This is a genomic window from Gardnerella sialicivorans subsp. sialicivorans (assembly GCF_056746795.1).
On sequence record NZ_JBWPXA010000005.1, the window covers coordinates 1 to 57671 of the forward strand.

Genomic DNA, 57671 nt, shown 5'->3' on the forward strand with positions numbered 1-57671 from the left:
CACCAACAAAAACAAAACAAAAATAATCCAAAAAAACAAGAAAAACACCCCCAAAAACCAAAACACGGGAGTGTCGCAAGATAAATAATCGCACTAACTAATCAAACAACTAATCAACCTTGCCTAATCAACCTTAAGCCCAAAGAAATCTGCAAGCTTGCAAACGCTCACTCTGCCATACTTATTAACCAAGCACATCCATCGCTTTGCGTTCTCTTCGCCAAAGCGCGCAGCCTTACGCCTATACGTATCTACCGTTAAAAATCGCGGCGGAATCGACTTACTGTTGTATTTATCTGCAACCATCACAATTTCTTGCTCAACTGTGCGCGGAATATAATCGCCAGCTGGAAGTGGCAAATTTTGCGCAACAACTTGCTCGCGAGTTAGCCCAACGCCCGTATGGTTACGCGCAAATTGCGCAATATCTTCACTAAAACCGTTATCAATCAAGTAGTTGTAGCCACGCAAGCCGTGCAAAATATAATTCGGCCCGTCAAACTCCAACTTGCCATCCGCAGCTTTTGAACCGTCTTTAGCTAAAACAAAATACGTTCCAATATCGTGCAACAATCCGCCTGCAAACGCCGCATATTCGTCTACATAATCTTTCGGCGCGATTCCGCCACTAACTTTAGGAAGCTCAAGTGGATTTGTGTCAATTAACTTTTTAAGACACGACTTTGCTAAATCACACCTGTTTTTTAGATCTTCATTGATTTTAGACATTTGACGAAGCATAATTTGCTCAACATCTGCTTGCGACTTATCCGCAAAATCCGCAAGATTCTCAAAATCATCAAAATCCGCAAGATTCTCATTCAAATTAAGCTGCTTAAAAGCCAACAGCTGATTTTGGTGTCTAGCAAGCATCCAAGATATTGTAGCGATAACAATGCAATGGCAATGAATAAGATTATAAGCGTCTTCGCTAGGCGAGGCAGCGCGATGCAACTTTTCAATCGTATTAAAATCAGGAATATTTGCAAGCATAACAATCGCACTCCTTAAATCCCATCAATCACAAAACGGCCGTTATTGAAAGCAAGCCAACGCGCACACATAAACACATACACACACATGCAAACACACACAAATGCGCACGCAAAAGCAAGCCAACGCAAACGGCCGATTAGCAATAAAGCAATAATACGGATTTTAGTTATTTTTTAACTGCTTTAATCTGACCAGTATCTATTCTAGCGATTTTGCCAGTATTAGATATTTTAGTCTCCTTATTTTCGGACTTGCTTCCAGACTTATTTTCAGACTTTATTTCTGCAGAAACATTCGCTGCAGCAATATCTCTAGCATTCATAATCGTAGTTTGCTCGGCATCAACCGAAGCTTGTGCAGCAACATCGTTGCCTTGCAAAGACTGAACAGCTCTAGAAGAAGCAACCTCTTCTCGCTTTAATCGAGGAGGTCTACGAGTAGAAACAAACAACGGCTGAACTTCTACAACAGGATTATACGGAGCTAAGCCAAACCACTTAACTGGCGTTCCAGCAATATGGCGAATCGCATACTTCATTTTTAGCGACAATGCGCCACGCAAAGAAATATTCGACTCAGGCATTAACGCCTTGTGCAAAAGAACGTAACGAATTGGGCCAATATCTGGATCCGCATCTACCTTAGGGTACACAGACTGCTGCTGCGGAAGCTCGCCCGTGTGCGACAAATCGTGCATAATTTGATGCAAATATGCAGGAATCGAAGGAGAAACCTTAAATCCAAGCTTGATTTTAACGCGGAACAAATAATCCGTTCCAAAATTCTCCACGCAATATTCGCGAGTAAACGGAGCATCATCCGTTTCTACAGAAACAGCCCACCACGCGCGAGCGCGCTTAGGATGATCCGCAAAAATCGAGAAGAAAATGCCAGTATCTAGACGCTTCATCTCCCTATCGGAAGTCAAATACACAATATTGTCTGCAAAATAAGGAATTCTAAAATCACTGTGTAACTTATCTAGAACAGGCAAAAAGTCCTTAGGCTTCATGTGCAATCGCTGCGAACGCTCAATCTTAGTGCCATCTTTCCAAGTGAGCATAATAATCAAAATCGAAGCGCCAAGAAGCATAGTGAACCAGCCACCATGCATAAACTTTGCCATAGAAGCAATAAAGAACATGATTTCAATAATTAAGAACACGGCTGCAAAAATTAAAGCGCCAACCTTCTTCTTTTGATACCACATGTGAACCGTAAGAAGTATTGTTGTTGCAATCATGGTAAGCGTAAGCGCAAGACCGTACGCTCCAGATATATGCTCAGAATCCTTAAACACAGCCAAAACTGTAAGCGTTGCAATACAGAGCACAAAATTAACAACAGGAATATAAAGCTGTCCGCGAGTTCGCGCAGGGTATCGCACTTGAAGATGAGGCATCCAGTTAAGGCTGGTAGCTTCCGAAACCATAGTAAAAGCACCAGTAATCAAAGCCTGGGATGCAATAATGCCCGCTGTTACAGAAAGCACAACAGCAACGTAGCGCAAGTTTGGTCCAAGCATCTGGAAGAAAGGATTTAAGCCTTCTATAGACCATAATGCTTTATTGTTTTGATGTTGTAGCATCCAGCTGCCTTGACCAAAGTAGTTTAGAACAAGAGCAACTTTAATAAATGGCCACGTAACGTAAACGTTTCCACGCCCAACATGGCCCATATCAGAATACAAGGCTTCCGCACCTGTTGTGGAAAGGAATATGATGCCCATTAACGCCATTCCTTGCACATTGTGCGAACTAAACAAAAACTTCAAGCCGTAAATTGGGTTCAAAGCTTCAAAAATTGCCCAATCTTCTCCAATATTCATGATTCCAACAAGCGCTAGGAATCCGAACCATATCATAACTACTATGCCGAAAACTTTGCCTATTCTTTCAGTTCCTCGCTGTTGAACCGAAAACAGAATCACAATAATAACCACGGTGATCATTAAAGATAGATTATCGTTTTCTAAGAAAATAGGCCTAAACGCAGATATAGTTCGCAGACCTTCAACTGCGGAAGATATTGAAACTGCTGGAGTTAAAACAGAATCAGCAAGGAACGCAGCACCGCCAATCATTGCTGGAATCGCAAGCCACGCGCCTTTTCGTCTAATAAGCGAGTATAGTGCAAAAATTCCACCTTCGCCTTTGTTATCTGTGCGCATAGCTACAAACACGTATTTTACGGTTGTGATCAGCGTGATTGACCAAAACACTAGGGATAACATTCCGTAAACGGCTTCGCGACTAATGTTTTGCAATCCGCCTTGACCAGCTAAGAATGTTTGAGCAGTGTACAAAGGAGAAGTTCCAATATCTCCATAAACAACGCCCAACGCCACTATCGACATACCTAAAGTAAATTTATCTGAGCTGGTTTGGATCTTCGCCCACCATCTGCCAAGTGGACCTCTAACCGCACTATCCGCAAGCTTTTCAGCCTCTTTAACCTCTTTTGCTTGCTGATACGCCAACGCCTCTCGTTCTTCGCGAGTGGTGGTTTTCTGAGAAACTTTTGGCGCTTTTGTAAAAGAAGCGGCTTTTAGAATCGCCTCTTTAGGGTTCGTTACTCCCTTAGCAGCCTTCTCAGACTCCTTCGCCCCGTTGCGAAGATCCTTAGCGTTATCGTTAGATAGCGCTGAAACGCGTGACTTAGTCATGCTTGATTTTTCCTCCAAAAAGTAAGACCTCTTCTTTGCAATAATCTGCCATAATAAGAAGTCGCATACGGTCTTACTGCTTACAGTTTTATTTATTTGTACCTAAATATTGTATACAACAACAGATATATAAAGCAAAATAAGCGTAGAATCCTTGGAAAATAAGGCTTAATCAAAGAAAGAATATAAGACTAAATCGTCTAAAAACCGTAGATTTCTTTCGTTGTTTTTAAGGTTGATTCTGCTACTTCCTTCAAAGAACAGTCAAGCACATTTGCTAACGACTCAAGAGTGTAAGGCACCATATAAGGCGCGTTCGGCCGTCCGCGGTAAGGCATTGGAGTAAGGTACGGAGCATCCGTTTCAACAGTTATGTGGTCTTTTCCAATGATTCGCGCAGATTCTTGCAAATTCTCGTTACCCTTATAGCTAATCGTTCCAGAAAAGCTTGCATACCATCCGTTTTCTTTTAGAACTTGAGCTAAGTCTTTTCCACCAGAATAGCTGTGGAAAACTGTGCGCTCTGGTGCTCCGTCTTTTAGTAAAATTTCTACAACGTCACTATGCGCATCTCTATCGTGAATTTGAAGCGGCAAATTAAGCTCTTTTGCAAGCGCTATATGCGCGCGGAATGAGTCGCGTTGGTAAATTCTTGCGCTCTCGCCTGTGCGAAAATAGTCTAATCCCGTTTCGCCAATCGCAACTACTTCTTTTGAGTTATCTACAACCAGCGAGCGCAAGTGTTGCATTGCTTCGTCAAATGGAATATCGTGATACGGCTTATAAACTACTGGCAAGCCGTCTGGTCCTTCTGCTCCCCTATGACCATGTAAAGGTGCTTCGTTTGGGTGAATCGCTATTGCAGCATGCACGCAATCTGCATGAGCTGTCGCAAAGTCTATTGTTGGCTGCCAATTTGGATATTCGCAGCCCACTTCGATCATTTTAGAAACGCCTGATGCTTTTGCACTATTTACTAAGTCGTTTGCGCTAGGCTCAGCTATTAAATCTCTACCTTTTTGCGCTAATTCTTGATTAAGATCTTTTGCAAAATCCACTACGCTTAACATATGCGTGTGGTCGTCTGCGATTGTTACGCCTTCCTTAATAAGATCCTGCCATATTTCAGACTGCTCTGTTAAAGAAGGCGCCCAATTGTGCTCACGATGATGCTTACTCATGATTTACAAGTGTAGTCGCAGATTTAACGTGACTTAAAACGCGGATTAAAACGCGGATTAATACAACACATAAAACGCGACTTAAAACGCGACTTTTGCGCCTCTTAAACACCACTTTGCGCTTACGCAATCGCCGCACTAATCGCAGCGTATTGCGATTCCACAAGTCTGTAATACGCACCTTTTTGCGCCATAAGTTGCTCATGGCTTCCGCGCTCCACGATTTGCCCATGGTCAATCACGCAAATCAAATCCGCATTCTCGATTGTAGAAAGCCTGTGTGCAATCACAAAAGAAGTGCGATTCTTAAGCAATTGAGCTAATCCCGCTTGCAAAGCCTCTTCTGTACGCGTATCAATATTGCTTGTTGCTTCGTCTAGGATCAAAATTCGCGGATTCGCAAGTAATACCCGAGCAAACGATATAAGCTGCCTTTGTCCTGCAGAAAGAGTAGCTCCTCTCTCCTCAATCTCCGTATTGTAGCCATTAGGCAATTCTTCAATAAACTCGTGCGCGTGAACAACTCGAGCTGCAGCCTCAATCTCCTCGTCCGTTGCATCAAGCTTGCCGTAGCGAATGTTTTCTTTAACAGTTCCGCTAAATATAAAGCTGTCTTGAAGCATAACGCCCATTTGCTTTCGCAAAGATGCTAACGTTACCGAGCGCACATCGTAGCCGTCAATGGTGATTGAGCCTTCGGAAACGTCGTAGAATCTAGAAAGAAGACTTACAAGCGTTGTTTTGCCTGCTCCAGTAGGTCCAACAAGCGCAACCGTAGTTCCATGCTCAATGTGTAAGTCAACTAAATTCAAAATCGGCTTTCCGCCCTCTTCGTAGCGAAAAACAACATCGTTTACGTCAACCTTGCCTTTAATTTTCTGCAATTCTTTTGCATCTGGCTTATCTACAATATTTGGCTTAATACTTAAAGTCTCAAAAATGCGCTCCAAATACACTGAGCATGTTACAAGTTGCGTGTAGAAGTTACCAATGTTTACAACTGGCTCCCAAAAAGTGCTCGAATACCACACAAATGCTATAAGAGTACCCGTGCTTATGTTCATACTGCTTGCGTTTGTTATGCCAACATAGTAGAGCAGCGAAATTGCTGCACTTTCAATAATCGAAGCTCCAGGCCAAAGCAGCATTTGCACTCTAACATTTTGCATCCACGCTTTTCTAACTCCCGACTGCTGCTCTTGGAATGTAGCGTATTGCTCCGATTCGCGCGCAAAAGTCTGAGTTGTTTTTACGCCTGCGATTGATTCGTGCAAATATGCGTTAAGATTGCTTTGCTTATTTGATAGTTTTTTAGACGCTTTTCGTTGCAAAATTTGCAAAGTGCGAGTCCAGATTATAAAAACTGGGAATAATACAAGACTCCACAACGCCATTCGCCAATCCATAGCAAACATTGCGATTAGTGTAATGATTAGCACAAAAACATCGGAAAACACGTTGATTAAACCAGAAGAAAGCGTGTCGGAAAGCGTGTTTATGTAGTTTACTATACGGATCAAAATCTTGCCGTGTGGGCGCGAATCGAAGTAGTCAAACGATAACGATTGCACGTGCGTAAAAATATCTCGTCGCATATCTTTAATTATCATTTGACCAAGTCGCGTAATAGCAAGCGTCCTGTAGGCTAACCCAAGCTCATACAGCACAATAAGCACGCCAAACAATGCAATAAGCGCATACAAATAAGAAACGTTTTTATTAGGCAAAACTACATCTATAAGTGTTTTTGTAATCATTGGAGTTACTGTCATAATGCAACTTCCGCTAATAACAACTAAAACTATTTTGACTAGTTGCCATGCGTACGGCTTTATGTATTTGCGAACGCGCATCAACTCGTGCAAATTTACGTGCTCTTCTTGGCCTTCGTCTTCTCTATAAGTGTTGCGCTGCGCCATTCTACTCCCCCTTAGCCTCGTGTGAATCTTCAAATCCCAAAGCTTTGCCTGTTTGCATACCAAGCTGCTTTTTGTAGATTTCCCAATATCTTCCATGCGACGCAACAAGCTGCTCGTGCGTTCCGCGCTCTACGATTTTGCCGTGATCTAGCACAACAATCATGTCTGCGTCTTTAACAGATGAGATTCTGTGAGCAATTGTGATTACTGTTCGCAAGCCGTCTAACTTTTTTAGCTCTTTTTGAATATGCTCCTCAGTTTCCATGTCTACTGCAGAAGTTGTATCGTCCATAATTAATACAGCGGGATTATTAGCTAGCGCGCGAGCAAGACTTAAGCGCTGCTTTTGACCGCCCGAAAGGCCAACTCCTCGTTCTCCTACAACAGTTTCGTAGCCTTCTGGCATGTTCATAATAAAATCGTCTGCATCTGCGATTCTTGCCATGCGCCTAATAGTGTTATCTAACTCTTTGCAATTTTCCTCGTTTTGAGGCAATCCAAAGCTAATATTTCCTGCAATCGTATCGGAAAACAGGAATGTTTCTTGCGCGACTATGCTAACTTGATTTCTAACAGTTTCTAGAGGCCATTCGCGCACGTCTTTTCCATCAATCAAAACGCGACCGCTCGTAGTGTCATAAAAACGCGCTATAAGACTTACAAGCGTTGACTTTCCAGACCCCGTTTCTCCTAAGATTCCAAGCTTTGTGCCTGCTGGAACATCTAAATCAATATCGCTTAAAATTGGTGAATCAAGATCATCTGGGAACGCAAAATCAACGTGTTCAAAAGTTACGCGCCCCTTAACTTTAAGATTTTCCGCAGATGTAGATGGCAAATCAATATGCGATTCTTGCGTAAGAAGCTTACGAATATTTACGCATCCTGCGTTGAATCGCTGCCAATCATTAATAAGCCACCCAACCATTCTTACTGGCATGTGGAGCATCCAAAGGAAGCTGTTAAACGTTACAAACGCGCCTAAAGTCATGCTTCCATTAAGCACAAGCCATCCGCCAAATCCTACTGTTACAAGCTCCAGCGCAAAGCCCATACCGTCCAGCCATGGCATGTATTTTTGCGTGTTTTTTGCAAGCGTAATATTGCGATTAAAGTAGTCTTCGTTGCAATCGTCGAATTTCTTTGTTTCAAAAGGCTCGCGAACAAAAGCTTTTACAACGCGATTACCTTCAATGTTTTCTTCCACCATTGAATTCATGCGTGCAAACGATTCGCGAATCGCAAGGAACTTCAGCCTAGCATTCTTGCCCATAAGCTTTGCAAGCCAGAATAAAAATGGTGTAATTGCCATAAGTGCTAGAGCCAGCTGCCATTGGATTGAAAACATTATAACTAGCGCAAACACAAACATTACTAAGCAATCCAGCGCCATATAAGACACCCAGCTTAAAATGTGGCGAATCGCGTCCGTATCCGAAGTCATGCGGCTCATAATGTCGCCTGTGCGCGTGTGATTAAAGTATGTAAAGTCAAGCGAATGTAGCTTCTCGTACTCGTCGCTTACAAGGCGATACACGGCGTTTTGGCCGAATCTTTCCATTTGAAGCTGGTAGATATATCTTGAGCCTACGCGAACAATCATCATTGCAACCATTAGCACGCATACGTTAAGAAGCAAGTCATGCTGTTTTCCAATAATGACTTTGTCTACAATAAAGCCCGAAAGCAGAGGCATTGTCATTGCCATTGTGTCGTTTATAGTAAAAAGAACTAGCGATACGCCTACTCGCCACATATCTGGCTTACAATATTGCAAAACCCAGCGCACATTGCTCGCGTCTTTGCGTTTACTTGGATTTACATACATGCGCTAGATTCTCCCTTATTTTTGACTTTGCGATTTATTTTTTTATTAAGTTTTATTAAGTTTACATTATTTTGCGCAATTATTTTGCGCAATTATTTTCTGTGTAACTACACGCACACGATTATTTTCTGTGTAACTACACGCAATAGCATGTGGCGTGCAGCCAAAGACCACACGCCACATGCTATAAGTTAAGCAATCAGCTTAGTAAACTTGCGCGAGTTATCGCTACAAATTTACTCACTTCTGCCAACCAATGTTTTCAACAAAAACGTTAGCATATCCAGCAGGACCGCCGTTAGCGAAGCCCTTCTTGTATGCCTGATAGGTTGGAGGAGCAGAAACTGGAAGCGTACCATACTCGGCGAAAGCCATGGACTCAGCCTTGTTGGCCAATGCAGTCTGTTCCTTGTAATCGTAAGTCTTACCAACCTTGGCGAGCAGGGCATCAATCTTCTTGTTGCCAGTGCCAGTAAAGTTGGAATCGCTCTTAGAACCGTAGACCTGGGAAGCGGATCCCACGAAGCTCAATGGGGATTGGGAAACCCAAGCCATTGGAAGCACCTGGAAGTCGAAGGAGGTTACAGTCTTAGAGAACTTAGAAGCAGGCTTGTTTACAGTCTTGCACTTCATGCCAGCCTTCTTCATCATGGCCTGGAATGCGTTAGCAAGAGCTGCCTGAGTAGAGTCATCGCCGAAGAAGGTGAATGTGAACTGAACGGTCTTACCATTCTTAGCGTAGTAACCGTCTTTGCCCATCTTGTAGCCAGCGGCCTCAAGAGTCTTCTTAGCGTTTTCTACGTTGAACTTACCATCAGCTGGGAGGTTGTTCTTGTAGCCAGCCTGGAACATGGAGAGAAGCTCCGAACCTGGCTGCTCGCTCTTCCAGCTCATACCCTGGAACTGAATCTTGTTGTAGGTGGCAACGTCGAATGCCTGGACAACGGCCTTACGCACGGCCTTGTCTTTGAATGCGCCAGCCTTTGCGTTTAAGTTAATAACACGAATCTTGGTGCTGTAGCCGTAACGGAGCTGAGCGCCCTTAACGCTACGAGCAGCCTTAACCTTATCCTTGGTGGAGATGGAATCCACGGAATCGATTTCGCCGTTCTGGAAGGCGTTCATTGCAGCGGTATCTTCCATACGCTTTACAACAACCTTGTCAAGCTTTGCCTTCTTGCCCCACCACTTTGGATTGCGCACGAAAACAACCTGATCTTCGGTTGCGGACTGAATCTCGAATGGACCTGCACCCCACTCGTTGTGAGGATTATTTACCCAACCCTGGTTGAATACCGCTGGATCGGTTGCCTTTGGATGAACCAATGGAGCGAAAAGCAATTCCCAAGTTGCGCATGGCTTATTGTACTTAACGATTACTTGCTTAGGATTTGCACCCTGCTCAACGGACTCAATGCAGTCATAGCCCTCGTGAGATGGTACAGAGTAGGCTTCGTTCTTGCCATTCATAACTTCCCAAGTAGCCTTGAAAGCAGTGTAATCGATGTCTGTACCATCGTTCCACTTAGCCTTTGGGTTCAAATCGTACTGAACTACGAGTGGCTTGTCGCTAACCTTCTTAACAGAAGTAATGTAATCAGGGTTGTACTTAACCTTCTCGCCCTTAACAGTGTCGTAATAAGGAAGCGATGGCTGGTAGAAGCCCCACAAAGTGCTCATATAAGCGGTATTACCGTCGTTAGAAGCGTAGTTCCAGTTTGGACCCATGTCGGAAAGCGAGAACGTGTAAGTACCGCCATCCTTAACATTGTCACGAGGCTGTGGATTGTCATAACGCTTGTCAACCTTAGGCATTGGAAGATCGCCAGTGTAGGAAGTATCTACACCTGCGGCTGGCTCTTCGGTCATTCCGCCCTTAGCCTTATCTGCTGTAGTAGCGGTTGTGCCACCGCAAGCGCCGAGCAGCATTGCAACAGAAAGTGCAGCTGCGGCGAATACAGTTAATTTACCTGCATTAGTATTTTTCATGATTCCTCTCATTCCCCAGAAATGATGTCCACTTTCTGGTATGTGTGTAGAGTATATCTAATCTTTTGACATTTTGTGTTACGACTTTTTTAACAAATGCTAAATTTAAGCTTTTGTTACTTAAGATTTAATCCGTAAAAAAGAAAATTAAATGCAGAAAACCGCAAAACAGAAAATTTTTTAGTTTATTTTAATTAAAAAACAAAATATATTACTTTTTTTAGAATTTATGTGCCTGTAACAAAAAATCGCGTGTGTCTTGCATAACACACGCGATCAAAATTACCCTAAACAAAAGTTTAGGCGCATTCACAAAAGATTAGAATCAGACGCTTGCAACGTCATCAAACGAATCTTCTTCGTTAAGAATAATACGCTTGCGATTCTTCTCAATAGCAGGATCTGGAATTGGCACAGCACTAATCAAAGCCTTAGTGTACGGGTGCTTAGGATTATCAAACACCTCGTCCGTCTCGCCAGATTCAACAATGCGTCCGTGATACATAACAGCAATTCGGCTAGAGATGTGACGAACAACCGCCATGTTGTGAGCAACAAACAAGTAAGCAACGCCCAACTTATCTTGCAAGTCTTCGAGCAAGTTAATAATTCCAGCTTGAATAGAAACATCCAAAGCCGAAACTGGCTCATCAAGAAGAAGAAGCTTAGGGTTTACAGCCAAAGCACGAGCAATAGCAATACGCTGACGCTGACCGCCCGAGAACTGCGTTGGGAAGCGATCAACCTGGTCTGGATTCAGCTCAACAAGCTGCATAAGCTCCGCAATACGCTGACGAATCTCTTCCTTCGACTTCTTTTGAACATGAAGAGGCTCCGCCAAAATATCGTAAACAAGCATACGTGGGTCAAGAGAGCTCATAGGGTCCTGGAACACGTATTGAATCTTAGAGCGAAGCTCACGACGCTGCTCGTTAGTCAATTTATCGTTAAGTTCGGTACCGAAGACGGTAATGGATCCAGCTTCCGGCTTCTTTAAGCTCATGATTTCCATCAAAGTAGTTGACTTACCAGAACCTGATTCGCCAACAAGAGCTACAGTCTCGCCTTCGCGAATCTCAAGATCAATGCCATCAACAGCGCGAACTTCGCCAACCTTGCGTCGCAAGAAACCGCCACCTGTAATCGGGAATGTTTTAACTAAGCCCTTAACGTCCAAAACAACCTTGCGATCCTCGCGAGGAATGCCCTCAAACATTGGCTTAATCGTTTTTTCGGTTTCTGCATGAAGCAGCGCGCGAACAGTTTCGCTTTCTGCTTCTAGACCCATCATGTTGCTAGTATCGCCACTCTTTTCCTCTTCCATCAACATATCCATTGTTGGCTTAGAGATTGGAGTTAGACGGCGAGTACGCTTTTGATCAACGCGCGGAACAGCGCCAAGCAAGCCGATTGTGTATGGCTGAGTTGGGTTAGCAAAAATCTCCTCAACGCTATTATGCTCAACCAAATGACCCGCATACATAACAATAACTTCGTCTGCAACGCCAGCAATAACACCCAAATCGTGAGTAATGAAGATCATTGCTGCACCAGTTTCGCGCTGAGCTTTCTTCAAAACGTCCAAAACTTGAGCCTGAATCGTAACGTCCAAAGCGGTAGTAGGCTCATCGGCAATAATAATATCTGGGTTATTCGCGATTGCCATTGCAATCATAACGCGCTGACGCATGCCACCAGAAAACTCGTGAGGGAAAGACTTTAAGCGCTCAGCTGGCTTAGTAATACCTACCAAGTTAAGAAGCTCAATAGAGCGATCGCGAATCTGCTCTTCGGTCATATTTGGATTATGAATAACCAAAGCTTCCTTAAGCTGGTCTCCAATAGAAAACACTGGAGTAAGCGCAGAAAGAGGGTCTTGGAACACCATTGCAATGTTCTTACCGCGAATCTTACTCATCTCTACATCAGACTTTGTTAAAAGCTCTTCGCCTTTATAAACAACAGAACCCTTAACCGAAGCATTCTTATCTAGCAAGCCCATAACAGCCAAAGAAGTAACAGACTTACCAGATCCAGACTCGCCAACAATACCAATGGTTTTGCCGCGATACAAGTCAAAGTTCATATTGCGAACAGCGTGAACTGTACCAGCTTCCGAAGCAAAGCTAACTTGCAAGTTGCGCACAGAAAGAAGTGGTTCGTTGTTCTGATTTTCCATTGCAAAGTCTTCCTTATTTGCGTTATTACCCATATCAGTCATGTTTAAACCTCCAACAAGCCTTACTCAGCCCTACTCGGCCTTACCAACAGACCTAGAATATGGATCAATCGCATCGCGCAAGCCATCTCCAATAAGCTGAACGGAGAAAGTCAAAACAACCAAAACCGCAGAAGGAACTAAAAGAACCCAAGGAGATGTCATAACGCTACTTTGACCAACGTTAAGAAGAGTACCCAAAGAAGTATCTGGAGCCTTAATACCAAGACCCAAGAAGCTCAATGCTGTTTCGCCATTGATTGCGCCGATAACACCAAGAACCGTGTTAATAATCAAAACGGAACCAAGATTTGGAACAAGGTGGCGAACAATAATGCGGAACGAAGAAACGCCTTCAAACTTAGCGGCACGCACATATTCGCGTTCGCGCAAGCTCAAAGTCAAAGTCCTAAGCGTACGAGCATAACCAATCCAACCAAAGGAAGTCATGCCAAAGGCAAGCCACAGCCAATCGTTGCCGCCAGTAGAAGAGCTAACAATCAAAGCAATAAGCAAGAAGGATGGAACAATCAAAAGCATGTCTAGAAGCCACATGCCAACCTGCTCAAACCAACCTTCAAAGTAAGAAATAGCAGTACCAACCAAAGCAGCAATAATCGTAATCGAAATGGAGCTTACAATACCAATAGAAAGCGAGCGACCAAGTCCGCGAACAACCATTGCATACATGTCTGATCCGCCAGGCGTTGTGCCAAGCCAATGTTCGGCACTAGGAGGAGTTGCAAGAGCCGTAAAATCAGGCTCATCGTAGCCCCACTTGCCAATCTTAGAGCCAAACAAAGCAAGAAGAATCAAGAGAACAAGTAAAACTAAGCCAACAACAGCGGATGGACGCCTAAAGAAGCGGCGTGTATAAAGCGTCATTTTGCCTGTGCGCTTAAAATTACCCCAAGAATTAGCAGTTGCCTTTTTATCGGCAGCAGACTCTTGAGTCTTTGAAGATACATCTTTTTTACTCATATCAATACACCTACACTGTTGCGCAATTAGCTCAAACGAATACGAGGATCAAGCCAAGCGGAGAAGATATCTGCCAACAAGGCTCCAGCCAAAGTACATACGGCTCCGAACGCAGCAATAGCAACAGAACCATTAATGTCGTTATTAGAAATAGTTTGTACGAAGTAGCTACCCAAACCGTTAATTGCAAACACGGTTTCGGTAATCACAGCGCCCGTAAAAACGCCTGCAATCGAGAAGGCAACATCTACGGCAGTAGGAATCAAAGAAGTGCGCAAAGCGTGACGACGAATAGCAATGTTCAAAGGCAAGCCCTTAGCACGAGCAGTACGAACATAATCAGCATTCATAGTGTCAAGCAAATAAGTGCGCTGCGTAAGATGATATCCAACCATGCCAGGAACAGTCATAACAATTGTTGGCAAAATCAAATGCTGCAAGAAGTCAAGAATAAAAGCAATAGGATTAGAACCTTGGTAGGAATGTAATCCAGTAACAAAGAATAAACGAGAACCAGCAGCGTTATTAATGCTAATCGCGGCTAAAACAATAAGTAATCCAAACACGGCGGCTGGCACAACAAGCAAGAACGTAGCAATAGAGTTAAGAACCCTGTCTTGCCACTTATATTGGCGAATAGCAGTATAAACGCCAACGCTAACACCTAAAACAATGCCAAGAACAGTTGCGCATGTAACAAGCTGCACAGACGCGCCGATACGCGCTGCAATCGCAGGACCAACAGGTGCTTGCTCTGGGCTTAATCCCCAATCCCAACGAGTAAGAACACCAGTAATCCAACGCAAATACCTTGTAATAACTGGAGTTTGGTCATTAATGTTTGCCAAATCCAAAGAACGGTTAATAGAAGGAATTGGCGGATGCGGATGCCTAGACATATAATTCGATCGCGGATCCATAAATGCACTTGCCAAGAAATACGTCATGGATACGGACACAAACAGCATCACAACATAATTCAGGCATCGTTTAACGATGTATCGTATCATTGTGACTCTTTTCTACGTCTAAACATTGTTACCTCCATCTGGTAACTGCAAACTTACGCTTGCACACTGCCATCATTTAACCACTAATTAAAAAGACAAATCATAAGCGTTTAAGGCACACTTAAGTAAGCCCTAATAATTTGGACGTGTAATTAGTATATTTTTAGCTAACCTATGTACATTGCTTAAAATAAACATGTAATAACACGTAATAAATAGTAATCTTAACCAAAATTAATACATAAAATTAGCAAAATATCAAAATATTTAACGAAATTACTTAAAATTTACGAAAATTAGTCGCGCAAATCGCCATAAACGCATAAAAATAGCATGTTTTACATAAACTAAACACAAACACTCACAAACTAAAACACTAACGAACTACTTAAAGCCGCGCAAAACGCGACTCGTGCATTGAGCAAGCTACAATAACGCTTATTCACTATTTTTAGATAAAGGAGACATATGTCTGAAAACGTAAAAGCCGTTACACTAAACGACGTGCGCGAATATTCTAAGCATTTTAACGAGCAGCGAGCAAATCGAGTAGCGGCAAACGCTTCGGTATCGAGCGGCGTTCTTAAAGCAGCAACAAGCTACCAGGGTCAGCGCGCACTTCCACGCGAATTTTCTATAGAACTAAAGCAAGGAACAATAACAAATCAGCAGCATTCTGGGCGTTGCTGGATGTTTGCATCGCTTAACACATTGCGCTACGAGCTTATGCATAAGTGGAATCTAGAAGACTTTGAGTTTTCCGAAAGCTACTTGTTCTTCTGGGACAAGATTGAAAAAGCAAACGCATACTTGGAAAACGTTTTGGCGACTTTAGATGAAACATTAGATAGCCGAATTTTTGAGAGCATCAACTACGGTCCGATTGACGACGGCGGATGGTGGCAAATGTTCGTTAACTTGGTAAACAAGTACGGACTTATGCCAAAGAGTGCATACCCAGATTCGCAAAACGCTACCGATTCCGAAGCATTCGTGCAATACATTAACAGCAAGCTTCGCGAGTTTGCATGCGAATTGCGCGAGGCACACAAGAATGGCACTTCTATGGAAGAGTTGCGAAAAATGAAGATTCGCGACTTGGAAACTGTGTACCGCATGACCGCGATTGCTCTTGGCGAGCCACCAGAGCGTTTCGACTTCTTTGCACGCACTAAAGATGACGACGATAAGAAGGACGATAAGAAGAGCGGCGAAAATAGCGAATCTAAGAGCGACGAAAAGAAAGACGATAAAGGCAGCGAAAAGCCAAAGAGCGGTAAAGACGATCGCCCAATGATTTGCGAATACGGCATTACGCCACTCGAGTTTGCAAAGAAGTACGTGCCAGTAGACGTAAACGACTTTGTAAGCTTGTGCAACTCCCCAATGGAACGCACTCCGTTCAACAAGCTCTACCAACTCAAGTACACAACAAACGTTGCTGAGACGAAGGAAATGGAGTTTGCAAACGTTGCGCTAGAAGTGTTCCGCAAAGCCGCTGTTGATCAGCTAAAAGACGGACACCCAATTTGGTTCGCTTGCGATTGCACGCAATTCTCGCTAAGGCAAGAGGGCTTCTTTGACCCAGCAGTTGTGCGCGTAGATGAGCTATTTGATGTAGAGTTTACATTCGACAAAGCTAAAGGTTTGGAATACATGGATTGCCCAGGCAACCACGCAATGACCTTTACTGGCGTAAATCTTAACAAAGATGGCAAGCCAGACCGCTGGAAGATTGAAAACAGCTGGGGTAAAGATAACGGCGAAGATGGATACTACGTTGGATCCGCTCAGTGGTTTGACCGCTACGTTACCGAAATCATTATTAACAAGAAGTATCTTGATGAGGAAACGCGAGCCATACTGGATCAAGAGCCTGTAATGCTTGACCCATGGACGCCACTTACAAAGCGCTGCCGCTAAACTTGATTTAGCTTGATTTAGCGCGAGCTGATTTACAAACGCAGATTGCATTTGCAATCTGCGTTTTTTGTTTTATTGTGCTTCCATATTTGGGGTTGTGCGCTCCTTGCTTAGTGTTGCGCGAGGTTTGAGTATTTCTCTCCTCGCAGGCGCGCCAACCTGCCAGAGCGCTTAAAGCGTAGCGCGCGAAGGCAATTTGGCGCGCTGAGCAGCTCAAGGCAGAAGCACTGCTTCTGCGCTGCGAAGACGTGAGCGCGGCTAATCCGCGCGAGCGAAACACCTTTACGGATATCTTATGAACGTTAATGTTCTAATGTTTTAGGATGGCGCTATTTATTGCTCGTAGAGAAATACATCAAACCTTCTGAATGTCTAGAACAATTGCGTAGCTTTCATCACCGAGATTCTCGATTTTTCTTCTTCATTCGATGAATCACCATCAAAGATGCTGAGGTTCATCTCATTCAGGGCGAAAAATCTCGAAGCTCTACCTTACTTACGCGCCAATCTGTCGGAGCGCTTAAAGCGTAGCGCGCGAGCTATATTTCCGCTTTTTGTAGTCCGACACACCGTAAATCAGCTACAAAATCGGGAGCAAGCGGCAAAAGCTTGAAAAAGATAAAAAGAAGCCCGGTGGGAAAGAGAAAACCCACCGGGGCAGAGAGAAAGAGAGAAGAAGGTTTCAATTATGGGGTTCGCGAACGAACCTCACTGATGGAAAAACCATCAGCAATGTATATTATAACCATATTTTTCTCGCAAAACACGCATATAAACTAAAAATTTCCTGAAAATTTTTTCGTATTCCTGGCAGTATGCCAATTTTTTGTTACATACGTCACTATGCCTTAAAATTTTTCGCTAAACTCACTCAGACTCCAGCGATTTTTTTGCAGCAGCCAATCTTTCTTCGTCAGCCTTACGACGAGCAGCAAGTGCAGAGTCAAAACGCTCAAGCTCCTCATCAATCGCCTCTTTAGGAATCTTGGCAAAAATCGGAGTTGGCTTAGCAACAGGAGTGCCAGTAACCAATTCCTCACTCTCCCATGGGTGAACAGTCTTTCCAAGCTCATAGTCGCCAGTAATAATCGGGTACTTAAAATCTGGATTATCTAAGTCAGTCACCTCTTCGATTCTTGGAAGCGGCGAGAACACTCCCGTTCCACCAAGAGCTTCCCACACTTTTTGTGCAGAATGAGGCAAGAATGGAGCAAGCAAATGATTAGCATCCGAAACAGCTTGTGCAGCAACATGCAAAACAGTTCCAAGACGAGACTCATCATCCTTAATCTTCCAAGGCTCCGTTGCAGAAATATACTTGTTTATATCCGACACAACGCGCATAGCCTCGTTAAGAGCATTCTTTTGATGATGGCGCTCAATCAAGCCTCCAACAATCTCAAACGCGTTAGAAGTTTGATCCAAAAGCGCACGATCCATATCGGTCATGCAATCTTCATCCAAAGGCGGAATAGCGCCAAAATTCTTATGAATCAAATTTGCAACACGATTAACAAGATTGCCCCAACTTGCAGCAAGCTCTTCGTTATTGTGGCGAACGAACTCTGCCCAAGTAAAGTCAGCATCGGAATTTTCTGGACCCGCAACGGAAATGTAGTAGCGCACAGCATCCACTGGATAACGAGCCAAAATATCTTTAACATAAATCACAATTCCGCGCGAAGAGCTGAACTTCTTGCCTTCCATGGTCATAAACTCGGAGGCAACAACCTGCTCTGGCATATTGAGTGGGCCGTAAACGCCAGCTTCTCCACCCTTAGAGCCAGCGCCATTATACGCAAGCATCTCTGAAGGCCAAATTTGAGAATGGAAAGTAATGTTATCTTTGCCCATAAAGTAGTAGCCAGGAGACTTAGGATCGCACCACCAATCGCGCCAAGCGTCTGGCTTGCCTTGCCTACGCGCCCACTCAATGGAAGCAGACAAGTAGCCAATAACGGCGTCAAACCACACGTACAAGCGCTTATTTGGATTATCAATCCATCCTTCTACAGGAACAGGAATACCCCAATCAATGTCTCGCGTAATTGCTCGAGGCTTGACTTCCTTAAACAAGCCGATTGAGAAGTTAATAACATTTGTACGCCAACCATCCCTGGAATTAAGCCAATCCAAGTTTGCGTTTGCTAAAGCAGGCAAATCGAGGAAGTAATGCTCTGTTTCTTCAAATCGCGGAGTTTCGCCATTTATCTTAGAAACAGGATTAATAAGCTCGTCTGGGTCTAGCTCGTTTCCGCAAGCATCACACTGATCGCCTCTAGCGCCGTCCGCACCACAAATTGGGCAAGTGCCCTCAATATAGCGGTCTGGAAGAGTGCGGCCTGTAGAAGGCGAAATCGCAACCTTTTGAGTCCCCTTGTAAATATAACCATTCTTAAGGCACTGGCGGAACATCTCTTGAACAACATGCTCATGATTTGCCGTTGTTGTGCGCGTAAATAAATCGTAGCTTAAGCCTAAATCGCACAAATCTTTAGTAATCACGCGATTATATCGGTTTGCAAGCTCTTGCGCACTCACGCCTTCTTTATCTGCCTCAACCAAAATCGGCGTGCCGTGTTCGTCTGTTCCCGAAACCATAAGCACGCTGTTTCCCTTCATGCGCTCGTAACGCGCGTATACGTCGGAAGGGACGCCAAATCCTGCAACGTGACCAATATGACGAGGGCCATTTGCGTAAGGCCATGCAACATTCACCAAAATATGACTCATAGCCAAATATTATCTTGTTCAGCGAGGACACATTAAATAATACACAGAAAAATCCCACTAAAAAATCGCTATAAAAATCTATATAAAATCGCATAGCATAGGCTATAAATCAAGCATAATCACATGTAATAAAGCGCAATCACACACAACCACATTTAGTCACATATGATTTAGTCACCTATAGCCACATTTTTTGATGTAAAAAACTAAAAATCCACTTTTCCACAATTACAAAAAATCGAGTAGACAAAAAAGTAAAACACGATATTGTGTATAAAACTTAGAAAATTAAACCTAGAACAGCAGAATACTACAACACTAAAACACTACAACACTAAAAAGTTGGCGTATAAGCACATTACGCAGAAAGGAGAAATATGAGCACTTCAACGTTGAACAAAAAACGCACAATACGCAATGACGAAAAAAATAAAAAAGCAATAAAAAACTACAAAAGACGCAAAAAGTACAAAACTCGCGAAGAATACGAAGACTACAAAAACTACAGAGAATATAAAAATTACAAAGACGAAGAGATGATTTTATTTTCTGAAAAACAAAACGAGGAGCTGCCGATTCTTATAGACACAAAACACCTACCAGGGCCACTAAGCATGAAGAAACTGTGCAATTTTGGAGCATTCAACAACGTTTCAATACGCACTGGATTTACGCAATCTACCGCAAAAACACCAGAAGGACGATGCAACGTGCTAAAAAATCTGCTTCCAAACGGAACAGTTGCATGCGCATTTACAGCATCTTGGATTTGGCTTGGCGGAAAAATCCCAAACATACTAGAGATAATATCCAAAAGTCATTATCGAATAAAGCCGTACGATCACCGACTACAAGTGTTTAGAAGAAAACTAATGAAAAAAGAACAAAGGGTGATTAAAGACTTGTGCGTAACTTCTCCAGCGCGAACTATTTGCGACATTGCGCTAACGCCATCAAAAAACATTTACGAAGAAATAAGAAGAGTAGATACTGTGTGCGAATTGGCGCAAAAATACAACACAAGTTTTAAGGATTGCGAAAAAATCATAGACAGCAATCCTTATTTTCCAGGCGCTGCAAAGGCAAAAGAATGGATTAAATACATAATAGATAAGGATGACGTTCTTTATGACTATTAAAGCAAATATTAAGAATTATAAAGCGAGCGCAATGCCACCCGCAATGCCACCAAAACCACCAATTGTGCTTACCGCGCAAGTAGCGTGCTGCGAAAACACAAGCAAAGACGTGCTATGGCATATTGCTAAGAACGTTCCTGCCTTAAGAAAATGGGTTGTTGCAAACCCAATTGCGGATGCAAAAATGCTGGAATACATATCTCAACAAGGCGGGCCAGGCGTTAAACAAAGTCTAGATGTGCTTTTAGAAGCATACGAATATGCAAAAAATGGGGATTAATTGTTAGAGCTTTTCCACATTTGCACATTTTTCGCTTTTATTGCTGCAGCTTTTGCACATTTGCACATTTTCCGCTTAATTTACTACTTAGTTATCCACATTTTCCTTGATTTTTAAGCAAGCTGCATAAACTTCTTTGCGATTAGCAAAAGAGCCATCATAAAGCGGATTACTAGAAACAACTCGAGTTATAGCATCTTTGATTCGCAAGCCCTCGTTTTGCGAAAGATCGCAAGCCATTTGCGCAAGTTGTTCCACGCTTAAATCAACGTTTTGTTGCACAACCTCATCTTCGCTAGCGCCCGAAAGTACAAGCACAATCTCGCCACGAGGAGGATCATTTTCTACGCTTTTTGCAATCTGCTCAATAGTTCCGCGACGCACTTCTTCAAAATCCTTAGTAAGCTCGCGGCACAACGCCATTTTGCGATCTGCTCCAAAAACTGCAAGAAGAGCTTCCATTGACTCCGCAATCCTGTGCGGAGCCTCGTAAAACACGATTGTTCGCCTCTCTAAAAGAAGCGAGCGCAAATGCTGCATGCGCTCCCCCGACTTGCGCGGCAAGAAGCCTTCGTAACAAAAACGGTCTGTTGGCAAGCCCGAAAGCGCCAAAGCATCCAATACAGCACTCGGTCCAGGCGCGCAAGTAACAGGCAAGTCGCGCTCTATTGCGCGGCGAACAATCGCAAGCCCTGGGTCGTTAATTGTAGGCATGCCAGCGTCGGAAACAACAAGAACAGTGCTTCCTTGCTCGACCTTGTCTAGTAAACCATCTGCCTTATTGCGCTCATTGTGATCGTGATACGCAACAACTTGCCCAGAAACGTGCACGCCAAGGCGATTTGCAAGGTCGTAAAGCCTGCGCGTATCTTCTGCTGCAACAATATCTGCGGTTTCTAGAAGATTAATCAAGCGCGCAGAAGCATCTCCCATATTCCCAATCGGAGTGGCCGCAAGAACAACTTTGCCTAAACTATCTTCACTACTCATCTTAAATCTCCTTATAAAACCTCTTAAGACTCTACACGAATTTATGAAATAACGCACATAATGCACATTAAAAACAAGGTATTTGATTAGAATTATGCTTAGTAATTATGCTTAAGTTTATGCTTAGCATAAATTGCAATCGCGCAAAACGAAAAGAGATACTATGAAGATTATAGAACGCCAAATTAAAGGTATTGACGGTAGCAACGCGCTTCTAACTGCATACGTTTTAGATGATAATTTAGATAGCGAAGGCGATCAAACGCGACCAGCAGTGCTGATTTTGCCAGGCGGAGGATTCTTGCGCGTTTCTAATCGAGAAGCAGAGCCTATTGCTATGAAGTTTGCTGCTGCTGGATTCCACGCTTTTGTTTTGCGATACTCGCTTGTGCCTAGCGCGCACCCGACTCAGCTTTTGGAAGCCGCGCAAGCTATGCAATTGATTCGCAATAATGCAAAAGAATGGCATGTAGATGCGCAAAAAGTGGCGATTATTGGATTCTCTGCAGGAGGCCATGTAGCCGCAAATCTTGCGACTAGCGTTAGCGACGATGTTGAAGAAGCAAATGGATACAACGCAAATGATGTTCGACCAAATGCTCTTATGCTTGCTTACCCTGTGATTTCTGCTGGCGAATACGCACATAAGCCAACTTTCGATCGTCTTTTTGGAGACGTAGATTCTAGTACTCGCGAGCAACTCGTGGAGCAGCTTTCGCTGGAAAATCACGTGGATTCTAAGACTCCGCCTGTGTTCGTTTGGCAAACGATTACGGATCAGACGGTTCCAGTTCAAAACTCGATTATGTTTGTAGACGCGTGCGTTAAAGCTGGCGTAAGCGTGGAAGCGCATTTATTCCCTAAGGGTCCGCACGGATTGGCTTTGGCGGTTAAAGAAACAGCTAAGCGCGATGAGAATGGCGCAGTAATTCCTGAATTTGTGCAGCCAGAAGTTCAACAGTGGATTGACCTTGCTTGCGATTGGTTGCGTCGCGCTTTTGCGCGCGACGACCTGCCTTTTCGCTTAAAGCGTAGCGCGAAAAAGGCAACTCGGAGCGCTGAGCTTGCTTAAGGTTGAAAGCACAGTGTACTTTCAACGCAAGCGAAGTCGTTCGCGCGCTTAGACCGCGCGAACGAAACGCCTCTTTCGCTGCGAAAAATCTCGAATCTCTACCTAGCGCTATTTCCGCTTTTTGTAGCTCTAATCGGCGTGTCTAACTACAAAAAGCGGAAACAACAGACGCAACACAAAGCAAGAACAAAAACGTCGTCCACACACCATGATTGATGTGTTGACGACGTTTTATATTATTCACCTGAATTTTCGACAATTATTGCCTGTGCTTGCCCTTGCAGAAATAACGCTTTATTTTATTCGTAGCGCCCAAAGCGAGCATAGCAACAGACGCAACAGCTGTGAAAACTGTGCTTACGCCAGTGTTTACAAGCTTATCCCTTACACGCTCTTGCTTAGAATCAGCATTATTATTGTCAAACGAACTTTCATTCGACTGACTATTATTGCTATCTAAATCATTATTCATGCTTGGTATAGGATTATCTAATTCACGAATCTCAGAGTGATTAGGTTCTGAAGGATCCTCCTTAGGCTGGGGATCCTCATGCTGATGTGGATCATTAGACTCTGTGTCATCAGTACCAGGATCCTTAGGAGTATCGGGCTTAGGGTCATCATGTTTAGACTCAGGATCCTTAGGCTTCTCATTGTTCTTCGGATCTTCCGACTTAGGATTAGTATCCTTTGGCTCATCCTTCTTAGGATCTTCAGGTTTAGGATTCTTCGGCTCAGGATTCTTCGGCTCATCAGGTTTAGGATCAGGTACATCCCTATCCTGATAATTTGGCTCCTTAGGCTTATCCTTAGGATTTGGCTCATCCTTCTTCGGCTCATCCTTCTTCGGCTCAGGATTTGGCTTTGGCTTATTATCAGGATCCTTAGGATTATCCTTCGGCTCAGGATTTGGCTCAGGATCCTTAGGATTATCCTTAGGCTCAGGATCATCCTTCTTAGGGTCCTTAGGGTCCTTAGGCTCATCCTTCTTAAAAGCTCCAGCATCAATATGCTTCTTATCTTCGCCAGCAGAAAGACTTATATTGCCAACATATGAGTCTTTTGAAGCCGAATTATCGGTTTCTGCAGATCCTTTTTCTGTAACAGATCTATCAGTTACAGGCTCTCCAGGAATCGCGTCAGAATCTACAGAGGAATCTGACCCTTTACGCGTGTATGTAAAACCAAAATATTCACTACCTTCTGGAAGTGTAAATTTAACAACATAGTTTCCTGGCAGCAAATTAGTAAATTCGTAAGATCCATCAGGCGAAGTAGTGGTAATAGGATTAACCTTATTGCCATTTATGTCGATTACTGTGCTATCCCCATACTGTTTAACAAGCTGTACTTTTGCACCAATTATGCTCGACTCTCCCTTATCTTGAATACCATTATGGTTAGCATCAAACCACACGCGTCCACTCAAAGATGCAGGAATAACGATTTCAATAGGAACTGTGCTCACTTTGCTGCGATCGCTACGCGCGTAAGTTGCAACAGTCTCTTGAATTTTGCTAATAATCGGAGGATACGCTAGTTCTTCATCGCTATAAGCGCTATTGCTATAAACACTCTCGCAACTAGGAGACTCGTAATACGTAGTAATACTTGCTTTAGAATTACCTTGCAGCCAAATGCCTTTGTTAATATCATCCGGACCAAAAACGGTAGAGTCTGAATTGAATACTCCCGATACGAACAACTCTGCAGGCCTGTTTTGTTTTCCGTACGTGCCCCAATCTGCAAATGATTTTTCAGGCAGAGTATCACCAAAAACTTTTTCACCACCGTATTGAACTTTATCAATTCCAGCATTCTCCATAAGATTACGAGCTTCAGCGCTGGCATTTGGCCAACGGAAAACTGTTAAATGATGATCTTCAAAAACTTGCTTAGTTCCATTTAAAGCATAGTTCTTAGAACCAAATGGAATTTTAAGTCTCAACTTAATCGGGTTGTTGCCGCTATTATTTCGACGAATAGTTACAAATTGGTTATACTCAAGATCCGCTGGAATAAGCTGGTTAAAAGTATAGTCCTTCAAAGAACGAACCGCAGTATGCCTACCTTCATAATCAACGCCGCTTGTTTCCATTGCTAAACCGGTAAACCAGAATCCGTAATCTCCTTGACCTTTCCAGCCAGTTACCAAATCCGAACGGACTAAGCATGGATTATTTTTCAAAATTGGATCGTTTTGGAATTTTTCAATGCCGCCTATTTCCGAAGTATACTCAATTGACTTTGGTAAAGGCATGTACGAAACTCGGCCCTGGATTAATGGTTTCACACCTTTTTTGTAATTTTGCAAATCAACTAGATCAGAGGTGTTTGCCTTACTGTTGACTACTGTAGGGATTTCAATGGAAACTGTTTGATTATTTTTTATTACATCACCATTGGATAATACATTGCCAGAGTGGTTCACGCCTTTTATGGAAGCAAGATGCGGCATTTCTGTTGCAAAATCAGAAGACCACTCGTTGTAGTTAAAGTAGACGTCAAAAAGATTGTAGTTGGCAAAAGTTGAAGAATCAGAAAGCTCAACAACTTTACTCGCAACACTACCAGCATTCACTGCAAAATTATTTACGTCTACCGTAAGAATTTTCGGAATGGCTAGTCGAAGATATGGTCTAAAAACATCGCCATCTTCAGGAACAGTAAATTTTGCTGTAGCACGAAGCGTAAGCTTGCTACCTGGACGCAGAATTTTATTAGTTTTATTCGTATTCGCATGGTTGTAAGTAGAATCTCCATCAACATAGTTGATTGAAGTTCTTACTTCTGGAAGTTTCCCATCCGACTTGCCGAAGTGCTGGGTAGGAGCAGGAATTAAATCCATATTGTCAATACTGGATTTATTCGTTGGAATGTTCTCATAATTAGTAAAAGCGTTATCATTGCTCGGCTGAGCTAACGCCGAAGAAGATAAACTTGCTGTTAATAACGTGGCTGTTAATAAGCTAGCTGTCACTATTTTCATTTTCATTAAGTATTTTCTCCCCTCGCTAATAAAAATAGTTATGAGACAAGCCACGAGTAAAACATTAAAAAAATTATTTTTCAAATCGAAAATTGTCGTAAATTTTCCGACAACTAAAACCCTTTTTATATTTGTGGAATCACCGAATAAAAAAATACCTTCGGCGAGTCTGAAGAAAAATTTAAATTAATTAAGATAAAATACGAAAAATATACACGTTAACTCTCTTATAATAAAGCTAAATCGTAATATTTTCTTTTGCTATAACAATATGACAATATAAATAATATATGTGAGATTTTTCACATTACACAACACAATATGCTGCAAGTTCAATACACAAATATCTTTACTATAAATACAGCATGGATCCTTTGTAAAAGATAAAAGACGTTTATAAATAACGTTTATAAAACAAAAACGTCGTCCACACACCATGATTGATATGTTGACGACGTTTTGTTATTTGTTATTAATTTGTTATTTGGTATTAATAAGTGATTTTAAGTAATCTCAATATTTAAGAGAAAATCACACTATTAATATTTCACACTATATTTCACACAATTTTTGGCATAGGCGTTGTAAGAGAAGACGTAAGGTTGACTTGCACAACCCCAGCTCCAGCGTGAACTTCTACCTTCTTTAAAGTAACAGTACGCTCTTCAGCTGGCTTGTGATCATCATCAGTCATAGTTGCGGGAGACTTGACTGCCACTAACGCAAGATCATCAAATTCAACACCTGCATTTGCGCACAAATCCTCAGCTGCAGATAACGAATCCTCAAAACCAGCTTTTTCAATCACACGCTCAGTTGGAACACCGTAAGCTTCTTCACACAGCAACTTAACGCGATCCAAAAGCGCTTGACCTCTGCGACTTTGCGGAACTTTCGTTTCAGCATCCGCAGTGATTACAGACACAAAATCATCCAATTGACTTGCAAGCGCATCTCCACCATCTCGGAAAAGATTGCCAACAATTGGCTTACGGAAGCCCAAAGACTGAGCCTGCTCCAACAATTCAAGCACTTGATCATCCTCGCCTTCCCACAAATTAATAAGCGGAAAAGTAGGAATATTAAGCGATTCTAGTCGCGCAACATGGAATGGGTAACGCCAAGCCAACGTTTCATCATCACGCCAAGTTGTTGCGCGAGTCACAACCACAGCAGCAGCAGGCCACTGAGCACCAAACTCGCGAGCAGCAATATCCAGCCACTTTTGTGCACCAGCATCCGTACCATAGCCAGCTTCCACGACCACTACATCATGCTCAGCGCAAGCCATTTCAACGCTTACCAAACTTGGAATACCAAGCGAAACGTTTGCAAACGGGCCGCAATGCACATAAATCGGCGAGCCGTTAATTGTTTCCGTTTTTGCAGGCTTTACAGCATCGGCAAGAATATTGGTAATTCGCCACAAATCCACAAACTCACCAAACTTAACAGGCTTACCGTCTTTTGTGCCAGCAATCATAGCAGCAACGCGCTCAGAAATTTCATCCATGCTGCGAGAAAGAACCACGATTTGCATAAGCTCGCAAGTAGGAGTTAGCACAACGCGCTCCGCAACCGTGCCCTTGCCAAAGTCAACAGCAATGCTACGTAAAGATCGCGAAGGCACTTCGCTTACTCGCGGCACTAAAATCGTGTCTAAAATACCCTCGTCAATCGCCTTTTCTGCAAAAGAAACAAGCAAATTTTGCGCGCATTCAATAGCCGCCATTTCGCCGCACAAACCCCAGTCAATCAGCTCAGGATGAGAAAGCGAAGACTTGCCGCCACCACTTGCGCCGCCTTTAGAACCAGCAGCGGTAATGCCCATGCTTGGCTGCCTCAAAACAGCCGCCGCATCCACACCACGCTCACGCAAAGCATCAACCAACGCAATAGTTGTAGTTGTTTTACCTTCACCACGAGAAGCTTTCAACGGAGTATCAGCAGTAACAAGAAGCACTTTACCATGCTTACGAGGCTCCTCAGGATGCTGCTTAAGATAGTCCAAGTATCCAAAAGCATCAATTTTTTTTACTAAACCGAATGTTGTAGTGTATGAATCAAGAATGCTCATGTACCCCTCTTTCATAGGCATATTGCACAACAATGCATGCGGAAATTAAGTTACATGATTCATACTATACGATTGCTTGCGCTCAGCATAGACAGCACGCCCAACAACTATGCACGTTATTAGTAACATCTATAACAAAGTAACAAAACATAACAAAAATGCCTTCCTCATGAAATAAAAAGTTCATTTCTTCAGAAGGCACTTAAGTTATTACATTATTTTCATAAGTTTTTCTGTATCTATTTATAAGAAAACTTATGTAATTACATTTCAGTGATCAGAGCGATTAAAACCATTCTTCATACGCATGCTAGTTATGTACAGAACTGTATCGAGCAAAGAATCGGTTTCTTTCTTCAACTTTGCAGCCATATCTTCATTCGCTTTAGCCAAAGCCGCGCGCACTTTGTCGTTACGAAGCTCTGCAATAATAGCTTCAGGATCGCGAACTAAATCATCGCAATCTTCGCCTTCACAACCTTCAAACTCTGGCTCGTAATCAGCCAAATCAACGCCAAGAAGCTCTGCTACAGCAGCATCCGTAGCCTTAACCATTGCGTGACCAAGGGAACCAACAACTTCTTGGTAACGCTCAATCGCGTTTGCAGTGTCGTTAAATGCGGCATCCGCAAGAGCTGCAATAATGCGATTTTCCCAATAGAAGTTTTCGCTTGTTACGCGAGTAGTTGTATCTTCCAAATACTTTGGAGTTTCGTTTACATTTGGATAGAACGGCACAAGCGCATTAAACGGGTTAGAGCCATACGCCATCCACTGAATTGCGCGCATTGGCTCTGGCACGTAAGGTCGGATTTGCATAACAGCAAGCTGGCTTTGGCGGTTAATGCCGATTGGTCGGAAAAGATGACGCGTATGCTCATCGCCAAGCTTGCCGTAAGGATCGTACTCAGTGCCCTGATAGTGCGAGCTTAAAACGTACTTAATATCTTCAACCGTCACTTTGCGCTCAGGCTGACGCGCCCAAGGAATGTCGTTGCTATCTGGCTTGTGATCCGCGTCTTTACCGTCCCATACTTCGTCATACGGATTCAAGAAACGCTCCATAAACCATGCGCGAGGCGTGTTGTACACGTGGTCCGCATCTGAATGGGATCCAAAAGCATCTCTAGGATTAAACGGCGAAGCGTTTTCCACCGCCAAATCCAAGTGGTTTTCTTCAATAAACTCAAGCAAATCAGCCGAGCACATGTGCTCTTCTTGGTCTCCTAAAGCGTCTTCTAAATCAAACTCGTCAATTCCAAGCTGATTTGGCATAACAACATACGCCTCGTCTGGCACACGCTTAGCAATCCAGTGGTGTCCGCCAACAGTTTCCATCCACCAAATCTCGTTTACATCCGAGAACGCAACGCCGTTCATCTCGTAAGTGCCGTACTTTTCTAGCAACGCGCCCAAACGCTCAACGCCTTCGCGAGCGCTACGAATATAAGGCAAAACAAGCGTTAAGAAGTCTTCTTCTCCAATTCCGCCTGGCACTTCTGGCTTGTAGTTTGCGTCTCCATCTTTGCCTTGCACTTTTTGAAGCTCCACCATTGGGTCGGCACCCAGCACGCGCTCGTTGGACGTAAGCGTTTCAGTTGCGCTCATTGCCACGTTTGCTTCGTTAACGCCAGCTTCCCCCCAAATTCCTTCGCGCAAGTCTGCGTTTGGCACGCTTGTGTATTGCATTGGATTATCTGGAAGCTCTACTGTTACGTGGCTAAGCACGGACTTATAAACACGTGGCTGGTCTTGTGGCTTTACTACCACTAAACGCTTTGGGTTAAACTCGCCGTTTGCGGAGTCTTCGTTGCGCGCAATAAGCGTGGATCCGTCGTAGCTCGCTTTGCGTCCTACTAGAATTGTTGTGCATGCCATATTTGCATCCCCTATTTTCTAATTTTTGATTATTTTTGGTTATTTGATTATTTTAGATAATTTTGTTTGTTTAGATTAGTTTTGCTTAGTTTTGACTATTTTACACACGCGCATCTAGTCGTAAGCTGCTTGCGATTAATCAGCGCGAAGTCATATAAAGCCTAAATCATAAGCCTAAAGCCTAAGTCTAAAGCCTAAACTATAAACTCTAAGCTTTTCCTCGCAAATATAATCCGTTAACGTCTACATACGAATCATAATGCCTGATTTCATTCATCATTTCGTTAAGATAGAAGCCCTCTTTAAGATTTGGAAGAGGTTTTTGCGTGCCGAACACTTCTAGCATGTAGTCGTGATCCTTGTCTGGCGGCTGCGGGCCGTTGTAACGCATAGTAATAGAAGGGTCCGTGCATCCCACAAATCGGCTAGCTTGCGAGTTTCGCCCTTGCACAACTTCTGGAATCATGGTCGGCATTGTGCGCGAAAAGTCCTGCGGAATTTGCAAAGCTCGCGAGTCGTTAAAGTCAAACATAAGCGCTTCTACTGGAACATTTGCCACAACCCAATGAATCCACTGGAATCCGCACACTGGTATAGCGTCGTCGTCTACAAATCGCCAATGCAAATAGTGCACAAAATCAGGCAACTTGTCTACATAAAATGGAAAAGACACGACTGGAATGCCGTTAATCTTGTTTTCTTCCGGCGCAGCTTTTGCAAAGTTGTCTGGAATAGTGGTGAAATCTGTAGAAATATTCATAATTTAAGTATCTACTACCGCTGTGACTATAAAATGCGACTATGCGCGCCAACCTGCCGTAGCGCTTAAAGCGTAGCGCGCGAATGCACTTCGATTCGCCGAGCTTGCTCAAAGTTGAAAGCACGGTGTGCTTTCAACGCAAGCGAGGTCTGCTGCGTCTCGATTGACGCAGCAGATACCACGCTATGCGTGGCTTAGCATGCGCCAAATCACGCTTTGAAGGAGCTTGAAATGCGTTATGCAATTTCAAGCTCAGTCAAAGCGCACATAAAAGCGCTTCAAAAACAAGCGTTGCGTTGCCATTACCAGCAAGCCGCTTTTTAGCCACAGCAAGCGCGTCCAAGCATTTAAGCGCGCGCTCTGATGTAATTTTTTTAGAAAGCTGCATGATCTCTGCTTTAAATTCTTGATTCACAAGCGGCGTTTGTAATTGCGCATTGTTTAGCACAACAAGCACATCTCTGTAAATGCTGCAAATCGCGTCTATTGCGCGGTTTAGAACATCTCTGCTTACGCGAGTCACTTTGCGCTTAACGTCGTCTTTTTTGCCAATCGCATTGTATGCGCTACGAATTTTAGGCGGAATTTTATCTGTTGGCTTAATGCCATTTATGCGCAAAAACTCGCTTTGCTCATCTTCAACAGATTTTTGCACTTCGTCTTCTGCCTGGCTTTTAGCGTCTTCGATTAGCGTTTGTGCAAGCATAATCGCATCTATTGCGCGGCCAAGTCGCAAAACACTTGCAACAAGTTCTTCTCGCCTGCTTCTAGCACGCTCGCTTGTTGCGTAAAGCATTGCTAAATCAACGTTTCCTTGAGCTATGCGAGCCATATTTTCCGCCGTTTTTGCATCCACATTCGAGCGTTTTTGCACGTATTCTTGAACATCTTGGTCGCTTGGTTGCGCCAAATTCACTATTTGAGACCTAGACCTAATTGTTGGCAAAACATCCGCTGCACTTGCAGCGCAAAGAATCCAAATTGTGCGAGGTGCTGGCTCTTCGATTTCTTTTAGCAAAACGTTTGTTGTGCGCTCAAGCATGCGCCCAACGTCTTCGATTATTATGATTCGCCACGGCGCAACACTTGGCATTTGCTCCGACATGGACACTATTTCGCGCACTTCGTCAATGCTTACTGTAACTTTGTCTGTGCTTAAAATGTTTACGTCTGGGCTTGTTCCAGCCAATACTTCACTTGCGATTTTATCTGTGTTTATTTGAGTATTTATTTGAGTATTTATTTGAGTGGTGGAATTTTCGGCGGCTCGGTTGCTTGCGATTTTTCCGCGCGATTGCAATGCTGCTGCAAACGCTCTTGCCACTTTTGTGCACCCAAATCCAGCGGCACCGCAAATAAGCCACGATTGCGCGATTTTGCTTGAATCGCCTTGCGCTACTTTTTTAAGACGCTCAACAACTTGCGCTTGACCAACTACCGATTCCCAAACGTCCATTGCTAAAATCCTAGAGTCCTAAAATCCTAAAATCCTTGATTTTCTGCGGTTGTTGGCGATTTTTCGTCACCTATTCCAGCATTATCCATCAACTCGCACACGTCTTTAGCAATCAACTCCGATAAATCGCAAGCTTTCAAAGTGGCGTCTAAAACGCAAAATCTTTGCGCATTTTTTGCAGCAAGATCTAGAAACGCTTCACGCGTGCGCTTCGCAAAATCAAGCCCTGCACTTTCCATGCGATCCGCCTGCCCATGCAATCGCACAGCAGCGTCCTTCTCGCTCATATCTAACAAATACGTACGATTTGGCCAAAGGCAATTAGACGCCCACTCGCTTAAATCACGCACATCTTGCATAGTGAGTTCGCGCCCACCCGATTGGTACGCTAGCGAAGAATCAATGTAGCGATCCGTTATAACAACCGCACCGCGCTGCAATGCTGGAATAATGATTTGCGCAGCGTGTTGAGCGCGATCCGCCGCAAAAAGCAGAGCTTCAGCGCGCGCACAAATCGAATCTCCGTGCAAAAGAATATCTCGCAACTGTTTTCCCAATTGCGTGCCGCCAGGCTCTCTAGTCACAACAACCTCAAGACCGCGCGCTTGCAAAAAATCGCGCAAAGCTTCAACTTGTGTGGTTTTTCCAACGCCGTCTATACCTTCAAAAGATATAAAAACACCCTTAAGACCGTTGTTTAAGCCGCTAATCCCGCTGTTTTTAACACATATAGCCATTTTGCATACCTCTACCAGGTTTACTCGGCTTTAGACGTGGACTTTTTTGCTGTGCTCTTTTTTGCAGCAGGCTTTTTAGCTGCCGTTTTTTTAGCAGCAGTCTTCTTAGCTGCCGCTCGCTTACGCTTTACAGGTCCAGCCGCGCGTTTTTGCGCCAAAAGTTCAAACGCCACTTGCGGCTCAATCGACTCAGGCGTGTATTGCTTTGGAAGCGTGCGATTCGTAACGCCGTCCGTAATATAAGCACCGTAGAAGCCGTCTTTAATCACCACTGGCTTTCCGCTTTCTGGGTCTTCTCCAAGCTCCCTAAGCGGCGGTTTTGCAGCTCCACGCGTGCGCTTGCCGTACTTTGGTTGCGCAAAAAGCTCTTTAGCTTCGTCTAAAGTCACACTAAAAATCGCGTCTTCGCTTGCAAGTGAGCGATTATCTGGCTTAGAATCCGCAGACGTTTCGTCAGAATCCGTGCGCTCGTAAGTCTTAGTCAAATAAGGGCCGTATCGCCCATTATTCGCCTCAATCTTCGCGCGCTTTACTTCGCCTTGCTCGTCAACTTCTTCCACAACGCCAACTAATCGCGGCAAGCTCAAAAGTCGCAAAGCATCTTGCAAAGTTATTGTTGCAGGGTCCATAGTTTTGAACAAAGACGCCATTTTTGGCTTGTTTTGAGCAGACTTTTTGGATTTTGCAGAAGACTTTGCGCCAGTTTTAGCAGAATCGTCGGCTGCTGGCGATTCGCCCTCATCCGAGGCCTCAACAAGCGCAACGTACGCACCAAAACGCCCGTTCCTAACTTCTACACTTCCGCCAGTTTGCGGATCCGTACCCAAAACGCGCGGACCTTCGGAGTTGTTTTCAATCAAATCTCTAGCAACTTGCTCGCTCAACTCATCTGGAGCCAAAGTGCTTGGAATCGAAGCTCTGCGCGCATTGCCTTCTTCGTCTAGATTCTTAGTATCTTCCAAATACGGGCCGTACCTGCCTACGCGCACGTGCAATCCGCCGCCAATATCAATCGTGTTGATTTCTCGAGCGTCAATCTCTCCAAGCTGATCAACTTGCTTTTGCAAGCCTTCGCGCATTGCAAAGTCGCCAGCAACCGAAGAATCGCCAGCAGCAGCACGCGAATCGCCAGCCTCCGCCGCATTATCATCTCCAAAGTAAAACTTGTAAAGCCAATCCTTACCAGCTTCCTCACCATGCGCAATTCGGTCCAAACCATTTTCCATGTCTGCCGTAAACGCATAGTCAACGTAAGTTGGGAAATTAGATTCCAAAAGCTTAATAACAGCAAAAGCAAGCCAGCTTGGAATCAACGCGCGCCCACGCTCATACACGTATCCGCGGTCAATAATCGTAGAAATAATGCTAGCGTAAGTAGACGGCCTACCAATCTCCTTAGCTTCAAGCGTTTTAACTAAAGACGCTTCCGTATAGCGCGCTGGCGGCTGAGTCTCGTGACCATCCGCACTAACTTGCAAAGCTTTAAGAACATCGCCATTAGCCATAGCAGGTAAAGCCTTGGACTGCTCGTCTTCGCTAAATCCGCCAAACACCTTCATAAATCCAGCAAACTCAATCACGGTTCCAGAAGCCTGGAAATTAGCCGCTCCAAAGCTGCCAGCCGAAGCGTCCAGCTTAACTGTAGCTGTAAAACCAGTAGCATCCGCCATTTGAGAAGCAAGAGTGCGCTGCCAAATAAGCGTGTAAAGTTTAAGCTGATCGGCAGGGAGAACGCCAGCCAAATCCGCAGGATTTCTAAACGTAGATCCAGCAGGACGAATACACTCGTGCGCTTCCTGAGCGCCTGCAGAAGTCGTAGCATACTGTTTTGGCGAATCCGCTAAATACTCGTCTCCAAAATTAGACTTAACGCAATCTCTAGCCGCAAAAATCGCCTCTTTAGAAAGCGTTACAGAATCCGTACGCATGTAGGTTATATAACCGTTTTCGTACAAAGATTGAGCCGCGCGCATAGTTTGGCGAGAGCTCATAGACAAGCGGTTTCCAGCAGTCTGCTGAAGAGTAGACGTTGTAAACGGAGGCAATGGGCGGCGGCGATACGACTTAGTGTCCATTGAGTTTACAACAAAATCAGCCGTGCCAAGGCTTTGCGCAATCGCGCAAGCATCCGCCTCGTTCAAATAGTGCGCTAAAGCAGATTCGCCCTTAGCTTTTTGAAGCTCACCAAGCGAATTAAAGTCTTTAGAACCAGCCAAACGCGCTCCGTTTAGAGCCGTCATTCGCGCTTGGAAATCAACGCCGTTTGCGCTTAAATCCGCGCAAACATCCCAATAGCTCGCTTTTCTAAACGCCATTCGCTCGCGCTCGCGCTCAACAATCAAACGCGTTGCAACCGATTGCACTCGACCAGCCGAAAGCCCTGGCCCCACTTTGCGCCACAAAACTGGCGAAAGCTCGTAGCCGTACAATCTATCCAACACGCGGCGCGTCTCTTGCGCATCAACCATGTGGTCGTCAACGTCTCGCGTGTTAGCAAGCGAAGCTTGAATCGCATCTTTTGTAATCTCGTGAAACACCATTCGCTTTACTGGCACTTTTGGCTTAAGCGCTTGCACAAGATGCCACGCAATCGCTTCTCCTTCGCGGTCCTCATCAGTTGCGAGGAATAATTCGCCAGACTTTGCCAGCGCAGCTTTTAAGTCCGAAACCGTTTTCTTTTTATCCGCGCCAACAACATAGTACGGCTCAAAACCATTGTTTACATCTACGCCAAACTTGCCAAAATCCGCCTTTTTAGCAGCTGGCACCTGGCTTGGCTGTGCTAAATCGCGAATATGGCCTACAGACGCCATAACCGTGTATCCGCTTCCAAGATATCCGCCTATTTTACGCGCTTTAGTGGGAGACTCCACAATGACAAGCTTGTTCTGCTCTGTCATACTCTCTCCTTTCATTCAGATGCATTCTATATGCAATTCCGCGCTTTTATTACTAAAATCCACGCCAACTCTAACGCAATACGCGTTGCAAATTCTGCAAAATCAACAAAATCAAACTTTGCGAGATATCAGCATATACTCCTATATATACCACTTTACTTATTTTTTATTCAATTTTACTTATTTTTTTATTTAATTAGACGATAGAATCTTCAACAAATCGCTTTCATCAGGCTTAATTCGCTCATCGCTTTTTGCTGGAGATGCTGGAGACGTTGAAGATGCAGGAGGCGTTGGAGGCGCGCCGACTAATACGAGTCTACTTAAAGGAGCAGCCGCGCATTGCTTAATAACCATTAAAACGCCGAACGTTATGCTACACGCGCCAGCAACAGCCCAATATGTTAAAACGTGCGAAATGCCAATCGCCCATTTTGCGCCCAGCTCAATGCCTGGCATGATTTGATAAAACATGTATGCAAAATACGCTATGCAAACAACGCCCATTGTAATCATTGCGGTTCCAACAATTTGCACGCTTATAGACGACTTTCTGCGTCCAGGCAAATCCATTGCAGAACCGCGCGTAAAAGCCATTACAGCACAAGAGATTGCGCCTACTATTAGTACAGACATTACAACGTCTGCAGGCCTATGCCAGCGACCTCCCATAAGTGCCACAGCAAGCAAAAACGTTATTAACGCAGCTCCAGCTGCAGCCCAAGCCCTAAACGCTCGAGACGACGCGCAAACAAGTATTGCGCAAGCGGCAGCCATTAAAAGAGTGTGGCCAGAAGGTGCGGAATTTTTTGCAAGAGTAGCAATGTTTACAAGCATTTGTCTAGGAAGAATGCGTTTTAATGGCTCTGCAGCAAGCGACAGCACGAATATTGCGCAGCATTGCGCAAGTAGCAGCCATCGCTTTCTTATGATTGATATTATTAATGCCGCAACGCAAATCAAGGCAGATAAGACTATAACGATTATGGAACTTCTAAGCGGCGCTAAAATCGCGGCGAACGTTGGCGGAATGGCACTATATCCAAAAGTGCTGATTACCATTTCTTCGTACGATTGGCCGATTGACGTTCTAACAGCTAGAAGCCACACAAGAGCAGCAGATGCAGCAAAAACCAATGCGAATATAGCGCATAACACGATTGTTGATATTCTAGGGCGATTCATCAATGGATCGAGCTTAGAAATATCTTGATTAACTTTGCTGCCTTCAAATTGACCCATACTCAATATTTTATCAAACAACACTCCATGCGCTTTGACCGAGCTTGAAATTGCATAGCGCATTTCAAGCTCCTTCAAAGCGCTGAGCCACTCAAGTCAGAAGCACTGCTTCTGCGTGGCGAAGGCGTTCGCGTGGCTAATCCGTGCGAACGATGACCTGCCTTTTCGCTTAGAGCGTAGCGCGAAAAGGCAATCCGCACTCTTTGGACTCAAGAACCTCTTCCCAATTTTCAGGAAAACCCATAAACGAAAGTTCAAATGACTTATCATATTTATTGAATGTAATTTTTAAGTCTTTTACAAGTGAATCCCATTGTTCATTAGCATTTAGCATTCGTTTAATAATTAAAATAACAGGAAAAATCTTATTTTGCTGCGATTTATATTTCGCATTTTCTTTATAAAGTTGTGGACTATTCTTCAACGGCAAATTGTAGAGACGCGCATAATGAGCGCAAATATTTCTGACCTCAAGAAGACACAAAATCCAACTTTTTAGATACTTAGCACTAGTGTTGTAGCATTTAGCAATGGCCTTTTGATCTTCTCGCTTCAAAATACTAAATAAAGAAGACAAGTTTCCAAAAGACATAATCTCCACAGAAACCCATATAGGGAATTGTCCATCATATTTTTCAATATGATGTTTAACAAAAGGTCTGTTCCTCTGCAGTTTAATTTCTTTCCTTAGATTATTAATTATTATTGAATAAACAGAGGTGCCATGTTTACTTAGCTTATTAACAAAATTACTTTCGTTCATAAGAACATCTGGGCCATACTTAATTGATAAGTGGTAAGCGACTTGAGTTCTAAATTCTATTTCAATTTGCTCGATAGTTCTTATTAGATTATTTTTTAATTGACTATCAAAACAATATAAATTAAAAAGTTTCTCGATAGTAACATTATCTTCATATAATTCTTTATTATCAGCCTTTTTTAATCCCACACCATAACCAGAAAGCCTGTAATAATTTACTTTCTTTAGAACTTTTTTAGCAAATTCTCTATCGGAAATTTTAAGATTGTGATTCTTTTCCAATCTATCTACTTGTTGGTCATAAGTTAAGGCTGGCTTTAATTCCACGTGATTCACCTCGATACAAAAAGCCCTCTCCGTGGTCCGCATGTAAAATACATTAAGCGTGGAGAGGTTCTGTTGCGTCAATTATCCCATGGAATTTTTCAAGAGTCAATATAGACACGCCGAGATCCTAGAATATTGGCAAGAATATTGACAATTAATAGTAAATAGATTCCATAGATTTTGGTGTTTTTGTCGTTAGCGCGGTATAAGCGCGCTAACGTCTTCGCTTGCGTTGAAAGCACACTGTGCTTTCAACCTTAAGCAAGCTCAGCGCTCCGAATTGCCTTTTCGCGCTACGCTTTAAGCGAAAAGGCAGGTCGGAGCGCAAACGCACTACAAAAAGCGGACTACTGAGCGTCTACATCGTCGAAGTTGTAATCAAACGTAAAGTCACTTGGCGTTGCGTTTGAATCTGCGGTCGAATCAGATTCACTAGCTGGCGCTTCATCCAACGAAGGAACACTAAAATCAAAATCAGGCGTCACATCCGCCATTCCACCGTGCTAGCCCTCTCCCGCAGAACCAGCCAAAATTGCGGCTACGGTTGCAGCGGTGAATTTTTTAGAAAATGAACTGAAAGAGTTATTAGAAAATGAATTGAAAGCCATTTTTTCGGCAGATTTTGGAGTTTGCTTTTTCATGGATTCTCTCTTTTGCTATAAGACCTTCGCTATAGGCTTTGACATAGGCCTTTTCTATAGGCTTTTGCTATAGGAGCAATAACAAAAAAGCTTTCGGCTTTGAATGCCCCTAGTAGCAAACAAAACCGAAAGCAACACACTCAACACTCAAAACCCCCGCAACCAACGCCCTAACACTGGGAAGAAAAGAAAATAATAGCAAACCAAGATTAGAACAAAAGCGCAAGAATCAAGAGCAAAACCAGTGTGACATTTCCCTACAAAACACCACACCAATCGTTAAGTGCAAACTCTAAAACAAGCCCATAAAGCTTATAAAACTTATAAAGCTCAACAAGCTCAAGTTAGTGCGCGCTCACACGTTCACTCACGAATAAGCGCGCACACAATGCTTAGTGACGAGCCTTGCGAACAGCAGCACCCATGCCAGCAAGCATGGTGGCAGCCAAAGCAGTCAAAGTTACGCCAACACCAGTACCAGTGTGGGTGTTACCGCGCTTGTCCTTGCCATTCTTGTTCTCAACCTCAGTCTTAGCACCAGCAGCAGCAGAGCCATTAGCACCAGCCTTACCAGCAGCACCATTTGCACCAGCGGCAGCACCGTTAGCACCTGGCTGAGCAGGAGTCTTACCAGACAAAACTTCAGCAGCAGTACCTGGATCGCCAAGGAAGTCATTATCCAATGGATCTTCAGCAGTAGAAACTAATGGAAGCTTAGCTGGATCTACACCAAGACGAATCGCCTTATCGTAAGCATCATCATATGTCTTCTTAGCAGCTTTCCAAGCTGGCAACACTTCATCAGTGTACTTATTATGAACTTCGTCATAATCCTTTACAGCCTTCTTAAGATCCTTCTTAGCAGCATCATGCTTAGCCTCAGCGCGGCTGACCTTCAACTCAAGCTTGTTAAGGCGAGCAGAATCTTCCACACCGCTATCGTTAAAGTCTTGGAGCTCTTCATTAGCAGCATCAAGCGCCTTCTGCGCGCTCTTTTCGTTAGCTTCAGCATCCTTAAGAGCACGATACTTCTTCTTAACCTCTGCCTTAAGCTTGTTCTTCTTCACGCGGGAGCGATCAAGCTTGCCCTTTGCATTCATAACAGCTTCGATAGCCTCATCCTGCAGCTTTTCATCAGATGGAGTTGTAGGATCATCATCAGCATCAGCTTGTTCACGAAGAGCCTTGTTGTAAGCATCCTCAAGCTTCTGAACCTCTTCAGCCTTCGCAGTGTAATCAAGATGAGCATTGAAGTCATTAACATACTTAGTTACTGCAGCACAATCATCACCATTAAGCTTGGTACCATTGTCCTTGTTAGCAGTTAAATGCTTATCTGCACCAGTGCTGTAGTATGTATCCAATTTGCCTGCACCATTAGTAGTAAGCTTTGGTGCTACTGCATCTTTTTCACCTGCCTTTAACGCAGCAAGCTCGCCCTGAGCCTTAGTCAAATTATCCTTAGCAGTCTTAACAGCCTTAGCAGCCACAGACTTAGTAATCTTAGGAGCAGTTGGAGTCTCAGCAGCAAAAGCTGGGGTTGCCATTGCGAAGCCGGCAAGCAAAGTTGCGCCAGCAGCGAAAGCGGCGATAGCCTTCTTATTCATCATTTTATTTCCTTTCTTCTTCTCCCCCACACTCACCGCAGACAACCCGCGATGCAATGGGGAAAAATCTAAAACACGCGTTCGCGCATTTCCACCAACGGTTATCCACCGTGTGATGTTGCTATTAACATACCCCCCCCCCGTTTGAAAAAGTCAAGCACCAGCCACACATGCTAAACCGAAAAAAATGATGATATACACAAACTAATCCACAATAAAGGCCACATTGCCGTAAAATTTGTGGATAAACAACGCGTAAACCGTAAAAATACGCATTTCAAGGTTTTTGAAGAATTTTCCCAGGTTTTTTTAAGGAAAGACTTTTCGGGTGTGTCGCGAATCGACTTGCATGAGCGCTTAAAGCGTAGCGAGAGCGATTTTCCCGCGTTTGTTTATTTTTGCCCGCGTTTGTTCCCATTTCGACCAATTTTAGGAACAAAGTCGGGAAGAATTTACAAAGATATTAACGATATTAATACAGAAAACCCCCGCGCACCCACCAGAGGCCACTTACCCTTGCTGCATTCCTGCCCTGGGGGGATTGGGTGACGTAGTGCCACGCGGAGGCTCTACCTATATTACACGATTCTGTATAAAAGTCGAGCGCAAGCCAAGCGCGTGCCGAGCGCAAGTCGCAAGCAACCAACGAAAAGCCAAGCGAATGCCTAACGCAAGTCAATCACAAGTCGGAAGCTTCCGCAACATTAGGCGCATCGCTAAGCGCGCCACACGCTTTTGCCGCTCTTCTTTGCATCCTCAACATCTGCATTAAGCTGAGACTCATCTGCCTCAACATCTCCATTAATATAGCGCTCAACAAGTTCGCGCGCCTCGCCATCTTCATGCTGAACAGCTGGCGACTTCATAAAGTAAGAGCTAGGAGCCAAAATCGGCCCCGAAAGCTTGCGATCCAACGCAATCTTCGCCGCGCGCACAGCATCTATAACAATGCCTGCGGAATTAGGCGAATCCCACACCTCAAGCTTGTACTCCAAGCTAAGCGGAACATCGCCAAAAGTGGTGCCCTCCAAGCGCACAAACGCAAACTTGCGGTCGTCAAGCCAAGCAACATAATCCGAAGGGCCAATGTGCACGTTGTGGTCATCCATATCGTGCGGAACAATCGAAGTAACCGCGCGCGTCTTAGAAATCTTCTTCGACTCAAGCCTAGAGCGCTGCAACATGTTCATAAAGTCCATATTTCCGCCAACATTAAGCTGATAAGTGCGGTCCAAACGCACTCCTCTATCTTCAAAAAGTCGTGCCATAACGCGGTGCGTAATCGTAGCGCCAACCTGGCTTTTAATATCGTCGCCAATAATCGGAACTCCTGCATCGCGGAATTTTTGCGCCCAAACTGGGTCGGAAGCAATAAAAACAGGAAGGCAATTTACAAACGCGCATCCAGCTTCCATAGCTGCCGTAGCATACGCCTTGTCTGCCTGCTCGGAGCCAACTGGCAAGTAAGACACAAGCACGTCTACATGCAAATCGCGCAAAACTTCGGCAACATTTACAGGCTCTTCTTTAGATTCGTCAATCATTTGCTTGTAGTAGTCGCCCAAGCCATCGTAAGTAGGGCCGCGCTGCACTGTAACACCAAGATTAGGCACGTCTGCAAAGCGAATCGTGTTGTTTTGAGAAGCATAAATCGCCTCGCTTAAGTCATGGCCAACTTTTAAAGCGTCAACATCGAAAGCGGCTACAAACTCAATGTCTCGCACGCGATATTGCCCAAAAACAGCATGCATTAATCCTGGAATTTTATCGCCATCATTGGCATTCTTGTAGTATTCAACGCCCTGAACTAACGACGAAGCACAATTGCCAACACCGGCAATGGCAACGCGGATACTCATATAAACTCCTTAACAAAAATCATCGGCACAAAAACGCCGCACTAATACACTTTTATAATACTAGCTTTTACAAATATTACATACGATATTAAGTATGATTAAAATTCCGCGTTATGTATGATTAAAGTTCCTCGTTATATATGATTTAAATATGATTAAAGTTCCTCGTTAAATATGATTAAAGTTCCTCGCCAAGCGCTAACTTGGATTATATGGTTGCAAATAGTTATAGACGAAATTCGCACTCTTCTAGCACAAGGCGCACCGTAAGAAGCGCGGGCGCTGGCGATGCTGCTGGCAACGGCGCAGGCAACAGGGCAGGCGCAAGAAACAACGCAAGAAACAGCGGAAGCGCAAGGCGACCATACAATCAACCATACAATCGCAGAAGCCACAGAAGAATCCAAAAAAACTTTAGAACAAAACACCCGATTCTATTTTGGGCGCTAATCGTAGTTTTTACGCCAATAATCCTTGGAATTCTAACGGTTGCGTGGATGTACGTAACAACAGACATTCCGCAGCCAGACAAAATCGCAATGGCGGATAAAACAAAGGTTTACTACGCGGATGGAAAAACGGAAATCGGCAGCTTTGCAGAGCAAAATCGCGAAATCATAAACTGCTCTGTTCTAAAGCCATATGTTGGAAACGCAATAATCGCAAGCGAAAACAGGTCTTTCTACAAAGACGGCGGAATCGATCTTAAGGGAATTGGGCGCGCAATAATCCACAACGTAACGTCTAAAGGCAGATGGGGCGGCTCTACGATTACGCAACAATACGCGGAACGCTACTATCTTGGCGAAACAAAAACGTATTTAGGAAAGCTGCACGAGGCCATTCTTGCGCTAAAAATCGCGCAAACACAAGACAAAAACACCGTGCTGTGCAATTACATGAACACGATTTATCTGGGCCGCGGAGCGTACGGAATCCAGGCGGCAGCAAAAGCGTACTTTGGCGTGGAAGCGAAGGATCTTACGCTATCTCAAGCGGCAATGCTGGCTGGAATAATTCCTGCGCCAAGCAGCTGGGACCCTGCAATCATGCCTAAAGAGGCGAATATTCGATTCAAGCGCGTGCTAAGAATCATGCTTAAAGACAAGTACATTACAAGCGAAGAATACAAAAACGCAAAAATGCCGCAAACCATTAATCAAACCAAGCAAAACATGTACGCGGGGCCGCAAGGATACCTTTTGCAAATGGTTCGCAGCGAGCTTACAAGCGGCGGCGCGTTTACAAAAGAAGACCTAGACACAGGCGGATACCGCATTATTACAACAATCGACAAAGCTAAGCAGGATTTAATGTTTAACGTTGCAAGCCCGACTGCTGGCGCGCGCGGAATTACGCCGCAAGGAGTGCAAACGGGCGCAATGAGCGTAAATCCTAAAGATGGGTCGATTATATCTGTGTACGCAGGCGACGACTACCTTTCTAAGCCGCTAAATAACGCCACTCAAGCGCTTTACGAGCCTGGAAGTACCATGAAGCCGTTTGCGCTGATTGGCGCGATTCAGGCTGGAACAAACCTAAACACGCTGTTTAATGGAAATACTGGGCTAAAGTTTAAGGGAATCGACAAGCCAGTAAACAACTTTGCAAACACAAATTGGGGAATAATCAACCTTTATAAAGCAACAGCAAACTCTGTAAACACGCCATTTATGGCTTTGCAAGAAAAGCTTGGGCAAAAAGGCGTGGCAAATACGGCTGTTCTGGCTGGGCTAAATGCGCAGCGCGTTAACGGAAAGAATCCGTTTACTGTTCTTGGAAACGACCCTGTGCATATTAGCGAGATTGCGCGCGCGTATTCCACGATTGCAAACCAGGGGCGCAGGCCAGATTTGCACATTGTTTCTAGCGTTAAGAACCCAGATGGCAAAGAGTTTTATAGGGCGCCGACCATAGGAAAGCAGGTGTTTGCTGCGGCAGACATGGCGCTTGCTATTAAGGCCATGCAAGGCGTTGTGCAATACGGTACTTCGCCAGAGGTTAGGGGCGTTGGAAAGCCGATTGCTGGAAAGTCGGGAACCGCTAACGATGCTTCGGCGTGTAGTTTTGTTGGATTTACGCCGAGTGTTTTGACCGTGTTTGCTATTTGGAATCCAAATGCGCAAGGAAATCCTTTGCCTGTGCCAACTTTCCGCGGATACCCTGGAGGAATCGGATATTCGGCGCATTTGTTTACGCGATACATGCGTGCGGCACTTGCTGGCACGGTTGCGGAAAAGTTCCCAGAAGCTAAAGATAACGGCAAAATTGGAGGTGTTGACGGAACTTGGGGGCTTGGCGGAAGCAAGCACGAATTTGCGGACGACTATAGCGGCGAAAATAAAGAAGATAGCAAAGATAAAGATAAAGAAGATAGTGCAAGTGGCGCAAGTGGCGCAGGTGGCGCAGGTGGCGCTAATAAGGAAGATAGTTCTAGTAGTGAAGATCGTGCGAATGGCGCAAATGGGCCGAATGGGGCTGGCGAGAATAGGCCGAGTAACGGGAACGGCTCGGCTGGCGGCGGCACTACTAGTGGCGGAAGCGCAGGCGATGGGTCTGGCGCGGCATCATCTTTTGGAGAAAACGGAGCTACACAAACGCAAAGTGGCGGCGATTAATCTACGTGATTCTGCACGCGCGAGCGCGCCTTCCTTACTTGGTATGTAGGAGGGCTGGGTGTTTCTGCGTTCGCGCGGATTAGCCGCGCTATGTCGCTCGCGCAGATTAGCTGCGCTCACGTCTTCGCAGCGCAGAAGCAATGCTTCTGCCTTGAGCTGCTCAGCGCTCCGAGTTGCCTTCGCGCGCTACGCTCTAAGCGCTCAGGCAGGTCGTCGCGCCCTCTTGTTGTTCAACACGCCGATTAAAGCAACATTCTCGGGCGCGACAACCTGCCTTCGATCTTTTCTCAAGATTTGTTACATATGTCTCACGAGCGAGACATATGTAACGTTTTTTGACTGATTTTCGTTATATTTGCATCATTGATGAGATATTTGTAACATTTTTTGGCTTAATTTCGTTATATTTGTCTCGTTCGTGAGGCAAATATAACGCTAGCGATTTTCCTTACTTGGTATTGCGCGAGGTTTGAGTATTTCTCTCCTCGCAAGTGACGCGCACTTTTACGTATAGCTTATGAACGTTAATATTCTAAGGCTTTAGGATGGCGCTATTTATTGCTCGTAGAGAAATACATCAAACCTTCTGAATGTCTAGAACAATTGCGTAGCTTTCATCACCGAGATTCTCGATTTTTCTTCTTCATTCGATGAATCACCATCAAAGATGCTGAGGTTCATCTCATTCAGTGCGAAAAATCTCGAATCTCTACCTAGTTTGGTGAAATCTGCGTAATCATGTAGTGTGTTTGTACCTGATTTACGGCGTGTCGCCATACAATCGCACTACAAAGCAGGTCGTATCGTTCGCGCGGTCTAAGCGAAAAGATAGGTCGTCGCGCTACTGCGCAATGCGATCAATAACGTAGCGCTCAAGCGCTTGCGGCGTAACGTCTTTGTAGCCGTCTAAGTCCGCAAATTGAGGGCCGTCGCTAACGTCTAAGTTAGAGTACGCTCTTTGCGCAAGAGTCGTAGCTCCCGAAGCTGCAGCCGACTTTAAGCCAGCAAACGAATCCTCAATCGCAATGCAATACTTCATGTTTTGCGCGCTAATGCCAAGCAGCCTACCTGCAGCCAAATACGGCTCAGGGCTTGGCTTTGTAGCATACCCATCGTCTCCGCAAACAAAACCAGCAAACGCTCCTTTAGGCGCATGGTTCACAATGTTTTCAACAAGTCGCCTTGGTGAATTGCTCACTAAAATCGAAGGGATTTTTGCGTCGGCAAGCTTTTGCAAAAGATCCAAAACGTCTGGCACCCATGGAACTTCCACGCTTTCGCGCTCGGCAACATAGTCCACCATTGCGTTGCCAATCTCTTCAACGCCCATCTTTGTTCCGCGCGCAATCATAGCTTCGGCAACGTCTTTTAGAGAGCCGCCCGAGTATTGCCATGCAAGCTCTTCGCTCCACTCGCCGCCATGTTCTTTTGCGATTTTAATCTCGGATTCATGCCAATACGGCTCGGAGTCGATTAGCGTGCCGTCCATATCCCAAAAAACTGCTGCCAGCTTGCGATTTGCCGCAGCTGCCATCTCAATTGCCGATTTTTCTGCAGCTAACTCTGTCAATGCATTTTCCTCGGTTGCGCTCGTTGCCATTAATCCCCTTTATATTCTTATACACTTATGCACTTATACACTTAAGTGCTACTTAGATTACGCACTTATCCACTTATGCACTTATTGGCGCATATGATTTTGCGATTATCCACATATCCACCATCTATTTAAGCATTTGACTAGTATTTAGAAAAATCTAAACTATTGTTGGCTAGGCGCTATAGCCCAAACGCGCGCCACAAAACAATCGACTTATCGTCTTCTAAATCATTGCTTGCATAATCATTGTATTGCGAATAGCCATTCGCGCCTCTTGCATAAGACGACGGCAACTCGCGCTGAGGCACACGAATATCTCGACGCCAATCCTTTGCGCGCTGCGAGCGCTGAACTTCCACAATATTCCCGTCTGCGCTAGCCGCAAAAATGTTTCGCTCCGCACTAGCCGCCTCATCCACCAATCGCCTCACTTGCCTTTTAAGCTGGCGATTTTCTTCTTGAAGCTCCAAAATCCGCATAATTCCAGCAAGATTCACGCCGTTTTCTTGACTCAGTTTTTGCGTTTGCACAAGCCTATCTATGTCTCTAAGCGAGTATCTTCTAGCTCCGCCTTCTGTGCGCTGCGGCATAATCAATCGCAATCTATCGTATTGCCTAAGCGTTTGCGGATGCGTGTCGGTTAGGTTGGCTACGTGACTCACGGTAAAAATCGGCATGTCGATTTTAAAGCCCACTTCGTCCGCGCCGTCAAGAGTTGCATTTCCGCGTACTAACGCCACTGCACACATCTCATACAGCGCCCTAATTTGGCGATCCAACCTAGCCATGACTTTTCCTTTCTACACGCAAACGCTATTCTACGAGCAAACACAAAACGCAAACGCTAAGCGATTTGTTGCTATGCGCGCAAATCCTTCACTTCTTGCTCGTAATCTTCGCCACACGCCTTTTCAAACTCTTTTGCAGCACGCTTTAATGCCATTGTTGGCTTTTTTGGAACGTGTATTTGCGCAATTCCAACAAACGCGCCGTTTTTACCTGGCACGCCTGCTCCCTCTACGCGTATTCTGCTGCCGCCCGAAGTTCCAGATGGAACCTTAAACACAATCGGCTCGCCGTCTACGTTTTTAAGCGTGACTTTTGCTCCGTGCACAGCTTCACTTAAGGTGAGCGGCAAAGCGGCCACTAAATCGCATCCTTCAATCGAGAATTGCTCCGACTTTTCCACTTGCACTTGCAAGTACATGTCTCCAAAAGCGCCACCAAACTTTCCTGGCTTTCCTTTTGACTTTAGGCGGATTTTTTGCCCATCTTTTACGCCTGCAGGAATATGGGTTTTGAACGATTCTCCGCCCGATCGAAGCGAAACCGTAGCGCCTTTGAACGCCTGCTTAAACGTTAGTTTTATAGCCGTTGTAATGTCTTCGCCGCGTTCAGGCGTGTTTTGTGGAGCAGATTGAGCATACTGGCCATACTGCCCGTAGTCTGCTCCGCCATTAAAGCCACTTCTGCCAAATCCTGCTGCCGATTGCGCGCCAGCGCCGCCCGTAAACATGGAGAATATGTTTTGTATGTCTGGACCCGCGCCGCCCGTGGAAAATCGCACGCGTGAGCCGCCGCCCATTGGTGATCCGCCAAACATCGATGAGAAAATGTCATTAACTCCGCTTGCGTCGAATCCGCCTGCGCCCGTTCCGCCAGCGAATCTTGCTCCGCCTGCACCAAACTGGCGAATCGCGTCGTAGCGAGCGCGCATCTGCTTATCTTTCAAAACGTCGTATGCTTCGGATACGTCTTTGAATTTTTCTTCTGCTTCTTTAGTTTTGTTTAAGTCTGGGTGATATTTTCTAGCGAGTTTTCTGTACGCTTTTGTAATTGTGGCTTCGTCGGCATCTTTGGAGACTCCGAGAACCTTGTAAAAATCTTTGGCTAGCCATTCATTCTCAGCCATTTAAGCTCCTTTTTCTTTGAGCCACTGGCATTTATCTAAACAACTTATATCTAAATAACCTACTCGCGCTGACTGTTTAGAATCTAAACCGACAACACGAGTAGGCATGGGATTTGCAAGTAGACGTTTGATGCAGCGAATGAGCTAAACAAGCGATGACACTAGTGCTGACACTAGCATTGTTTCACGCATTGTTTCACGCTGTTTCATTCTGCGCACACTGCTATGCATTGCTTGGAGACGCCACTACAACTCTCGCCGCGCGTATAACGCGATCGCCAATCCTGTAGCCCGACTCCACAACAACATCAACCGTTTCCTTCGTAGCATTTGCATCTGGCTTGTGTAGAATCGCATCGTGCTTTGTTGGGTCAAAGTCTTCGCCCTTTTCGCCAAACTTTTCTACGCCAAACTTTTCAAACGCCTTGTCTAATTTTGCGGCCACGGCTTTGAACGAATCGTCCATTGCGCCGTGTTCGCGAATCCTATCAATGTCGTCTAAAGCTGGCAATAAAGCCGTAAGCACGTCTGTTATTCCATGCTGCCTGAACCGATCTTGCTCCTTGGCTGCGCGGTTTCTAAAGTTGATGAACTCTGCTCGCTCGCGCTGCAACGCTTCCAAATAATCAGCCGCCTCTTTTTTGGCTTTGCCAAGAGGCGTTAAGGAATCGTCTTCTTCGCTGCTTTGAGCGTCTACAGAATTGTCATTTTCTTGAGATTTGCGCGCGTTGGATTCATCTGCGGTTGCTTGCGACTTTTCCGCGTCGGCGGCTGCGCTAGCGGCCGCATCGGTGTTAGCAGCCGCATCCGTGTTAGCAGCCGCGTGCTTTGCTTCATGAGTTTCCTCATGCGCCGCAACACCATCTGCAGCGCTATCCGCAGCGCTATCTGCCGCACGCGAATCGCCAGCCGCCGACGGCACGTCTTCCAAACCGCTCAAGTAGTCGTTGGCGTTAAACTCGGACATTACTTGTTGTCCTTATCGTCCTTGTCGTCGTCCACCACTTCGGCGTCAACCACGTCGTCATCTTTAGAGGCACCTGCATTTGCATCAGATGCAGCACCAGCACCAGCAGCACCAGCCTGAGCTCCCGCAGCACCTGCAGCACCAGCAGCACCCTGCTGAGCGTAAAGCTGCTGACCAATCTTTTGCGCAGACGTCATAAGCTCGCTTTGCGCGCTCTTAATCTTCTCAAGGTCATCACCCTTCAAAGCTTCCTTCAAAGCATTCACCTTGTCGGTAACTTCCTTAGAGATTTCGTCGGAAAGCTTATCCTTATTGTCGTTCACAAGCTTTTCAGTCTGGTAAGCAAAGGACTCTGCCTGGTTGCGAGTATCCGCTTCTTCCTTGCGCTTCTTATCTTCTGCTTCGTGAGCTTCCGCCTCTTTAACCATGCGATCAATCTCGTCCTTTGGCAAGCCAGAACCGCCCGTAATCGTCATGGACTGTTCCTTGCCCGTTCCCTTATCTTTAGCGGAAACGTGCACAATGCCGTTAGCATCAATGTCGAAAGTCACTTCGATTTGTGGAACGCCACGAGGAGCTGGAGCAATACCCGTCAATTCAAAAGTACCGAGAGGCTTGTTATCGCGCGCAAACTCACGTTCACCCTGGTAAACCTGAATCAACACGGATGGCTGATTATCTTCTGCAGTAGAGAACACTTCGGATCGCTTAGTTGGGATTGCGGTGTTGCGCTCAATAAGCTTCGTCATAATTCCGCCCTTGGTTTCAATGCCCAAAGAAAGTGGAGTTACATCAATAAGCAGAACGTCTTTGCGGTCTCCCTTAATAACGCCCGACTGCACAGCTGCACCAACAGCCACAACCTCATCTGGATTTACGGACTGGTTCGCTTCCTTACCACCCGTAAGCTCCTTTACAAGCTCCTTGACGGCTGGCATACGAGTAGAACCACCAACAAGCACCACGTGATCAATCTGGCTTACAGAGATGCCAGCGTCGGAAAGCACGTTGTTAAATGGCGTACGGCAGCGACCGAGCAAGTCGGAAGTCATTTCCTCAAAGTGAGCACGAGTCAAAGTCTCATCCAAATGCACTGGAGTTCCGTCAGGAGTCATTGCCAAGTACTGCATAGAAATTGAGGTAGATGTTGAAGAGCTAAGCTCCTTCTTTGCCTGCTCAGCAGCCTCCTTCAAGCGCTGCAAAGCAATCTTATCCTTGCTCAAATCAACGCCGTACTTGTTCTTAACTTCGCCAACAAGCCAGTCGATAATCTTCTGATCCCAGTCATCGCCACCCAAGTGGTTATCGCCATTAGTGGCCTGCACCTGGATTGTGGAGAAGCCGTCGTCATCCTTACCGATCTCAAGAAGCGACACATCGAAAGTACCGCCACCCAAGTCGAACACCAAAATGCGCTCGTCTTCCTTGCCTTTTTCAAGGCCATAAGCCAAAGCTGCAGCAGTTGGTTCGTTAATAATACGCAACACGTTCAAGCCTGCAATCTTACCTGCATCCTTAGTTGCCTGACGCTGAGCATCGTTGAAGTATGCTGGGCATGTAATAACGGCATCGGTTACTGGCTCGCCAAGGTAGGCTTCAGCATCGCGCTTCAACTTCATCAAAACCTGAGCAGAAATCTCCTGAGGAGTCCACTTCTTGCCATCAATCTCAACAGACCAATCCGTACCCATATGGCGCTTTACGGAGCTAATCGTGCGGTCAACGTTTGTAACAGCCTGACGCTTAGCAACTTCGCCAACCAAGATTTCTCCCGACTTGCTGAAAGCCACCACGGACGGTGTTGTACGCGCACCTTCTGCGTTAACAATAACTGTTGGGCTGCCGCCTTCAAGCGTTGCAATGCAGGAGTTCGTTGTTCCTAAATCAATACCTACTGCGCGTCCCATAATATCTCCTAGCTATCTTATCTATGTACCTTTTAATCTATGTACTCAAATTCTTGGCAGTCAGCCTTGCGACTAGCCGCTTTTTCTTTTTACAAAACTTGAGTCTAACACACTCAAGTTATTAAAGTCAAGCATTTTTGCGCGCGTTTCGCAAAAACTTAACACTCCCCCACTCAAGTTTTTAACCTATTATTACGCCGAACGCAGCGGAGATTCGAGATTTTTCGCAGCGGATGAAGCGTATCGTTAGCGCGGTCTAAGCGCGCGAACGTCTTCGCGCCCACGTTTGTTTCTTTTCCCCCACGTTTGTTCCCATTTCAGCCGATTTTGGAAACAAACACAAGAACACCCCCCCCACGTTTGTTCCCATTTCAGCCGATTTTGGAAACAAACACAAGAACACCCCCCACGTTTGTTCCCATTTTTGATTAAATAGGGAACAAACACGGGAAAAGAAACAACAGAAAGAGGAAAATGACGCATTATGCAGCTCGAAATCGTCGATTCGCGCGCTACGCTTTAAGCTCGAAGGCAGGTCGTAGCAAAACACAAAAATGGCTTGGAGATTATCTCCAAGCCATTTTGTGCGTTCATACTACAAAACAAAATGTGAACGCTTTTTTAAGGAACGCTACTAGAGCGCAAACTTTTATCTACTTGAGTGCTTACGGCGCTTAGCAGACACTCCAAATCCTGCCAGCCCAACAAACACAGCAGCGAACGCGCTTAGCGTTGCGGAATCAACGCCAGTTTGCACTCCCATGTTTCCACGCGAGTTGCTGCCCTTGTTCGCCTTTGCAGCATTAAAAGCCGCACGAGCTGCACGAAGTCGCATAGTCGCAGCTTCAACCTGCTCGCGAGTGGCATTAGAGTCAGCAAGCACGCGGCGAGCGTTTTCTAGAGCATCATTAAACTCCTTAACAACGCTTGCATCCACGCCATTTGCAACCTTAGCGCCAGCACCAGCACCATTGGCAACATCTGCAAGAGCACCATTCACTTCAGCTTGCAACATTGACTTATCAACAGCGTTTGCGTTTGCGTTATTTGCATTATCCGCGCCATTGTTGCCATTGTTGCCATTGTTGTTGCCGTCGGAATCGTCATCACTACTACCCGAACCAAGCGAGTTGTAGAAGTCAATCATCTTCTGCCTTATAGCTTGCAACTTTCTAAGCGCTTCGTCAATCTGAGCCTGCGTAGCGTTTGGATCCGCGAGCACAGCGTTTGCATCATTCAGCGCCTTGTTGTACTCAGCTATATCCTTGCCATCTGCAATCAAGAACGGAATCGACTTACGGAAATCAGAATCATTGCCCGTCTCTTCGTTCAGATTGGTTTTATCCGTCTTGTACTTTCTTGTAAGGTCATCCTTAGCTTGCTTAAGATTCTTCAAAGCTTCGTCAATCTGCGCCTGAGTTGCGTCCTTGTTAGCAAGAACCTTATTCGCTTCATCAAGCGCCTTCTTGTAAGCTTCAGCCTCTGAGCTTCCAGCAGCATTCTGATACTCAGGAGTCTTGGTGAAGTCGCCATCAGCATTGGACTCAGTCTGCAACTTGGTCTTATCAGTCTTATTAGAATCAGCAAGATTCTTCTTAGCCTCTTGAAGCTTCTTCAAAGCATCATCAACCTGCGCCTGAGTAGCATTCTTGTCACCAAGAACCTTCTTAGCGTCTTCGAGTGCCTTCTTGTAGGCTTCAACCTCAGGAGAACCAGCAGCATTCTGATACTCAGGAGTCTTAGTGAAATCAGAATCCTTACCAGCCTCAGTCTTCAAATCGTCGACTTTGGTCTTGTAGTTATCAGTAATCTGCCTCTTAGCTTGCTTCAAAGCATCGAGTGCATCGTTAATTTGTTGCTGCGTTGGACGTTCATAAGGCTTCTTGTTTGTATCTGTTGCATCAGATACTAGCTTGCGAGCAGCGTCGAGCGCCTTCTTATATGCAGCAACATCGTCATTGTCTACCTTCTTACCGTCAGCATCATCCTTCTTCTTAGCATCAGCATTCTGGAACTCAGGCGTATACTCAAAGTCGGGTTCAGTAACAGCAGCATGCTCAGCAGTAGACTTCTTTGCTTCTTTGTCAAGCTCAGTGGTATCAGTTTTGTAGACATCAAGAGCTTTACGCTTTTCGTCGAGCGTCTTGAGAGCCTCGTCAATCTGCTCCTGAGTTGGCTGCTCATCCAAAGGCGTATTGCTATTAGGGTCGTGCTTTGCAAGCAACTCCTGAGCCTTGGCCAATGCCTTGTCGTATGCCTTCTTAGCTTCCTTAGCATCGTTATTCTTCTCGGTATCTTCAACTAACTTAGTTGGGTTAGTTTTATCTGCCTTCATGAAGTGAGGATCAGACGCGTTACGGTATGCGTCAGAATCCTTTGTGCCTTTAACAGCAGGATTTTTACCCTCTGCGTCTTTACCGTGTTCACCAACACTCTTTTCGAGCTTGGTGGTGTCGGTGTTGTAGGCGTTGAGAGCCTTGCGAGCAGCGTCGAGCTTATCCTTAGCGTCGTTGACTTCCTTCTGCGTTGCATCAGGCTTCTTGAGCAATTTCTTAGCAGCCTTCAAAGCGTCGTCGTAAGCAGTCCTTGCGGCAGATGCTTTAGCGTTCTTATCAGCATCAGCAGTCGTACCATCTTTGCCCTTATAGTCAGGCTTTTCCGTATTCTTATACGCAGGCGTCTGCTTGGTATTGTCATGCTCGTTAACAGACTTAAGCAAATCGTCGGTCTTAGTCGCAAACTTGTTCAAATCTGCAATAGCATCGTTCATTTCCTTAAGGATTGCATCAACATCCCTATTCAGCGGCTCGCCATGTGCATGTGCCTGAATATTATCCAATGCATTCGCATTATTAACATCAATATTCGCATCAGGAGTATTAGAAGTTGGGATTTCTGTATTACCCTGCTTATCCTTAGGCATATTTTTATCAAGCGCATGGTCTAGCTTCGTTACGGCATCGTCATACTTCTGCTTAGCAGCCTGCGCTTCTTTACTTGCATCATCTGCGGACACATTCTTGTATGCTGGGCTGTGTAGTATGGCAATATCGTTAAACACAGCTGCCGAAAGCCTGCTGGTGTCGGTTGCGTAGGTGTCGATAATCTTGCGCGCAGCAAGCAGCTTATCTTTAACTCTGTCAACTTCTGTTTGCGCTATAGTGCTACCAGGCTTCTTTAGATTTTTCATCAAGTCTTTTGCAGCGTGATAAGCGTCGTTATAGTCTTTGAAGTCCTTAGCAGCTTGAGAATTTTCGCCTTCAGCGTGCGCCTTATCAAAGGCATTGAAGTAGGCTGGCATCAAATAACCACTGAAGTTGTCCGCAATAGCTTCAGCTAAATCAGTTGCCTTTGTTTGATACTTATCAGCATGAAGTGCTTCTTCTGCTTTTTCAAGCGCTCCCTTAGCCTTTTTTACATCGGCATTTGTAGCATTCTTGTCACCAAGCACTCTCTTAGCTTCTGCGAGTGCGTCATCGTAATTCTTAACGGCTTGCTGTGCATCAGGATCGTTAGTCTTCGCCTCTGCATTCTTATAGAACACACTCTGCTTGTTAGCATCGTTTGGATCAGGGTTATCGAAGCTCTTTTGAACGGCAGCATCAAGAGGAGCCTTGTCGGTTGCGTTCTTGTCGAGCGCATCCTTAGCATCCTTAAGCTTCTTGATAGCCTCGTTCACTTCCTTTTGAGAAGCGTTTGGATCCTTAGAAAGTTCGTTTGCCTTCTTTACAGCAGCATCGTATGCTTTTCGCTCATCATCATTTGCGTTTTGATAAGCTGGGTCGGCGGTCTTGAGTTTGTCGTTGCCAGTCTTAGCAGCATCGCCCGTATTCACCTGACCATGCTCAGCAATAGCAGCATTAAGCTTGTCTTTGTTAGTGCTGTACTTATCAAGTTCCTTACGCGCAGCATCAAGCTTTGCCTTAGCGTCGTCAACAGCCTTTTGTGTGGCGTAGTCGTCAGCCTTTACCTTCTCAGCTTCAGCAAGCGCTTCATCGTAAGCTGTCTTGGCGTTCTTAGCAGCATTATTCCTTTCGGTGTCATCAGAACCATCGGCCTTCTTAAAGTCAGGCTCAGTAACGTTCTTATACTTATCGCTTGCCTTCGTACCAGTTGTAGCTTGCTGACCTGGAGCAGGTGTGCCATCTTCATTAATAGACTTGTTCAGCTCTTCCTTCTTTGTGGCGTCACCATCAAGCTCGGCGCGAGCCTTATTAAGGTTAATCGTTGCGTTATCAACCTCAGCCTTAAGCTCTTCACTTAAATCAGTATCAGCTTTAGTTCCAACTTTTTCAAGCGTTTGTTGAGCAGCACTAAGCGCATCATCATACGCTTTCTTCTTAGCGTCCGATGCGTTGTAATAGGTAGCATCGGTAGGCGTCTTCTTGCCATCATTTGTCACCGCATGCTTATCAACAGATGCCTTAAGATTATCCTTCTTATGATTCATCTGCGGCACAAAGATAACGTTAATTGCCTTTGCTGTATTGCCTGTATTGCGGCCTTTCTCCAGATAAACATCCTTATAGTACGACATTGCATACGGCTGAACAAACAAACGTGCCTTGTAAATCTTGTCCTTTTTGCCGGCTACCGTTACAGAGCCAGCTTCTGGATCCCATGAATACGAACCAGCTATTGATAAATTATCACCGAGGTCTACGTCAGAATTAGAAACTTTCTGACTTCCCTGCCAATAAGCGCCGCTCATATTGCCAAGCGTAAGCTCGCCCGTTGGCTCGCCATTTTGCAACGCATAGTGCATGTGCGACTTCTGCGCGTTAGTCCCTGTACCTTCATAGGAAAGCAGCTCGCCGCCCTGAAGGTCACGCAAACCAGCTTGCTTGTCTTTTGGCGTGGCCTTCAGCAAGCCAAGAATCTTTGTTGTATCAAACTCTTGTGCCTTAGTTGGGTCGTAACGATAGATGATAGTTGTGTGACTATCATTACTCCAAGAAATACCCTCGTCGGTATCGCGACCATCAATCTTAGTCTTAGTCCACGAAACGTCGTAATCTGTTCGAATATTTGGAAGCTTTGTAAGCTTGCTCTCTTTTACATTAGACGTAAACTCGGCAACAGCCTTATCGGTCTTGATCTTAACGGTAATCGTATTTTCCGCCTGACCGTTAGAAATGCCCTCATTAGCTTTACCAGCTGCAGTAAAATTGCCCTTAAGGTACGAAAGCGAAATCTGATCTTTGCTGGTAAGGCCAATCTTTTCATTGTCTTTGTTAGCATTAAAAATAGCTGTCTTAATACGGTCAATCTCAGCTTTTGAGTAATCGAGTGGGTTAGCAACAAAGACCGCTTCGCTACCAGTTGGAACTTTGTACTCAGTGTCCTTGAGCTTCTTCAACACAAGGTCGCTGAGCTTAATCTTAGGAGCGTCCTTTTCATCCACGCCATCGAAGTGGATTACAGCATTACCAGCTTCGTCAAACGTGATTTTATTTGGATTTACGCTGTTAATCTTTGCGAGCTTCTGTGCGATTTCTTTCTTTACATCCTCGGAGATGCTGTTCGGGTCGTCCACAATTGGCTTATCAATAACATCGTTATAACGCACAATAGTCAGCGGAATAGCCTGCGACTTAAAACCAAGATCAGTAACGAAATGGGTATTTACAATAGATACACCAACTTTACTATTTGCTTTCGTTAATGCACTCTTATCGTATTCGTTGCTTTTAGTAGGAATTTTATCAGCGATAGTATCTAACTTTCGTTTACCAACATTGCTTAACGCTTGAATTTGTGCTTCTAGCGATAGACCATCAATACCACTCTTGCCAACATGCGTTGTTTTGCCATTCTTTTTAGCATCATCCATAGCATTGTTGACATCAGTGTCGGTGATATCAGCATCACTTACTTTTTTAACAATAGTTCCAGCACTTTGCGGAGGTACTAACAGAGCCGCTCTGAATTGATCTGATACTGCATCTTCTTTAGCAGTTCCCTGAAATGGAGTTGGATTAATCTGAATCGAACGCGTTGCAGAATAACCTTGCGCATTCTTAATAGCTTTGGAATCACCACGTTCATCTTTACGGAAAATCCTATTCATGGTAAGTGTTGCAGAACCATCATCGTTCTGTTTAAACACATATTCGCCAGAATATGGCTGATGTCCATCATTGGCGGAATCAAAATCAATACTTCCTGAAGTTTTTGGGGTATTAATATGGTTTTTAGGTGAAGGAAATACAGTTACACGCGTAACATCCTTATCTGCTCCATTAGTATCTTGCTGTTTAGGAAGCTTAAATATTATAGGATTATTTGCGAGTTGCTCATCATACTGATTATCCACTGTGCCAAAGCCATAAACGTTCGGCATTTCACCTGTTTGACTAGAGAAAGCTACTTCGTTTGTGCCACCATTAGAAGCGCGATTCTGATCTACAGGCGCAGGAGTCTCAGGTTGCTTATTTACAGACGTAGTGCCCTCAGACTTAACATCAGTCTTACCTTCAGTATTATCAATCTTTACTACAGTCTGCT

Annotated in this window: 35 protein-coding genes and 1 other RNA gene (1 of these 36 running past the window's edge); 5 read left to right on the forward strand and 31 right to left on the reverse strand. The window is 44.8% G+C overall.

What is annotated here, in order from left to right; all coding sequences use genetic code 11:
• Positions 1–123: 123 nt before the first annotated feature.
• The 9 genes from AC1EKB_RS04630 to AC1EKB_RS04670 all read right to left on the reverse strand — a co-directional run bounded on the left by AC1EKB_RS04630 (position 124) and on the right by AC1EKB_RS04670 (position 14787).
• Positions 124–993: an HD domain-containing protein gene (locus AC1EKB_RS04630; RefSeq protein ID WP_415694346.1), complete on the reverse strand. Its 870-nt coding sequence runs from the start codon at positions 991–993 to the stop codon at positions 124–126.
• A 169-nt stretch (positions 994–1162) separates the two neighbouring features.
• Positions 1163–3661, reverse strand: a complete 2499-nt coding sequence (locus tag AC1EKB_RS04635) for a KUP/HAK/KT family potassium transporter (protein ID WP_481248957.1) — start codon at positions 3659–3661, stop codon at positions 1163–1165.
• 200 nt (positions 3662–3861) lie between these two features.
• A complete protein-coding gene (locus AC1EKB_RS04640; RefSeq protein WP_481248958.1) occupies positions 3862–4842 on the reverse strand; it encodes a TatD family hydrolase in 981 nt (326 codons plus the stop codon).
• A gap of 122 nt (positions 4843–4964) precedes the next feature.
• Positions 4965–6761: an ABC transporter ATP-binding protein gene (locus AC1EKB_RS04645; protein WP_481248959.1), complete on the reverse strand. Its 1797-nt coding sequence runs from the start codon at positions 6759–6761 to the stop codon at positions 4965–4967.
• 1 nt (position 6762) lies between these two features.
• Positions 6763–8589, reverse strand: coding sequence for an ABC transporter ATP-binding protein (locus AC1EKB_RS04650; RefSeq protein WP_481248960.1), 1827 nt, complete (start codon positions 8587–8589; stop codon positions 6763–6765).
• Positions 8590–8829: 240 nt separating this feature from the next.
• Entirely contained in the window at positions 8830–10578 is a 1749-nt protein-coding gene (locus tag AC1EKB_RS04655; RefSeq protein WP_481248961.1) for an ABC transporter family substrate-binding protein, read from the reverse strand.
• A gap of 325 nt (positions 10579–10903) precedes the next feature.
• The gene (locus AC1EKB_RS04660) at positions 10904–12799 is read right to left on the reverse strand and encodes an ABC transporter ATP-binding protein (protein ID WP_481248962.1); all 1896 of its coding nucleotides are present in this window, start codon (positions 12797–12799) and stop codon (positions 10904–10906) included.
• 30 nt (positions 12800–12829) lie between these two features.
• Entirely contained in the window at positions 12830–13777 is a 948-nt protein-coding gene (locus tag AC1EKB_RS04665) for an ABC transporter permease (protein WP_481248963.1), read from the reverse strand.
• A gap of 26 nt (positions 13778–13803) precedes the next feature.
• A complete protein-coding gene (locus AC1EKB_RS04670; protein ID WP_415694338.1) occupies positions 13804–14787 on the reverse strand; it encodes an ABC transporter permease in 984 nt (327 codons plus the stop codon).
• 468 nt (positions 14788–15255) lie between these two features.
• On the opposite strand from AC1EKB_RS04670, the gene AC1EKB_RS04675 reads away from it, so the two are divergent.
• Positions 15256–16710 carry a C1 family peptidase gene (locus AC1EKB_RS04675; protein ID WP_481248964.1) on the forward strand — a complete coding sequence of 485 codons (1455 nt, stop codon included), beginning with the start codon at positions 15256–15258 and terminating at the stop codon, positions 16708–16710.
• A gap of 867 nt (positions 16711–17577) precedes the next feature.
• On the opposite strand, the gene metG is transcribed toward AC1EKB_RS04675, so the two are convergent.
• Positions 17578–19443 carry a methionine--tRNA ligase gene (gene metG, locus AC1EKB_RS04680; protein ID WP_481248965.1) on the reverse strand — a complete coding sequence of 622 codons (1866 nt, stop codon included), beginning with the start codon at positions 19441–19443 and terminating at the stop codon, positions 17578–17580.
• Between the two features lie 377 nt (positions 19444–19820).
• Here metG and AC1EKB_RS04685 point away from each other — a divergent pair, with 377 nt between their 5' ends.
• Together AC1EKB_RS04685 and AC1EKB_RS04690 are read left to right on the forward strand one after the other, a co-directional pair.
• Positions 19821–20582, forward strand: a complete 762-nt coding sequence (locus AC1EKB_RS04685) for a hypothetical protein (RefSeq protein WP_415694335.1) — start codon at positions 19821–19823, stop codon at positions 20580–20582.
• The gene (locus AC1EKB_RS04690; RefSeq protein WP_481248966.1) at positions 20572–20862 is read left to right on the forward strand and encodes a variant leucine-rich repeat-containing protein; all 291 of its coding nucleotides are present in this window, start codon (positions 20572–20574) and stop codon (positions 20860–20862) included. The genes AC1EKB_RS04685 and AC1EKB_RS04690 overlap by 11 nt, the downstream gene beginning before the upstream one ends.
• Before the next feature lie 87 nt (positions 20863–20949).
• On the opposite strand, the gene rsmI is transcribed toward AC1EKB_RS04690, so the two are convergent.
• Complete coding sequence (rsmI, locus tag AC1EKB_RS04695; RefSeq protein WP_481248967.1) at positions 20950–21852, reverse strand: 16S rRNA (cytidine(1402)-2'-O)-methyltransferase; 903 nt, start codon at positions 21850–21852, stop codon at positions 20950–20952.
• Positions 21853–22015: 163 nt separating this feature from the next.
• Between rsmI and AC1EKB_RS04700 the strand changes: the two genes are divergently transcribed.
• Positions 22016–22924: an alpha/beta hydrolase gene (locus tag AC1EKB_RS04700; RefSeq protein ID WP_481248968.1), complete on the forward strand. Its 909-nt coding sequence runs from the start codon at positions 22016–22018 to the stop codon at positions 22922–22924.
• Positions 22925–23183: 259 nt separating this feature from the next.
• On the opposite strand, the gene AC1EKB_RS04705 is transcribed toward AC1EKB_RS04700, so the two are convergent.
• The 14 genes from AC1EKB_RS04705 to AC1EKB_RS04770 form a co-directional block, all read right to left on the reverse strand.
• Positions 23184–25919 carry an SdrD B-like domain-containing protein gene (locus AC1EKB_RS04705; protein WP_481248969.1) on the reverse strand — a complete coding sequence of 912 codons (2736 nt, stop codon included), beginning with the start codon at positions 25917–25919 and terminating at the stop codon, positions 23184–23186.
• A 553-nt stretch (positions 25920–26472) separates the two neighbouring features.
• A complete protein-coding gene (locus tag AC1EKB_RS04710; RefSeq protein WP_481248996.1) occupies positions 26473–27990 on the reverse strand; it encodes a formate--tetrahydrofolate ligase in 1518 nt (505 codons plus the stop codon).
• Between the two features lie 270 nt (positions 27991–28260).
• A complete protein-coding gene (locus AC1EKB_RS04715; protein ID WP_481248970.1) occupies positions 28261–29868 on the reverse strand; it encodes a C69 family dipeptidase in 1608 nt (535 codons plus the stop codon).
• Positions 29869–30076: 208 nt separating this feature from the next.
• A complete protein-coding gene (locus tag AC1EKB_RS04720) occupies positions 30077–30628 on the reverse strand; it encodes a YbhB/YbcL family Raf kinase inhibitor-like protein (RefSeq protein WP_353582419.1) in 552 nt (183 codons plus the stop codon).
• A gap of 256 nt (positions 30629–30884) precedes the next feature.
• Entirely contained in the window at positions 30885–32084 is a 1200-nt protein-coding gene (locus AC1EKB_RS04725) for a DNA polymerase III subunit delta' (RefSeq protein ID WP_481248971.1), read from the reverse strand.
• Between the two features lie 26 nt (positions 32085–32110).
• Positions 32111–32821, reverse strand: coding sequence for a dTMP kinase (gene tmk, locus AC1EKB_RS04730; RefSeq protein ID WP_481248972.1), 711 nt, complete (start codon positions 32819–32821; stop codon positions 32111–32113).
• 20 nt (positions 32822–32841) lie between these two features.
• Entirely contained in the window at positions 32842–35721 is a 2880-nt protein-coding gene (gene topA, locus AC1EKB_RS04735; RefSeq protein ID WP_481248973.1) for a type I DNA topoisomerase, read from the reverse strand.
• 192 nt (positions 35722–35913) lie between these two features.
• A complete protein-coding gene (locus AC1EKB_RS04740) occupies positions 35914–37026 on the reverse strand; it encodes a phosphatase PAP2 family protein (protein ID WP_481248974.1) in 1113 nt (370 codons plus the stop codon).
• Between the two features lie 106 nt (positions 37027–37132).
• Complete coding sequence (locus AC1EKB_RS04745; RefSeq protein ID WP_481248975.1) at positions 37133–38053, reverse strand: Abi family protein; 921 nt, start codon at positions 38051–38053, stop codon at positions 37133–37135.
• Between the two features lie 347 nt (positions 38054–38400).
• The gene (locus AC1EKB_RS04750; RefSeq protein ID WP_415694325.1) at positions 38401–38547 is read right to left on the reverse strand and encodes a hypothetical protein; all 147 of its coding nucleotides are present in this window, start codon (positions 38545–38547) and stop codon (positions 38401–38403) included.
• A 9-nt stretch (positions 38548–38556) separates the two neighbouring features.
• On the reverse strand, positions 38557–38694 hold the full coding sequence (locus AC1EKB_RS04755) for a hypothetical protein (RefSeq protein ID WP_415694324.1): 138 nt from the start codon (positions 38692–38694) through the stop codon (positions 38557–38559).
• Positions 38695–39086: 392 nt separating this feature from the next.
• Positions 39087–40304, reverse strand: coding sequence for a hypothetical protein (locus tag AC1EKB_RS04760; protein WP_481248976.1), 1218 nt, complete (start codon positions 40302–40304; stop codon positions 39087–39089).
• A 473-nt stretch (positions 40305–40777) separates the two neighbouring features.
• An RNA gene (ffs, locus tag AC1EKB_RS04765) (signal recognition particle sRNA small type) lies at positions 40778–40874 on the reverse strand.
• 143 nt (positions 40875–41017) lie between these two features.
• Positions 41018–42160 carry an inositol-3-phosphate synthase gene (locus AC1EKB_RS04770; protein WP_481248977.1) on the reverse strand — a complete coding sequence of 381 codons (1143 nt, stop codon included), beginning with the start codon at positions 42158–42160 and terminating at the stop codon, positions 41018–41020.
• 212 nt (positions 42161–42372) lie between these two features.
• On the opposite strand from AC1EKB_RS04770, the gene AC1EKB_RS04775 reads away from it, so the two are divergent.
• Positions 42373–44778 (forward strand): transglycosylase domain-containing protein, encoded by a 2406-nt coding sequence (locus AC1EKB_RS04775; RefSeq protein WP_481248978.1) that lies wholly within the window; start codon positions 42373–42375, stop codon positions 44776–44778.
• Positions 44779–45619: 841 nt separating this feature from the next.
• On the opposite strand, the gene AC1EKB_RS04780 is transcribed toward AC1EKB_RS04775, so the two are convergent.
• The 6 genes from AC1EKB_RS04780 to AC1EKB_RS04805 form a co-directional block, all read right to left on the reverse strand.
• Positions 45620–46312 carry an HAD family hydrolase gene (locus AC1EKB_RS04780; RefSeq protein WP_481248997.1) on the reverse strand — a complete coding sequence of 231 codons (693 nt, stop codon included), beginning with the start codon at positions 46310–46312 and terminating at the stop codon, positions 45620–45622.
• 245 nt (positions 46313–46557) lie between these two features.
• The gene (locus AC1EKB_RS04785) at positions 46558–47166 is read right to left on the reverse strand and encodes a heat shock protein transcriptional repressor HspR (protein WP_101889821.1); all 609 of its coding nucleotides are present in this window, start codon (positions 47164–47166) and stop codon (positions 46558–46560) included.
• 71 nt (positions 47167–47237) lie between these two features.
• Positions 47238–48290 carry a DnaJ C-terminal domain-containing protein gene (locus AC1EKB_RS04790; RefSeq protein ID WP_481248979.1) on the reverse strand — a complete coding sequence of 351 codons (1053 nt, stop codon included), beginning with the start codon at positions 48288–48290 and terminating at the stop codon, positions 47238–47240.
• A 223-nt stretch (positions 48291–48513) separates the two neighbouring features.
• Positions 48514–49257 carry a nucleotide exchange factor GrpE gene (grpE, locus tag AC1EKB_RS04795; RefSeq protein WP_481248980.1) on the reverse strand — a complete coding sequence of 248 codons (744 nt, stop codon included), beginning with the start codon at positions 49255–49257 and terminating at the stop codon, positions 48514–48516.
• Positions 49257–51164: a molecular chaperone DnaK gene (gene dnaK / locus AC1EKB_RS04800; protein ID WP_481248981.1), complete on the reverse strand. Its 1908-nt coding sequence runs from the start codon at positions 51162–51164 to the stop codon at positions 49257–49259. Before dnaK ends, grpE begins: the two co-directional genes overlap by 1 nt.
• 649 nt (positions 51165–51813) lie before the next feature.
• Positions 51814–57671, reverse strand: partial view of a peptidase gene (locus AC1EKB_RS04805; protein WP_481248982.1) — the 3' portion only. It continues 307 nt past the right edge of the window; the window shows 5858 of its 6165 coding nt (coding positions 308–6165); its start codon lies off the right edge, out of view; it ends in the stop codon at positions 51814–51816.

Coding starts and splice junctions, on each gene's coding strand:
- AC1EKB_RS04715 (WP_481248970.1), bottom strand. CDS start 29,868: ATGGCATGCACAACAATTCTAGTAGGACGCAAAGCGAGCTACGACGGA.
- AC1EKB_RS04755 (WP_415694324.1), bottom strand. CDS start 38,694: ATGAAAAAGCAAACTCCAAAATCTGCCGAAAAAATGGCTTTCAATTCA.
- AC1EKB_RS04645 (WP_481248959.1), bottom strand. CDS start 6,761: ATGGCGCAGCGCAACACTTATAGAGAAGACGAAGGCCAAGAAGAGCAC.
- AC1EKB_RS04690 (WP_481248966.1), top strand. CDS start 20,572: ATGACTATTAAAGCAAATATTAAGAATTATAAAGCGAGCGCAATGCCA.
- AC1EKB_RS04780 (WP_481248997.1), bottom strand. CDS start 46,312: ATGGCAGCTGCGGCAAATCGCAAGCTGGCAGCAGTTTTTTGGGATATG.
- tmk (WP_481248972.1), bottom strand. CDS start 32,821: ATGGCTATATGTGTTAAAAACAGCGGGATTAGCGGCTTAAACAACGGT.
- AC1EKB_RS04660 (WP_481248962.1), bottom strand. CDS start 12,799: ATGACTGATATGGGTAATAACGCAAATAAGGAAGACTTTGCAATGGAA.
- grpE (WP_481248980.1), bottom strand. CDS start 49,257: ATGTCCGAGTTTAACGCCAACGACTACTTGAGCGGTTTGGAAGACGTG.
- AC1EKB_RS04635 (WP_481248957.1), bottom strand. CDS start 3,661: ATGACTAAGTCACGCGTTTCAGCGCTATCTAACGATAACGCTAAGGAT.
- AC1EKB_RS04665 (WP_481248963.1), bottom strand. CDS start 13,777: ATGAGTAAAAAAGATGTATCTTCAAAGACTCAAGAGTCTGCTGCCGAT.
- AC1EKB_RS04750 (WP_415694325.1), bottom strand. CDS start 38,547: ATGGCGGATGTGACGCCTGATTTTGATTTTAGTGTTCCTTCGTTGGAT.
- AC1EKB_RS04705 (WP_481248969.1), bottom strand. CDS start 25,919: ATGAAAATGAAAATAGTGACAGCTAGCTTATTAACAGCCACGTTATTA.
- rsmI (WP_481248967.1), bottom strand. CDS start 21,852: ATGAGTAGTGAAGATAGTTTAGGCAAAGTTGTTCTTGCGGCCACTCCG.
- AC1EKB_RS04740 (WP_481248974.1), bottom strand. CDS start 37,026: ATGCGCTATGCAATTTCAAGCTCGGTCAAAGCGCATGGAGTGTTGTTT.
- AC1EKB_RS04720 (WP_353582419.1), bottom strand. CDS start 30,628: ATGAATATTTCTACAGATTTCACCACTATTCCAGACAACTTTGCAAAA.
- AC1EKB_RS04630 (WP_415694346.1), bottom strand. CDS start 993: ATGCTTGCAAATATTCCTGATTTTAATACGATTGAAAAGTTGCATCGC.
- AC1EKB_RS04790 (WP_481248979.1), bottom strand. CDS start 48,290: ATGGCTGAGAATGAATGGCTAGCCAAAGATTTTTACAAGGTTCTCGGA.
- AC1EKB_RS04650 (WP_481248960.1), bottom strand. CDS start 8,589: ATGTATGTAAATCCAAGTAAACGCAAAGACGCGAGCAATGTGCGCTGG.
- AC1EKB_RS04675 (WP_481248964.1), top strand. CDS start 15,256: ATGTCTGAAAACGTAAAAGCCGTTACACTAAACGACGTGCGCGAATAT.
- AC1EKB_RS04785 (WP_101889821.1), bottom strand. CDS start 47,166: ATGGCTAGGTTGGATCGCCAAATTAGGGCGCTGTATGAGATGTGTGCA.
- AC1EKB_RS04700 (WP_481248968.1), top strand. CDS start 22,016: ATGAAGATTATAGAACGCCAAATTAAAGGTATTGACGGTAGCAACGCG.
- topA (WP_481248973.1), bottom strand. CDS start 35,721: ATGACAGAGCAGAACAAGCTTGTCATTGTGGAGTCTCCCACTAAAGCG.
- metG (WP_481248965.1), bottom strand. CDS start 19,443: ATGAGTCATATTTTGGTGAATGTTGCATGGCCTTACGCAAATGGCCCT.
- AC1EKB_RS04725 (WP_481248971.1), bottom strand. CDS start 32,084: ATGGACGTTTGGGAATCGGTAGTTGGTCAAGCGCAAGTTGTTGAGCGT.
- AC1EKB_RS04640 (WP_481248958.1), bottom strand. CDS start 4,842: ATGAGTAAGCATCATCGTGAGCACAATTGGGCGCCTTCTTTAACAGAG.
- AC1EKB_RS04770 (WP_481248977.1), bottom strand. CDS start 42,160: ATGAGTATCCGCGTTGCCATTGCCGGTGTTGGCAATTGTGCTTCGTCG.
- AC1EKB_RS04685 (WP_415694335.1), top strand. CDS start 19,821: ATGAGCACTTCAACGTTGAACAAAAAACGCACAATACGCAATGACGAA.
- AC1EKB_RS04760 (WP_481248976.1), bottom strand. CDS start 40,304: ATGATGAATAAGAAGGCTATCGCCGCTTTCGCTGCTGGCGCAACTTTG.
- AC1EKB_RS04670 (WP_415694338.1), bottom strand. CDS start 14,787: ATGATACGATACATCGTTAAACGATGCCTGAATTATGTTGTGATGCTG.
- AC1EKB_RS04775 (WP_481248978.1), top strand. CDS start 42,373: ATGGTTGCAAATAGTTATAGACGAAATTCGCACTCTTCTAGCACAAGG.
- dnaK (WP_481248981.1), bottom strand. CDS start 51,164: ATGGGACGCGCAGTAGGTATTGATTTAGGAACAACGAACTCCTGCATT.
- AC1EKB_RS04655 (WP_481248961.1), bottom strand. CDS start 10,578: ATGAAAAATACTAATGCAGGTAAATTAACTGTATTCGCCGCAGCTGCA.
- AC1EKB_RS04710 (WP_481248996.1), bottom strand. CDS start 27,990: ATGAGCATTCTTGATTCATACACTACAACATTCGGTTTAGTAAAAAAA.